The following is a 57,671-nucleotide window of genomic DNA, read 5'->3' on the forward strand; positions in this document are numbered from 1 at the left end:
GCTGACACCCTCGCGCTGCCCGACATGAACGGTCTTGACGAGGCGCTTGCTCGCGGCACGCCGGGGCTGGTCGTGACCGATCTCGACCTGCGTTGGGCGAGCGGGCTCGACATCCTCGACAAGGTGAAGGCGGCAACGCCCGACTGTCCCATCGTGATGTTCACCGGGTCAGGCAACGAGGAGGTGGCTGTCGAGGCGATGAAGCGTGGCCTCGACGACTACGTCGCTGACACCCTCGCGCTGCCCGACATGAACGGTCTTGACGAGGCGCTTGCTCGCGGCACGCCGGGGCTGGTCGTGACCGATCTCGACCTGCGTTGGGCGAGCGGGCTCGACATCCTCGACAAGGTGAAGGCGGCAACGCCCGACTGTCCCATCGTGATGTTCACCGGGTCAGGCAACGAGGAGGTGGCTGTCGAGGCGATGAAGCGTGGCCTCGACGACTACGTCGTGAAGTCACCCCGACAGATGCCGAGACTTCGCACCTCGATGCGACAGGCGGTGGAAAGAAGCGCCGCGCGTGTCGAGCTGCGGCGCCAGCAGGAGCTCGTGGCACGGCATGAACGCCAGCTCGAGGAGGAACTCGCACGCAAGACCATCATCCTTCGGGAACTGCATCACCGGGTGAAGAACAATCTCCAGAACGTGATGGCGATCCTGCGCATGCGGTCCAAGCGGGCGACCGTACCGGAAACGAAGGCGGAGCTTCAGGAGATGTCGCTGCGCTTGTCCGCGTTGGCACAGGTCCAGTCCCGGATCCTCGACGAGGACCAACTCGACCGGGTCGATTTCGCCGCTGTCCTCGAGGAGACGGCGTTGGCGTTGGAGCGCGTTTTCGGTGATGGCCGCGTTGCGCTGAGGCGGAACATCTCGCGCCCGTTCGTGCTGCCGGTCGCCCGGGCGATGCCCCTCGGCCTCATCTGCTACGAGGTTCTACTGAACGCCTTCAAGCACGCTTTTCCGGAAGGACGGTCCGGAAGCGTGGACGTCACCGTGAGCGGTGACGAGACGGGGCACACGATCCTTGTGTGGGATGACGGCGTCGGCTTCGAGGACGTGCCGGAGCGCCGTGGCATGGGAATGACCCTGATTCACACGCTTTCCGCCGAGGCACGCGTGCGCGTCGAGCACCACAGGGCAAACGGCGGAGGCAGCCTGACACTAATCGTCGTGGCCGACTTGGCCTGAACCCTAAGCTGAAGCGGAGAGCGCGTTTCAGCGACGGTGAGATTAGGGGTGGTCCTACGCCGTGGCAGGTTCTCCTGCGGGCTCAGGGTCGGGCTGGAACTTGGGCGACCACACCGGGTAGCCGATGAGGCGCTCATACTCGCGCTCGGGAAGCCCATAGCAACCGCCGGCGACCTCCTCAAGCAAGGTGCGGTCCCGCACCGTGATGCTCGCGCGGGAGGCGCGGACGGCTCCCATGCCCTCGAGGACATGGATCTGGTCGGTGACACCCGAGCGTCGCACACCCAGCATCAAGCTGAGGAACTCGTGCGTCAGCGGGAATTCGTCGCCGTCGACGCGGTCATGGTACATCAGCAGCCAGCGGGCGAGGCGGGCGTTGATCGTGTACTGCCCGTTGGCAAGGGCAGTCTGGGCGAGCTGGATCTCGTAGGCGTGGGCGAACCTCAGGAAGGACGCCAGCATCGACCAGTCGTCCTCCATCGCCTTCAGGAATAGGGGCGTGGGGATGCGCAAGGCCGATCCGGCCACCTGAACGAAGGTCCGGTTCGGCGTGCGGTCGGAGCCGTGCAGGACGTGCAGGCCGACCATGCCTTCCCAACCGATGTGGCCGACCTCGATCTGCCTTGTTCCGTCATGCGAGACCGCCACCATCGAAGCGAGACCGCTTTCCAGGAAATGGACGTAGCCGGTCGGGACGTCGGGTTCCACGAGGGTGTCCTTCACCTTCAGTTCCACGGGCTCCAGGTGCGGAGAGAGCCGTTCGAGCCTTGTCTGTGAAAGCGTGGAAAGAAGGACGTTGCGAACCGTGGATCCTGCTTGAAGCGACATGACCTTTTCTCGACCGGACCAAACCCTGCCCGTTTCGCTCACTGCGCGGGCGCGACTGCCTCGGCTATGTATCGAGGCTGCGGTGTTTTCCAGAGTCGCGCGCGGAGCGTACGGTTTCGACAATTCGGCAACCGCGGAAGCCCCTCGTTCCGTCCTGTCGCGAACGCCTCCTCCATCGATCTGATCGAACGTCCGCAAACTTGCCGGATCCGGGCAACTGCTCCCTAACCAACCGCCGAACATCCAAGCTCGAAGCTCCGGTCTCAGGGCAACTTTCCGCTCCTTGCAGCGTCTTGCTGGCGACCAACTTGTCGAGCCCGCCAATGACCCGCACTTCCTTCCCGATCCCGCACGACGAGACTGCTCGCCTCGAGGCACTCGCCGCGAGCGCGATCATGAACGCCGCTCCGGAGGCGGCCCTCGACATCATCGTCGACCTTGCTGCTCACCTGTTCGAGGTTCCGATCGCCTTGGTCTCCTTGGTCGGCAAGGACAAGCAGGTCTTCAAGGCGCGTGTCGGACTCGACGTCTGCGAGACTGGCCGCGACGTCTCCTTCTGCGCGCATGCGATCGTGCGCCGGGACGAGGTCCTCGTGGTTCCGGATGCTCGCCGGGATCGACGCTTCGCCGACAACCCTCTCGTCACCGGTGACCCATACGTCCGATTCTACGCGGGAGCGCCTCTGATCGGGTTTGCCGGGCAGCCGATCGGGACCCTCTGCGTCATCGACCGCAAGCCGCGGGCGGACCTCTCCAGCCACGAGCGCCTCACCCTGACGAAGCTCGCTCGCATGGCGGTCCTTCGCCTGAAGACACGCGAGGTCATTGACGCGAACAAGCTGCGGCTGGCACGGACGGGCGCGAGCATCTGACACCACGCGCTCAGGCCCGCTAGGGAAATTCGCTGGACCTCCAGCTTCTGCCCCTTGAATGCATTCTCGCCTACATATCTCCGTCTTCCTGACAAACTGTCCGGAAGGGAAGCGGGAGAATGGAAGCCTCGTTGTGCCAGGCGGCACGGGCAGCGCATGTTCCCTGCCACACGTGCCTCGACAACGGCGGGACCGGATCGGGACGATGAGCCTTCTCACCCGGATGCGTCCGATCCGTTGGCACCTGCTCGTCTTCGCGGTGCTGATCCTTCTGCCCCAGATCGTCCTCGGCGCGGCGCTCGGTAGCTGGTACTCCACCGCCGAGCGTCACCGTCTGGAGGATGCCGCCGGCACCGTGGCCGCGGCGGTGAGGAGCCAACTGGATCGCGAACTCGAGGCGATGAAGGCCACCCTACAGGCGCTTGCGACTTCGCCGAACGTAGAGGCCGGCGACTTCGAGGCGTTGCGTGCCCAATCCCTAGAGCTTTTGAAGTTCCGCGGTACGGCCATTGCCGCGCGGGACCGGTCCCACCAGCAGGTTATGAACACGTTCGCCGCCCCGGGCGCGAAGCTTCCCATCTCGACGGATCCCGCGCTGATCGCCGCAGACGAGCAGGTCTTTGCATCGGGCCTGCCGGCTGTGTCGGATCTTTATGTCGGCGCGGTCTCGCGCAAGCCGTTCGTGCTCGTGGACGTTCCCCTTCGCCGGGGCGGAGAGGTAAGGTACGCGCTCAATATGGCGATCAGCCCGGTGGCGATCCGCGACATGCTCCTGACTTCGGGCGTTCCCGATGGATGGACCGTGTCGGTGGTTGACCGGGCAGACAAGGTGATCGCCCGGTCCAAGGATCACGACACCTATGTGGGGCAGCGTGCTCCCGCCGCCTTCGTCGAGGCGCGGAAGGAGCGTTTCGGACGGATCGAGGGCGTCGTCGCCCTCGACGGGACGCGCGTCGTCACGGCCTATGACACGCTCGACACGAGCGGCTGGCGTGTCGCCGTCGGCGTGCCTGAGGCGGCTCTCGCCGCTCCGCTGCGCGCGATCCTCCTCACCCTCGCGGCCGTGTCTGCCGTTGCGCTCGCAAGCTCGGCGATCCTCGCGCACCTGTACTCCAGGCGTCTGGAAGGCGAGGTTCGCTCCCTCCAGACGGTTGCCACCAAGACCGGGCTGAACGGGCCCGTCGAGCGCAAGCGTGGCTCCGTCACGGAACTGGAAGCCATTGCCGACGCGTTGAGCGAGGCCGATGCGACGCTCAAGGAAAGGGATCGACAGAAGGACCTTCTTCATGCCGAGCTGAACCACCGCGTCCGCAACACGCTGTCGGTCCTGCGCTCGGTCGTGAACCAGACGATCCGGGGCGGCGGAAGCGGCGAGGCGCTTGCCGTGAAGACGGTCGGGCGGATCATGGCGCTGTCGCGCGCCCACGACCTCCTGTCCTCGGCGGAGTGGGCGCCGGTCGCACTGTCCGAACTGATCGCGAGGACCGCCGAACAGGAAGGGCTTGCGATCGGGCATGAGGGGGACGATGTCATGCTGCGGCCCGAAGCGGTTCCCCCGCTCGCGCAGGCGCTGCACGAGCTTGCGGTGAACGAGCGGCTGCACGGCGGCCGAGGCGCCCGAGGCGCCCGACACCTCACTATGCGGACCTGCTCCGAAGCGGGACGGCTCCGCTTCGAATGGGGCTCGTCGCCAACGGAGAACGTATCTCTATCGCCCCCCGGCTTCGGGCTGCGTCTCGTGCGCCTGTGTCTCGAGCGGCAGCTCTTCGGCACGATCGAGAGGCTGGACGGGAGCGGCATGACGGCCGTTCTGCCGCTGGAGTTCCTGGTGGCACAGGCCTCCGGCGAGGAGCCCTTCGCCGCTCGCTTCGACAAGAGCTGACGAGACCATCGGCAGCTACGTTCGCAACCTGTCGCTCATTCAATGAAGGCAAGGGCGACGGCTTTAGCCAGTCGCCCGGCTGCAAGGCGGCCGTCGGTCTTGGCTCGGATATTCTTTGCTACCCTACGGCTGTCGCCTGCGCGCGAGGTCGCCTGCCCTTGTGTCTCGGTCCTTCGGCAAGGGCGGAAGCTCCAGCATCCGGGGGCACCGCCCTTCCTTGTCGTTTAACTGAGCGGCACACGCGGTGCAGCGCATCGAGAATTGTCAAAATCGTACAAACTGTGGCCGCCGGTGGGGCGGTCCTTAAGCGATCAGTGACGCAACTAAGAGAGCCATAGGATCTGCCGGAAGTCCGTTCGGCGCGATCGGTGGGACATGGCGAACTTCAATGGATGCGTCGGACTGAACAGGCACGGTGCAGACCATGCGGTCTCCGAAGAAGACCGAATGCGGGCGCTCCGAGACCTGCGGATCCTCGGCACGGCGGCCACACCGGAGTTCGACCGCCTTTGCCGGATGGCACAGACGGTCTTCGGGACACCGATCTCGCTGGTCACGTTGATCAACGAGGAAGCGCAATGGTTCAAAGCCAAGTGCGGCTTGGACATCGACGGCACGGGCCGTGACGTCGCCTTCTGCGACCACGCGATCCGCAGTGACGATGTCCTCGTGATCCCGGACACCCTTCAGGACGAGCGCTTCGCCGACAACCCCTTCGTGACCGGCGAGCCGTTCATCCGCTTCTACGCGGGTGCGCCGCTCATCCTCGCCCCGGGGGTCCGTCTCGGCACCGTCTGCGTCGTCGACAGCAAGCCCCGAAGCGTGTCCGAAAAGGAAGTCGCGGTCCTGCGCCAGCTCGCCGACGCGGCCGTGTGCGAGCTTCGGCGTCACCGTGCGGAGATCGCCGCCCGCGAGGAGCGGCAGGCAGGCGAACGGGAGCTTTCCTCCCACCGTTTCCTTCTATCAAGGGCCGAAGCCGAGACCGCTTCCGGCAGTTGGCAGTTCGACCGCGAGACCGGGGTCCCGGTGTGGTCCGACGGCCTCTATCGCCTCCTCGGCCATGAACCCGACAGGACGACCCCGCCGATCGACCTGTTCCGAAGGCACGTCCATTCCGAGGACATGTCGATGCTTGACCATGCCCTGGAAGCATTGGCCGGAGACAAGCCGTTCGGCATCGAGCTGCGGATCGTCGACGCGAAGGGAGAGACACGCTGGCTGTCGAGTCGTGGCGAGCCCTTCCCGGACGCGGTCGACGGATCAATGAGGATGATCGGTGTCGTAAGGGACATCACTGACGCCAAGAAGGCCGAGGCGGCCCTTCGCGACAGCGAGGAGCACTACCGCAACGTGGTGGAGCTGAACCCGCGGATCCCATGGTCCGCCGATCCGGACGGCGCCATCCTTTCGGTGAGCGACCGCTGGTGCGAGCTGACGGGGTTCTCGAAAGAGCAAGCCCTCGGCCACGGCTGGCTCGAGGCGCTCCATCCCGACGACCTCCTCCCGACGGCCGAGATCTGGTCGCGTTGCCTCGAGACGAGGGAGCCCGTGGTTTGCGAGTACCGCTTTGTGCAGAGGGACGGCGGTTATCGTTGGTTCCGGGCCGAGGGCGCGCCGAAGCTATCACCCGACGGGCAGATCCTGCGCTGGTACGGGACGTGCGAGGACATCCACGAGCGCAAGCACGCCGAGGAAGCCCTCAAGGAAAGCGAGGCCTTCTCGGGGAGTGTCCTTGAGAGTAGCGCCGACTGCATCGCCGTGCTCGATCTCGAAGGCAACATCGTCTTCATGAACGAGCGTGGGCTTCGTGCCATGGGGATGCGCACCTCGGCCGACTCGTTGGGCCGTCACTGGACCTCACTCTGGCCGCGGGAGTATGCGCCGTTCCTCGCTGACGCGGTTCTTGTCGCCAAGGGCGGCTCGGGTTGCCGCTTCTCGACGCCGTACGCGCTGGAAGGGGAACGCGCGAAGTGGTGGGACGTCCACCTCGGCCCCATCCGGAAGGCGGACGGCAAGCCCGGCCGGCTCCTTGCCGTCGCCCGGGACGTGACGGAACAACGGCGCTCGCAGGCGCGCGTCGAGCACGCCGCACGACACGATCCCCTCACGGGCCTTTCGAACCGTCTCAAATTCAACGAGACGCTCGCGGAGACATTGTCGCGTGCGGACGGGACGGAGGTTGCGATCCACATCCTGGATCTCGACGACTTCAAGGAGGTCAACGACACGCTAGGCCATTCCGTCGGAGACGCGCTTCTCTGCGAGGTCGCCCATCGACTTTCGGACAAAACCGATGGTGCGGGGGTGCTTGCCCGTCTCGGGGGAGACGAGTTCGCGGTGATCCAGGCCGTCTCCGTCAGCGGCATACCGCCGATGAATCTTGCGGAGCTGCTCGTGGACTGCATGGCGGAGCCGTTCGACATCGCAGGCGACCAGATCCGCATCGGAGTCACCGTCGGCGTCGCAGTGGCTCGGCGGCAGGGGCGGAAGCCGGAGGACCTGCTCAAGGAGGCCGACATCGCGTTGCACCGGGCCAAGGCCGAAGGTGGCGCGACGGCACTGCTTTACGAACCTGAGATGCAGGCGGGGATCCATGCGCGCCAAGCCTTGAAGCGCGATCTCGCTTTGGCGCTCGATCGCGACGAGCTCAGCGTCGTGTACCAGCCGCTGCTGAGCCTGGGGAGCCAGCGCGTCTGCGGCTTCGAGGCGTTGCTTCGGTGGATGCATCCGGTTCGCGGTGCAGTTTCGCCCGCGGAGTTCATCCCCCTCGCAGAGGAGACGGGGCTAATCCTTCCGATCGGCGAATGGGTACTGGAACGAGCGTGCCAGGAAGCTTTTTCATGGCCGGCCGACGTCCGGGTGGCGGTCAACGTCTCTCCGGTCCAGTTCAGAAGCAGGGGACTTCCCCTGCGCGTTGCGGCGGTCCTTGCCGCAACGGGCTTGCCGGCGTCTCGGCTTGAACTGGAGATCACCGAGTCTGTCCTCCTACACGACAGCGAGGCGAACCTTGAGCTGCTCCACGCCTTGAAAGCTCTCGGCGTGCGCATCGCGCTCGACGACTTCGGAACCGGATACTCCTCGCTCGGCTACCTGCGCACGTTCCCGTTCGACAAGATCAAGATCGACCGCTCCTTTGTCGGCGACATCGGCGTATCGCACCATTCCGAGGCGATCATCGAGGCGGTGGGAAACCTTGGCCAGTCCCTGTCAATGGTCACGACGGCAGAGGGCGTGGAAACGCAAGAGCAGCTCGATTGGCTCGCGTCCCGCGGTTGGATGCAGGCCCAGGGCTATCTCGTCGGACGACCGACGACGCCTGACATGCTTGGTGCCTGGTTTGAAGGCAAGGCTTGGGACAAGACTCGGCCTTCCGCTTGGCAGCCGACGGCCCCTGCTCATGAACGGTCTTCGGTCATTTCGATACTGGCAAGCGGACGCGCGACCTAAAAATAGAGGACGGATGGCCTCGTGTTCGCTGCGAAGTCCCAGCTTTCGGAGGAAATGAGGTATCGGGAGTTATCGCTCAGTAAGCTTGACCAAGCTTACCATTTACCTTGTTTCCCGTCCTCTCCAAGGTGCGTCATGTTGAGCAAGTTCCGCATTGCGACAAAGGTCGCCTGTATCGCCATTGCCATCAGCCTGATCGGCATCGCCGCCTCGCTCTACGCCGCGAACGTCATCCGCAGTACCGATGCCGGCTACTCCGAGATGATGGAGAACCTCGACAAGTCGACGCTCGCCTTGGCACGCCTCAATCGCGTGACGAACACAATCGGTTACGGCGTCTATCGGACGATCACCTATAATGATGCGGCGGAGTCCGGCGCGGCAGCGAAGATGGCGGCTGATGCCATCGAGAAGGGCAAGCTTTACATCGACGAAGCCACAGAGCGTCTGCCGGATCGGAGGCAGAAGGTCGACGAGATCCATGCCGCTTTCGATGCGATCGCTGACGAGGCCACCAAGGCTGCTACCTTGGGCGCCGCGAACCAGAACGACGCCGCAACTGCCCTGATGCGGACCGTCGATCCGAAGATCGTCGAGCTTTCGAACAAGGTCACAGCCCTCAATGACGAAACCATCTCACGCGTCGCAGCGAGGTCATCCGAGCTGCGCGCGTCGGCGTCCCTAGCAACCTACACCCTGATCGGTGCAACTCTCCTGGGCGCCATCCTCGGTCTTGCCGCCGCCCTGTGGGTTTCCGCCAAGGGCATCACCGGCCCGCTCAGCGTTCTCCGAGACAAGATGGTGGAACTCGCTGGCGGCAAGCTCAACACTGACATCACGGGTCAGGACCGCGGCGACGAGGTCGGCGCGATGGCCAAAGCCGTGCAGATTTTCAAGGACGCAGCCGTCCAGAACAAGCGGCTCGAAGAAGCGGCGGCGGCGGCCGAGCGCTCACAGGCTCAGCAGCGTGACCGTCAGTCCGCCATCGACAGCGCCAAGGCGGAGGACCTGAAAGCCTTCGTGCACCTCGTCGAAGCGGGCTTCGACGCCCTGTCCGCGGGCGACCTCACCACCCGCATGGACAAGGCCGTGGCGCCGGAGTTTGAGCCGATCCGCGCCAAGTTCAACGCTTCCGTCTCGCAGCTCGAGACCACCATCGGATCGGTCATCGCCGCTGTCGGCACGATGCGCGTCGGGCTGAGCGAGATCACGGTCGCGGCTGGCGATCTCTCCCAGCGCACCGAGCAGCAGGCCGCAAGCCTGGAACAGACCGTCGCCGCCCTGTCGGAGGTGACCCGCGGCGTCAGCCAAACCGCCCAAAGTGCCGACGATGCCCGCGCCGCCGCCTTCCTGGCACAGAAGGAAGCTCAGAAGGGCGGCGAGGTCGTGACGCGCGCGGTCGCCGCCATGTCGGAGATCGAGGCCTCCTCGGCAAAGATCGGCCAGATCATCGGCGTCATTGATGAGATCGCCTTCCAGACCAACCTCCTCGCGTTGAACGCGGGCGTCGAGGCGGCGCGGGCCGGCGAGGCCGGGCGCGGCTTTGCCGTCGTCGCCCAAGAGGTGCGTGGGCTCGCCCAGCGCTCGGCGGAGGCTGCCAAGGAGATCAAGGGCCTGATCGCGACCTCGTCGGCCCAGGTCGAGCAGGGCGTGGAGCTCGTCTCCGCGTCCGGTCACAGCCTCGAGCAGATCGTCTCCCAGGTTGGCGGGGTGACACAGATCATCACCGACATGGCCCAGGCCGCCCGCGAACAGTCGCTGAGCCTGAAGGAGGTCTCGATGGCCGCCGACAACATGGACAAGGTTACGCAGCAGAACGCGGCCATGGTCGAGGAAACGACGGCGGCCGCACAATCCCTCTCGAGCGAGACCGAGCAGCTTGCGGGGCTCGTCGACAGCTTCCGTACGAGCGGTGCCGACAACAGTGCGACGAGGTCGAACCAGGTGCCGCGCAAAGCCATGGCAGCGGCCCACCGGCCCGTGACGCAGATGCGCTCGGTCGGACAAGGCGGCGCGGCCCGCAAACCTGCCGGGGCGGCCTCGGAGGACTGGGCCGACTTCTGATCGCCGGGAAGGCAGGCCGCTCAGATCCACGATCCGGCCCCGACCCATACCTTTCATCGTCCCGCATCGACGGTTCTCCCGGCAAAGCTGCCGGGAGAGCCGTTTTTGTATGTCAGGCTGACATGGCCAGGGCCTCGGTGAAGATCGGCGAGAACGGACGCGCCGATGCGGATGCCGTGGGCGGCGGGTCGTCGTCACGGTCATCCCGTCGCCGGACAAGCCTCAGCGCCAAGCCGGCGGCTGGTCCGAGCCCGTACCTCAGTCGCGGGGGCCTCTCGGGTTCAGCCCCTTCATCGGCAGCGTCGAGAGTCGCCATCGCACCGAGAATCTCGTCGATCGTCACGAAGGCGCCGCTGTTGATCCGGCGAAGCGCCGGCGCGTTCTCGACGGCATGTCGGTCCGAGGCCCAAGAGGCGAGAAGGACCCGCTTTTCGCTCTTTGTCATGGACCCGTCGGCCAGCACTTGGTCGGGATGGTTGAAGGTGACGGCCTGATCGCAAGGTCCGCCATGACCGCCGTCCTCTCGTGGCGGGACGTCAGCTCGGTTGGCCGTCGAATGTTTGGAATGGTCGATGCCGTTGTCTCGCATTGCCACATCCTCCAATGAGCAACATGGATACAAGGCGCCCGCTGGTGTTCGGTGCGCACGCCGGACCAATCCAGGTCCGGCAGGGTCGATTTGGAAAGCACATCCGCCGGCTTCAAGATGGGCGTCGAGCGAACTGCACGGTCGCTATTCGGCGGCCATCCGGAACGGGATCGTCTTGGCTTCGGCATCGTCCGGCTGCGCACGCCAGCCCGGACGCACCGGGGCGAGGGCGACCTGGTTTCGGCCGGCGTGCTTGGCCTTATAAAGCGCGGTGTCGGCTGCCTTGACGAGATCGACGCTGTTGGCGGACGTGCTCGGCACCGATGCAACGCCGAGCGAGGCCGAGACCTTGGCACCGTGCGCTCCCGACAAATCCTCGATCCGCTGGCGGATCTGCTCGGCCTTGATGCCGGCGTCGTCGAGGTCGCAATCGGGAAGGAAGACGATCAGCTCCTCGCCGCCATAGCGGCAGGCGACGTCCGTTTCGCGGAGCGTTCCGACCACCGCGGCCGCCGCCTCGCGCAGGACCGCGTCGCCCGTCGCATGACCGTGCTCGTCGTTGAGCCGCTTGAAGTGATCGAGGTCGATCATGATCACCGAGACCTTGCGTCCCTCGCGCTCGGCGAGGCGGACATATCGGTCGAGGCTGTCTTCCATGTAGCGACGGTTGTAGAGGCCCGTCAGCGGATCGCGGAGCGCCTGGCTGCGCAGCTTCTCGCGTAGCGCGATGTTGGACAGGGCCAGCGACATGGCATCCCCCATGGCGGAGCCCACTGGAAGAATGCTGGACAGTCGTTCTTCGGCGTGGGGTCCGTCTGCAAAGATCTGAAGCAGGCCGAGGTTCTCGCCGCGGGCCGCCATCGGGATCTCCAGCGCGGCGAAACCCGAGGCATGGTGCTCGCAGCACAGAGCCTTAGATCCGAGACGGTTGACGTGGTTCCTGCCTCGCTTCATGGCCCAGCACTGGCTCGACGTGATCGTCTCTGGAAGCGGCGGGACGTCGTCGCAGCCCCATGAGGTCGACAGGATCAGTCGATCCCTGGAGTTGTTGAACACGTAGAGAGCACCGCTGAATCCCTCGATCAGTTCGCCCGCGGTGGCTTTCAGGACCGCATTGGCATCATGGTAGTCGCTGGCGCTCTGGAGCATGTCTGTCATCGCGAAGAGGTGCCCGACCTGCGTCCGCGACGTCTCCATCTGCCGCGTGGCGTCCGCGCGTGCTTTGGCATCGCGAGATCCGGAACGGAAGGCGAAGATCATCAAGCCGCCGATCAGGAGCTGCGAGACCAGCACCAGCATCTTGCCGATCTCGATGCGCGTTTCGTGATGGGCAAAGTTGGAGTTCCAGTCGGCGAGGAAGGCATCAAACGCGTGGCGAAGTTCGCTGACGACGTTGGCGCTGTTCGTCGACTTCAGAATGGCCCGCGCCTCAGGCAAGCGTCCGGCCCGTGCGGCTTCCAATGTCGCCGTCCAGTTGGTCTCGAGCGACCTGATGAGGACAATGGCGGACGGGCTGGCCGTGTCCTTCTGCTTGAGGAATTGGTCCAGTTGTTTGAGGTGCGTCTCCTGCCGGCTGTGCAGGGCCTCAAAGGCTCGGCTGTAATCGCCGACGTCGCCCGGTGCCTCACCGATGGCTTTGTTGAGGACGTAGCCCTCCGCGTCCATCAGGGCTTCCTGCGCGATCCGCATCTGACGGCCGCCTTCGCGTAGGTCGAGCAGCGCCTGCTGATGGTGATTGGTGAAGAAGAAGCCGGACAGCACGATGGTGATCGAGGCGACCACGAGACCGATCTGTCCGAGGAGCCGATATCGCTCCATGAACCGGAACGGGTTCGATCCGACGAAGGGGGCTTCAGGTGCCTGTGGCGTCAGGGTCATGGCGCATCTCGGACGGAGGCAGATCCGTAGGCTCTGACCAAAGCACCGACGGTCCTCAAGTCGAGTGAAGGAATATGGTTTGCAAAGCGTAGCGGGGAAGTTGACTGCCTGCGCAGCCATGTTCAAGGCCAGCTTCTTCCACTTGAGGATCCGAGCCGATCTACTCCTCGACCCCTTGTTTTAAGGCTTCGGCAACCTCACCGTGTGACACTGCGGCGCCGCCCTGACCCGGGACCGAACGATGACTACCCCGTGCGAAAGCTGCCAGGGCGGCGTCAAACTCGACTTCGACTTCTCCATGGCGTTCCAGCCGATCTACGATGTCGCAAGCAAGCGTGTCTGCGATTATGAGGCGCTGATCCGCGGCATGGCAGGCGATGCTGTCCCAAGTGTCGGCCGAGCAGCGCTACCGCTTCGACCAGGCCTGCCGCGTGAAGGCCATCGAGCTCGCCTCGCGCCTGTTTCCGTCTGATGGCGACCTGAAGCTTTCTATCAACTTCATGCCCAACGCCGTGTACGAGCCGGCGGCATGCCTTCGCGCGACGCTGACCGCCGCCAACCGCTTCGGCTTTCCGAAGTCGGCGATCATGTTCGAGTTCACCGAGGACGAAGAGGTGTCCGACCCGATGCACCTCACGCGCATCATCACCGAGTACCGCAAGCACGGCTTCGTCACGGCGATCGACGACTTCGGGGCCGGACACGCGGGTCTCGGGCTCCTCGTCGAGTTCCAGCCCGACCTCATCAAGATCGACATGAAGATCGTGCGGGGCATCGACACGAGCCGCGCACGACAGGCAGTGGTGGCGGGCATCGTCGGGATCGCCAGGAGCCTCGACATCACCGTTCTCGCCGAGGGCATCGAGACGGAGGAGGAGTTCCTCATCCTGAAGGCCGCAGGCATCCGCCTCTTCCAGGGCTACTGGTTCGCCCGTCCGGCTTTCGAGGCGCTACCGTCGATCGGAACGGCTTCGGTTCTGGCGCTCCGCCTGACGGCTTGAAATAGCCGCTGGATACGTCCCGTCGCTCGAACGCTCCGCCAGACTACCTGTCGTCCCCGATGTCGAACACCAAGCCGATGTAGCCGAGGAACTCGCCGCTCGGTCCGAACCGCGGCTCAGCCCTATCGACCGCCCGGCGGTAGACGCCGTCGGCACGCCGAAGGCGATAGTCGATGCTGAAAGGCGCCTGGGCGGAGTTTGCGGTGAGGAACTCGGCGGTGGCCCGATCCTGATCGTCCGGATGGGTCGCCTTTGACCAGCCCAGACCCAGCGCCTCCTCCTCGACCTGACCGGTGAACTCGTACCAGCGGCGGTTCAGGTAGGTGCAATAGCCGTTCGGGTCGGTGACCCAGATCATCGCGGGGGCGTCGTTGGCCATCGACCGGAAGTCCTCGACGCCGGCCTTGAGGGATCTCTCGGCGAGGACCTGCCGTGTGGTCTCCGTGCAGGCGCAGAACATGCCGACGACTCGTTCCTCGTCGTCGAAGGCAGGCGAGTAGGAGAACGTGAAGTAGGTTTCCTCGTCCTGGCCATGACGGTTGATCGTCAGCGGCAGGTTCTCCACCCACGTCGCTTCGCCCCTGAGCGCGGCCTCGATGAACGGCAATATGTCCGGCCAGATCTCTGCCCATATGTCCTGGAAACGCTGCCCGAGCGCACTTGGGTGTTTCTCTCCGAGAAGCTCGGCGTAGGCGTTGTTGTAGAGGAAGCCGAGTTCGGAACCCCACGCGACGAACATCGGGAACTTGGAAGCAAGCATGAGCCTGACGGTGGACCTCAACGGCTGCGGCCAGTTCCGGGGAGATCCGAGCGACGACGACGTCCAGTCGTGGCGCCGCATGCGCTCGCTCATGGCACCGCCGCTACGTAGAAATGCCACGTCTTCCGTCATGCTGTTTGCCCTTGTCCATCCGCGGCGACACGAACGACACCGCCCGCCTTCCGCGCAGGACGATTAGCAGCAGGAGATCACTGACGCCACCGGCTCCCGGCAGCAGGCTGGAAGGGGCCTAGAACCCGGCTCGGCAGGCGGAGGCCGACATCCTTAGTGCAGTCATACCCGCAATCATCAGACCTAAAAAGCACACCTAGTGGGTGCTCGACCTTTTCTGACCGAGAAGGCTTCGACGACGAAGATTTCCATCGATCCACTGACGAGCGTCTTGTGGAAGCTAAAGGCCGCATTGGGTTGAAAGCGGCGAATTCGTTTGCTTTTTCCTCTCAAGATCGAGCAGGTCAAGAACGACAACTCGCCTGTCGTGCTGTTGCTGGACGAGCCGGGATTGATGCTCCACGGAAAGGCAAGCCGACCCCCTGAGCTTCTTCCGCGAGAGGCTCCAGCCGCACCACCAGATCGTCTACTCGACACACTCGCGCTTCATGGTTCCCGAGGACGACCGGGTTTCCGTCCACGTTGTGCAGGACCGGGTGGGCACGCCGGGCCGCGGCTTGGACCCCTGACAGCACGAAGGCACCTGCCGACGTCTTGAGCAACGACCGGACACCCTCGTCCCGCTTCGAGGCGCACTGGGACACGAGCAGGCAAGGATCACTTCCTACCAGACCGAACGAAGTGAGCTCAACTTTTGTGGTGATGGAGGCTAGGTCGAGGAGCTCATGCTGCGGCTCGGACCGACGCGGCAAGCGCTGTCGTCTGCCGTCTCGGGAAGAAATCCATCTAAACGTTCGAGGTCGGATTACGAATTCTATGCGTCGAACCGGTCGGCACTTTCCCGCAATTAAAGGTTTAGCGTTCCGCGCTCATGTGGCGACGCGTTCAACCTCAATGGCGAAACGTCAGTCTTGTCTGGCGAGATAGAGGAAGTGGTGCGCCCGAAGAGATTCGAACTCCTGACCCCCAGATTCGTAGTCTGGTGCTCTATCCAGCTGAGCTACGGGCGCACGGTGCCGGGCGACTGAGGTGTCTCAATCGGCGACGAGCGCTTGGTAGACCGGCGCGCGGGAGAATGCAAGGGCCGGCTGCCGGAAAATGCACGCGCCGGTCCGGCAGGTGAACGACGTCCGTTCGTGCGGGCGCGCGCCTGAGCCCTGATCATCCTGATTTCGCAGCAGGCGGTTGCGAGTCTTTCCCGAGCCTCAGGCGTCCGCGGAAAGGGTGCGGCGCATCGCGTCGGATCGGACCGGTTCATGTCGCGGCGAAGATGTGCGATGCGTGCCGGAGCGGACGGAAACGCGGCGAGGCTCCGGCGCGGCGGCGCATGGCGCCGTCTCGGTGAAGACCCTCAAGCAGCGCGGCCACCGGCGAGCGGCGGGGCTGGGGTCGGACGGCCGGTCGGTGAGGCCGGGCGCGGGGGCGGCAGCTGGATCTCGAAGCAGGCACCGGGGCGGCCCGTGTCCTTCAGCTCGATGCGGCCGCCATGGGCGTCGACGATCTCCGCGGCGATGGCGAGGCCGAGGCCCGTGCCGCCGGCGCGCGTCGAGCCGCGGAACGCCTTGAAAAGATGCTCGCGCGCCCGTTCGCCGAGGCCCGGCCCCGTATCCTCGATCGCGACGCTGACGCCGCCGTCCTCGCGCCGTTCGGCCGAAACGATCACGCGGCGCACGACCGCCTCGCTCGTCTCGCTTTCCAGCGCCTGGATCGCATTGCGCACGAGATTGGTGAGGGCGCGGTAGAACTGGTCGGGATCGACATCGACGTCGATCGAGGGGGGCACCTCGTTGCGAACCTCGATCGCGGGATCGCGTCCGAGCGACAGGACGTCCTCGACGTCGTCGACGAGCCGATGCAGCCGCACCTTTCGGCGAATCGGCTTGCTTTCCACCGCCCGGCCATAGGCGAGCACCGACTGGGTGTAGACGAGGGCCCGGTCGAGGCTCTTGATCAGCATCGGCGCGAAGCGCTGAACATGGGGATCGGGAAGGGTCGAAAGACGATCGGAGACGATCTGGGCGGAGGCGAGGATGTTGCGCAGGTCGTGATTGATCTTGGAGACGGCGAGGCCGAGATCGGCGAGATGGCGCTGTTCACGGAGCGTCTCGGCGAGCACGGTCTGCATGTCCGCGAGTTCCGATTCGGCAAGGCCGATCTCGTTGCGGCGACCGCTCGGCACGATGACGCGGTCGCCATCGGTCGGCTTCTGGCGAAACAGCATCATCGAATGCGTCATGCGGCGGATCGGGCGGATGAGGAGCCTGCTGATCGCGACGAACACGAGAATGGCTGCGAAGCTCGCGATGAGGACCGAAAGGACGAGGATGTTCCACGAATAGGCGATCATCGCGCGGCGGAGCTTCTTCTCCGCCATGACGACCTCCGCGCGCATGTCGCCGTCGCCGACATGGCCGACGATTCGCACGATCCGGTCCTCGCCGAAGGCCAGCGTGTCGAAGGCGCCGAGGATGAGCGGCCAGGGCGCGGTGTCGGCGAGCGAGACCTCGTGGTCGATCGTCGAGAGCTCCGGCGACTTGGCGAGAAGCTGCGACGTGCCGTTCATCGTGATGGCGACGAGCTTGGCGTCGAGGGCGTGCAGCAGCTTGGCCTGCGCGGCTTCGTCGAGAAGCGAGCCGCGTCCCGAACCTTCGGCCGACACGCCCGCGACCGCCGCCGATTCCAGGCGCCGGCTGAGCCAGTCCTCGCGGAAATTGGCGATCGAGGGTACGAAGATCAGCACTTCCGCGACCATCACCGCGAGCATGGTCAGCCAGAGGAGGCTCGTCGACAGGCTGCGCGTCACCGCGAAAGGGGCAGGGCGCGCCGCCTCGGTCGTCGTCTGCTGCTCCATGGCGCTTTGCTGCACGTCGCTTGTTCCCGTCCGCCGCCTGCCATTCGCGCCCGCTTCAGCTGTCGCGGCCCGCGACCGGACCGTCTTCGATCCCGTCGATGGGCCGGGACCTGCGGTTCGCTCCCGGGGCAGCCGCGGCGCGCCTCGCGTGGAAACGCAACTAGGTGACGCACCGGTGCTTTCCAATTCGGTCGAACCGCAGAATCATCGCTCGCGGGGACGATCGATCCCAAAAAGGCGCACCGCCGGGCCGCTTCCAAGGGAGCCAGCCCTTCGTCGAACCGGTGCGCGGGCGCCCGGCAACGGCCGGTTCCCTGCGGTGCCGGCGAGGCCGCCGGGCCGCCGACGGCGGCATCGCGCCCGAATCCCGCGGGATCGGACCGCCGGCTTGCCTCCCGCCCGAGATTGACTTTCCGGAGGGAGTGTATCAAGAGAGCCGCAAACCGGCGGACGGACGTTTCGCGTGGGGACCTGTCCCCGTGCAACCCGATCGCATCTGCATTCGACAACCGATCAAAGAGGCCTGTGCCGTGCGGTGCAGGGGAGACCGATGAAGCGCACCTATCAGCCGAGCAAGCTCGTCCGCAAACGCCGCCACGGCTTTCGCGCCCGCATGGAGACGACGGGCGGCCGCAAGGTGATCGCGTCGCGTCGCGCCAAGGGCCGCAAGCGCCTGTCGGCCTGATCGGCTTCGAGCGCCCGCTTGCACGCGGAGCGCCTCAAGACGCGCGCCGAATTTTTGGCGGCGCGACGGGGCCGTCGGCTGAACGGCCCTTTTTTCATGATCGAGGCGCTCGATCGCGGCGATGCGCGTGCCGCGCGCTTCGGCCTGACGATCACGAAGAAGGTCGGCAATGCCGTGGAGCGCAACCGCATCCGCCGGCGTCTGCGCGAAGCCATCCGGACGACGTGTCGGGATGACATGATTCCGGGCTTCGACTATGTGATCGTCGCGCGAAGGGATCTGCTCGAAGCCCCGTTCGACGTGGTCACGAGCGAGTTGTCGCGGCGTTTCTCGCGCGTGCGGGCGGCCATGCCGGTCCGATCTCAGCCATCGGCCCGTTCTGCGCAGCCGGTCGGCAGTCGGGTCGAGATTCAGTGACAGTGTGGGAGCGTCCTTCGAGCGTCCGAACGGACGCGTGGCGCTCCGGGCCAAGGCGCGCCGCCGCCCCGGTCCCATCGAGGACGACGTGATGCAGAACAACCGCAACTTCTTGATTGCGATGGCCCTGTCGATCCTGGTGCTGGTGGGATGGCAGTTCCTCGTCGTCTCGCCGCGCATGGAGGCGCAGCGCCAGGCCGAGGCCGCGCGCCAGGCGACGATCGGCCAGACGCCGCAGAATCCGGGCTCGCTCCAGACGCCGCAGACGCCCGCCGGCACGCCGCAGGACAACATCGTCGCGCCGGCCGGACGCGAGAGCGTGGTGCCGGGGGGCGTGGTCGCGAACCGCGACGAAGCGCTCGCCGCCAGCACGCAGCGTGTTCCGATCGACACGCCGACCCTGTCGGGCTCGATCAACCTTCGCGGCGCCCGCCTCGACGACCTGCGCCTGAAGCGCTACCACGACACGGTCGACGACGCCTCGCCGACGATCGTGCTCCTGTCGCCGGAAGCCGCGCCCGACGCCTATTACGCCGAATTCGGCTATCGCGGCCAGAATGTCGGCACGCTGCCGGGTTCCTCGACGGTCTGGCAGGCCGAGGGATCGCAGACGCTGACGCCGGCGACGCCGGTGACGCTCACCTTCACGAACGAGTCGAACGTCACCTTCCGCCGGCAGATCGCGATCGACCCCGACTATATGTTCACCGTGACCGATACGGTCGAGAACACCGGGACGGCGCCGATTTCCGTCAGCCCCTATGGCCAGGTCGTGCGCTTCACCAAGCCGCAGGTCGCGTCGGCCTGGGTGGTCTTCGAGGGTCTTCTCGGCGTGTTCGGCGATGCCGGCGTCAGTGAGGCGACCTACGCGCATATCGAGGACGAGGGCAACATCCGCCCGGCGCCCGCGACCAGCGGCTGGCTCGGCATCACCGACAAGTACTGGGCGACCGCGCTCGTCCCCGAGAACGGCCGCTCGTTCCAGTCGGAGTTCCAGTTCAACACGGCGGGACGTCCGAGCTATCACGCCGCCTATCTCGGCGATCCCGTGACCGTCGCGCCCGGCGCGACCGGCACCGTCGTCTCGCGCACCTTCGCGGGTCCCAAGGTCGTGGATCTCGTCGACCACTACGAGACCGACGGACAGGTGCTGAAGTTCGGACAGTTGATCGACTGGGGCTGGTTCTTCTTCATCACCCGGCCGATGTTCCACTTCATCGACTTCATCTACAATTTCACGGGCAATTTCGGCGTCGCCATCCTCGTCGTCACGGTCGCCCTGAAGCTCCTCTTCTTCCCGCTCGCCTCGAAGTCCTACAAGTCGATGGCGAAGATGAAGGACATGCAGCCGAAGATTCTCGAAGTCCGCGAGCGCTATGCGGACGACAAGATGAAGCAGCAGCAGGCGATGATGGAGATCTACAAGACCGAGAAGATCAATCCGGCGGCTGGTTGCTGGCCCGTGTTGGTGCAGATCCCGGTCTTCTTCGCGCTCTACAAGGTTCTGTACGTCACGATCGAGATGCGGCACGCGCCCTTCTTCGGCTGGATCCAGGACCTTGCGGCGCCCGACCCGACGAGCATCTTCAACCTGTTCGGCCTGCTTCCCTACAGCGTTCCGCATGCGCTGATGATCGGCGTGTTCCCGCTCCTGATGGGCATCACGATGTTCATCCAGATGAAGCTCAATCCGACGCCGCCGGATCCGACGCAGAAGATGATCTTCACCTGGATGCCGGTGATCTTCACCTTCATGCTGTCCTCGTTTCCCGCCGGCCTCGTCATCTACTGGACGTGGAACAACACGCTCTCGATCATCCAGCAGTCGGTGATCATGAAGCGCAACGGGACGAAGATCGAACTGTTCGACAACATCCGCGACACGTTCCGTCGCGAGAAGAAGGAAACCGGCGCCTGAGGGCGCCGGCCTCGCCGTCCCGACAAGTGACCGGCGCCATCAGGCGCCGGTCGCAGACGCGATCTTCGGGGCCATCCGGGGCGCGGACCTCGTAGATTTGGAGGCCGCCCGATGAGCGACCCGACGAACCCGACCGCATCGACCGCCGGCGCTCCGGTGCCCGACGACACGCGCCTCTTCTTCGCTCGTCCCTGGGTGTTCATCCGGGGCGTGCCGGAGATGAAGTTCCTGCCGCCGGAGGGGCCGCCGGAAATCGCCTTCGCGGGGCGCTCCAATGTTGGCAAATCCTCGCTGATCAACGCGCTGCTCGGACAGAAGGGCCTCGCGCGCACCTCCAACACGCCGGGGCGGACCCAGGAGCTCAACTATTTCGTGCCCGGCGGCTTCTCGGGCGAGGGCGCGGACCTGCCGCCGATCGCCCTCGTCGACATGCCGGGCTACGGCTATGCGCAGGCCCCCAAGGAGCAGGTCGACGCCTGGACGCGGCTCGTCTTCGACTACCTGCGCGGCCGTTCCACGCTGAAGCGCGTTTTCGTCCTGGTCGATTCCCGGCACGGTCTCAAGACGAACGACCTCGACGTCCTCGCCCTGCTCGACAAGGCGGCGGTCTCCTACCAGATCGTCCTCACCAAGACCGACAAGATCAAGGATCTCGCGGTGCCGAAATTGATCGAGGCGACCCGCGCGGCCATCGCCAAGCGTCCCGCCGCCTTTCCCGAACTGATCGCGACCTCGTCGGAGAAGTTCCTCGGGCTCGCCGACCTCCAGTCCGTCATCGCAAGCTTCGCGGAACGCTGACGCCCCGCCGATCGCGCGTCAGGCCTTTGCGCCCTTCGTGCCGTAGCCGGCCATGAACAGGCGAACGGCCGCGTCGACGACGCTCTCCATCTCGGCCTCCGTCACGGGTGGCGCCTCGTCGTCGAAGAAGCGTCGGCGCAGGATGCCGGCGGTGCAGAGTTCGACGAACTGGTTTGCCGCGAGGGGAATGTCGTCGATGGCGAGCGTGCGCGATGCGCAGGCGCGTTCCAGATAATCGTTGATCATGGCGAGGCCACGGGCCGGGCCGTGATTGTAGAAGTCGCGGCCCAGATGCGGCATGCGCGTCGCCACCGCGATCACGGTCCGCTTGGCGTGCATGGCTTCCGGCGACATGACCATGATGGCGAGACGCAGGCCGAAGCGCTTCAGCGTGTCGGCCGGGTGGTCCGCGTCGCCGAGAAGCGCCTCGACCTCCGCGAAATAGCGCGCGCGCACCTCCTCGATCAGAGCGCCGAACAGTTCCTCCTTGGACCGGAAGTACACGTAGAGCGTGGATTTGGAGACGCCGGCCTCGCGCGTGATGTCGTTCATCGAGGCCGCATCGAACCCGACGGAGACGAAGATGCGCCGTGCACCCTCGAGAATCTGCCGACGCTTGGCAGGGTCCTCGCCCGCCGCCAGACGTCCTTCGTTCGCCGGCTCGACGGGTCTGGACGCGGTGTTGGCAAGGGCGGACGGCATGTTGTGAAGACCTTCTTTAAGGACGCCGTGCTTTTCGACGCGCGACGCCGCTGCTCCATCTTGAAATGGCAAGCCGATGCCGCTAAGTCAACATCGAACCGAACGGTTCGGTTCGACAAAGGGCGGTCTGATGCTGGACAAGGTAGCACGTGACGACGACCAGCTTCGCACGAGCGATGCGGATGAAGCCATGACGGGCGAAGCGGGAACGTCCCCACCGCGTGGCGAGGCGGCTCCGGTGCGGCAGCCGGCCCCATCGGCAGCCCCGGCGCCCGCGTCCGGCACACCTGCCGTCGCAGCGACGCAGGCGCCGAAGAAAAGCCGCGTGAAGAAAATTGTCTTCCTTATGATTTTGCTCGCGGCGCTCGGTGCCGGCGGGTCCTTCGGTCATGGGTACTGGACGGAAGGGCGTTTCCTCGTGTCGACGGACGATGCCTATATCGCGGCCGACATGTCGATCCTGTCGCCGAAGATCACGGGCTACGTCGCGGACGTCCCGGTCGAGGAGAATCAGCTCGTGAAGGCCGGTGATGCGATCGCCCGGATCGATCGCGGCGATTTCGAGCTGGCGCTGGAAGCGGCCGAGGCGAAGATCGCGACCCAGCATGCCGCCGTCGACCGGCTCGGCGCGCAGAAGACCGCGGCTGAGGCCGCCGTCGGGGAGGCCGAGGCCAGCCGCGCCGCCTTCGCCACGACGCTCGCCCAGTCCGAGCTCGATTTGAAGAGGGCCGCCGATCTCGTGAAGAGCGGCGTCGGCGCGAAGGCGCAGCGGGATGCAGCGCAGAGCGCCCGCGACGAGGCCGTCGCCAAGCTGCGCGGCGCAGAAGCCTCGATCACGGCCGCGAAGGCGCAGGTCGCCGTTCTCGATGCGCAGGTGAAGGAGGCCGAGCGGCTGATCCGAGAGCTCGAGATTTCGCGGGACACGGCCCGGCGCAACCTCTCCTTCACGGAACTGACGGCGCCCTATGACGGCGTCGTCGGCAATCTCTCGGTGCAACCGGGCGACTACGTCTCGCCCGGCCGAAGCCTTGCCGCGGTGGTTCCGATGTCGAAGGTCTTCATCGAGGCGAACTTCAAGGAAACGCAGCTCGCCGAGATCCTCCCCGGCCAGCATGTCGAGATCGAGGTCGACGCCTTGCCCGGCCGGATCCTCGGCGGGACGGTGACCTCGCTCTCGCCGGCATCGGGTTCGGTCTTCTCCCTCCTGCCGTCCGACAATGCGACGGGCAACTTCACGAAGGTCGTCCAGCGCGTGCCGGTGCGCATCGCCATCGACGATGTCGAAGCGCTCGGCGGGCGGCTGCGTCCGGGTCTGTCGGCGGTCGTCTCGATCGACAGCCGCACGGGCGCGGCGCCCGCGGACGAAGCGAGGACCGCCGCGCGCTGACGCCGGCGATCTCGACTCCCACCCGCTGCAACGTTCGATCGGAGCTCTGCCATGTCGACGGTGATGACGTCCGCCTCGCCGGCGGCCCCCGCGCGGCCGGCGACGCCGCCAAGCGACGCGGTTCCGATGCGCAAGGTCATCGCCTTCGTGGCGATGGTCTTCGGCATGTTCATGGCGATCCTCGACATCCAGATCGTTTCGGCGTCGCTGGCGGAGATCCAGGCGGGCCTTTCCGCGTCGACGGACGAGATCGCCTGGGTGCAGACGGCCTATCTCATCGCCGAGGTCATCATGATCCCCTTGTCGGGGTTCCTCGCGCGGATGCTCTCCACGCGGGTGCTGTTCACGCTCGCCGCCGCCGGCTTCACGGCGTCCTCCGCCCTGTGCGCGACGGCGACGAACATCGACCAGATGATCGTCTACCGCGCGATCCAGGGCTTCATCGGCGGCGGCATGATCCCGTCCGTCTTCGCCGCCGCCTTCACCGTCTTTCCGCCGTCGAAGCGCGCCATCGTCTCGCCGCTGATCGGCCTCGTCGCGACGCTCGCGCCCACGATCGGCCCGACGATCGGCGGCTATCTCAGCCACGCCTTTTCCTGGCACTGGCTCTTTCTCGTCAACGTGCCGCCCGGCATCATCGTTGCGATCACGGTCTGGAACCTCGTCGACTTCGACAAGCCGGATCTCTCGCTGTTCGCGAGGTTCGACTGGTTCGGGCTTCTCGGCCTCGCCTCCTTCCTCGGCTCGCTGGAATACGTGCTGGAGGAGGGGCCGCTGAACGACTGGTTCGAGGACAGCTCGATCCTCGTCTTCGCCATCGTCGCGGCGATCGGCTGCGTCCTCTTCTTCTGGCGGGCCTTCACCGCAGAGGAGCCGATCGTCGACCTCACCGCCTTCGCCAACCGCAACTTCGCCTTCGGCTCGCTGTTCTCCTTCGTGATGGGCGTCGGCCTTTACGGCCTGACCTACCTCTATCCCGTCTACCTCGCGCGGATCCGGGGCTACGATTCGCTGATGATCGGCCAGACGATGTTCGTCTCCGGCCTCACCATGTTCATCATGGCGCCGATCTCGGGCATCCTTTCGGGCAAGCTCAGGATGGACCCGCGCCTGATGATGTCGCTGGGCTTCATCTCCTTCGGCTCCGGCACCTGGCTCATGTCGGGCCTGACGCATGACTGGGACTTCTGGGAGCTGTTCGTGCCGCAGATCCTGCGCGGCGTCGGGCTGATGATGGCGATGATCCCGATCAACAACATCGCGCTCGGCACGCTGCCCCCGCAGAAGATCAAGGGCGGTTCAGGCCTCTACAACCTGACGCGCAATCTCGGCGGTGCGGTGGGGCTCGCGATCATCAACACGCTGTTGAACGAGCGTTCCACGCTGCACTACGAGCGCCTGGCGGAATCGATTCGCTGGGGCCGGAGGGTGGTCGAGGACCGGATGGCGGCTATGGCCGCGCGCATGACCGCGCAGGGGCTCGACGGCTCCGCGACGTCGATCGCGCAGATGTCGAACATCGTGCGCCGCGAGGCCTCGATCCTCTCGTTCTCCGACGTCTTCATCTTCCTGACGGTGCTCTTCGGCGCGCTCGTCGTCCTCTCGGTCTTCATCCAGAAGCCGGACGCGGCGGTGAAGGTCGACGCGCACTGACGGCGCCGCCGTGGTCAGGGCGGGGAAGCGCCCGGCAGGAAGCGCTTTCGGATCCGCTCCTCGATCCGCTTCACGACGTCGCGATAGGCCTCGAGGATGGCCTCGCGGCTGCCGGTGGCCACGGAGGGATCGGGCATCGGCCAGAATTCCACCTCCACCGCGTCGGCGCCGGAGGCGTCGAGGGCCGTGTGATGCGCTTCGGGCGCCATGGTGACGATGAGGTCGAAATAGCTGTCGGCGAGGTCCTCGAAGCGCTGGGGACTGCGATTGCCGAGCGACAGGCCGCGTTCGGCGAGGACGACGTCGACGAAGGGATCGCGCTCGCCGCTGCGCACGCCCGCCGAGGCGACATAGGTCCGCGGCAGGAGCTGGCGCGTCAGGGCTTCGGCGATCGGCGAGCGGATCGCATTCATGCCGCAGACGAAGAGCACCGAGGACACGCGCGCCTGGCGGTCTTCGGCTTCTGGCTCCTTCGCGCCGGGCTCCATGTCAGTTGCGCCAGTGCAGGACGCAGATGAGGGTGAAGAGCCTGCGCGCGGTGTCGAGGTCGACCTCGATCTTGCCGGCGAGCCGCTCCCGCAGCGTTTCGGACCCATCGTTGTGGATGCCGCGCCGACCCATGTCGATCGCCTCGATCTGCGAGGGCGTCGAGGAGCGGATCGCTTCGTAATAGCTGTCGCAGATCAGGAAGTAGTCGCGGATCACCCGCTTCAGCGGCGTCAGCGACAGGATGTGCGTCACCACCGCCTCGCCCGCCGTGTCGCGAATGTCGAAGACGAGGCGCTTTTCCAGAAGCGACAGGCGCAGGCGGTAGGGGCCGCGGTCGAGCCCGGTCGGCCGGAAGGCGTTCTCCTCGATGAGATCGAAGATCGCGACCGCCCGCTCGTGCTCGACGTCGGGCGTCGCGCGGCCGATCGTGTCGTCGAGCTCGATGTCGATGAGCCGGTCGTTGCTCGCGGGTTCCCTCGCCATGCCCGGCCGCTCCTAGAGATTGAGCCGGATGGCGACGGACCGGCCGTGGGCGTCGAGCCCCTCGACGCGGGCGATCTCGATCGCCGCGGGCCCGAGCGCGCGCAGCTGCTCGGCTCCCAGCTTCAGGATCGAGGTCCGCTTCACGAAGTCGAGCACCGAAAGGCCCGAGGAGAAGCGCGCCGAGCGCGCCGTCGGCAGGACGTGGTTGGAGCCGCCGACATAGTCGCCGATGACCTCGGGCGTGTGCCGGCCGAGAAACACCGCGCCGGCGTTCCGGATGCGGGCGAAGAGCGGTTCGGGGTCTTCGACGGCGAGCTCCAGGTGCTCGGCCGCGATGCGGTCGGCGAGGGGCGGCGCCTCGTCCAGCGAGGGCACGAGGATGATGGCGCCGAAGTCGCGCCAGCTCGCCTCGGCCGTTTCCCGTCGCGACAGCTGCGTCAGCTGGCGTTCCACGGCCGCTTCGACGGCATCGGCGAGGTCCGGATCGTCGGTGAGGAGGATCGACTGCGCGGCCGTGTCGTGCTCGGCCTGCGCAAGGAGGTCGGCGGCGAGCCAATCCGGATCGTTGTGGCCGTCCGCGATGACGAGAACCTCGGACGGGCCGGCGATCATGTCGATGCCGACCGTGCCGAAGACCTGGCGCTTGGCGCACGCGACGAAGGCGTTGCCCGGCCCGACGATCTTGGCGACCGGCGGGATGGTCCGGGTGCCGTAGGCGAGGGCGGCGACGGCCTGGGCCCCGCCGATCCGGTAGATCTCGTCGACGCCCGCGATGCGCGCGGCGGCGAGGACCAGCGGATTGAGCGCGCCCGCGCGGGCGGGCACGGCCATCGCGATGCGCTCGACGCCGGCGACCCTGGCGGGAACCGCGTTCATGAGGACGGAGGAGGGATAGCTCGCCGCGCCGCCGGGCACGTAGAGGCCGACCGATTCCACCGCCGTCCAGCGCGAGCCGAGCTCCACGCCGAGCGAATCGGTGTAGCGGTCGTCCCGCGGCATCTGGCGGGCATGGTGGCTCCGGATGCGCTCGTGGGCGAGCGTCAGGGCCGCGAGCGTCTGCGTCGCGGTCGCCTCGAAGGCGGCGTCGATCTCGCTCTCGGACACGCGAAGGGTTTCGGGCGTCAGGGCGAGGCCGTCGAAGCGGTGCGTCAGTTCGATCAGCGCCGCGTCGCCTTCCTCGCGCACGCGCGCGATGATCTGGCGCACGGTCTGGTCGACATCCTCGGACACTTCGCGCTTGGCGCCGAGAAGCGCGCGGAAACGCTCCTCGAAATCGGCGTCGGCGGCATTCAGCCTGACGGGCAAGTCGATCGTCTCCCAGAGCGGCGGCTGTCCGCCTCGCCGCTCGGCTCAGTCGGCATCCGCCTCATGATCAGGTCGCACGGAGGTCGACCAGGCCGCGTCGAGATCGGTCAGCCGAGCTTCGATGCATTCCACGTCGAGCCTTATCGCGGAGCCCCCGGCGAAGACAAGCTCGATCCATCCCGACGGCGCCTCGCCCGGCGAAAAGCGGATCGTGAGCAGTGACAGGACCTGATCGGTCGCGCGGGGGTCGACGCCGTTCCGCTTGACCCCGAGCACGCGATCGAAATGGAGAACCGCGCGACGGCGCTCGTATTCGGGACGCCGGAAGACGGTGAGACGGAAGCGCTCCTGGGCCTTTTCCCAGACGAAGCGGTTCATCGCCATCACGAAGAGGCCTTCGGACTCCCGGAATTGGATATCCTCGGCACGCACGATCGCGTCCTGGCAATGAGAGGAGATGATCGCGAGGTCGTTTTCGTCGACCCCGTCGAGGCGCAGGCTGTCCATTCGGTATCCATCGTCGGCGAGCGGTCCCTAAGACCCGACACGTAGGCACGCGCTTCCAAACGCCAAGAAGCGCGACGGCCGATGCTGCGAATTCAGTTCCGGATGGGAAAGCGGGACACGAGGCGGATGCCGACGATCGAGGTCCACAGGAACATCCAGATCGGATCGTTGCGGCGGAAGAAGTAGCTTTCGAGGAAGGAGTTCAGCAGCACGAAGGCGATGATCATCAGGAAGAGATCGCAGAGGCGCTGGTTCTCCGGAAGGGGCGGGCATTTCAAGTAGTCGCGGGCCGGCAGGAAGAGGAGGACGAAGCTCGCGACCAGGAGCGATGGCCAGCCCATGGCGATGGCGATGTCGAGATAGCCGCTATGGGCGTTGACGATGCCGCGGGGGTCCCAGGAGAGTTCGAAGGGCATCTCCGCGCCGAACACGTTGCGCGTCAGCCAGAAGGATTCCAGCCCGTAGCCCGTCCATTGCTGCGGCGCCATCGTGTCCAGCGCGAAACGCCACAGATCCGCGCGACCCGTGAACGTCGTGCCGGGCAGGATCGACTGGAGGATGTCGTTCAGCGCGGGGGACAGGACGGCCCCGATCGTCATCAGCGCCATGATCGTCATGGCGAGGATGAGGACCGCGACGGGAAGCAGGCGTCCGCCGATCGCCCGCCCGCCGATCACCAGGAAGGCGACCACGGGCAGGAGCGAGGTCGAGGTCTTCGAGCCGGTCTTCAGGACGAAGAGGCAGGCGAGGAGCGCGATGATCCAGCCGGTCCGCCGACGTCCGCAGCGCACGAGATAGAGACCGGAAAAGAACAGGCCCGCCATGACCGGAGCGGCGATGTTCTTGTGCGAGTAGATGCCGCGCCAGAGCCCTGCATGCTGCGCCTCGTCGCCGCTCGCCTGATGGATGGCGATGCCGGGCAGGAGGACGAGGCCGACATAGGACAGGCCGAGCACGGTGAGGGCGGTGATCGACAGGCTGAGGCGGAAGGCGTCGGCATCGGGCGGCAGCGTCACGACGGCCGTGCAGGCGATCATCGCCATCAGCGTGAAGAGGGCGGTTCGCAGCGTCAGGCTCGGATCGAGCGCATGGGCCACGGATGCGAAGATGCAGACGACCATCAGGATCCAGGTCGGGCGCAGGAGCGTCCGCGCCACCAGCCGGTCGGTGAAGAGGACATGGCTGAGGAGGGCCAGCCCCGCGAGCAGGCCATAGCCCAGCTGGTTGACGATATTGCCGGACGAGCCCGACGCGCTCTCCGCCTCGAAGGGGGTCAGCGTCGTGATCAGGGCGAGGAACAGGACGACGCCGAGCGCGGTCCTGATTTGGCCGAGGAGGGCCGGCGAGACCTCAGTTCTGTTCGGGGCGGCGATACTGCTCATTGACCATTCCGAACTCGGCCATCAGCCGGCCGACCGCGACATGGACGGGATAGAGCCCGATCACCGCCGAGCGCGTCCGGGCGCCGAGGACGATGGACCGGAAGGGGGCGGCGGCGAGGAGCGCGGCACTCTTCAGAAGCGTTCTCGCCCGTCCGGACAGTCCCGGCTGGGCCCGCCATTCGATGATCGAGGAGATCGCGCCGTTGCGCAGGCTGCGAGCCTGTATCCACGAATATTCCGTGCGCCGCATCGGCGTCGTCTCGAAGACGGGCGCCTCCTCGCACCAGGCGAAGGCAAAGCCGCGACGGCGGGCACGCGCATAGAAATCGCTGTCCCCGCCGCCGATGAAGTTGAAGGCCGGATCGAGGAAGGGGCGTTCCATCCGGTCGAGCACGCGCCGGCGGACGAGGACGTTGCCGGACGAATAGAGGATCGGGACCGGGCCGGTCCGGTCGTAATGGGGCGTGAAGACGGGATGGCGCCCGTAGGCATTGGTTCCGCCGCCTTCGAAGACCGGATGCTGCGGACCCCCGACGAAATCGGCGCCGGTCATCTCGGCCGTTCGCACGAGATGGCCGATCCAGCCGGGTTCGGCACATTCGTCGTCGTCGATGACGAGGAGGAAGTCCATCGAGGGAAAGGTCTCCAACGCCGTCTCGAAGCCGGCATTGTAGGCAAAGCAGTTGCCGCGGTCGTGCGCGACGAGAACGAGCCCTTCGAGCGCGCCGGAGGCAAAGAGGGGACCTGCGACGGCGAGGCCTTCGCGCCGCTCCGCATCGTTGTCCATCACGATCACGGCGAAGGGCTCCGCGAAGCTCTGCGCGCGAAGCGATTCCAGCGTCTTCAGGAGGTGCTCGGGCCGCCGGAACGTCGGCAGCGTCACGACCACGCGCGGCGCGACGGCGCCGAGGCCGGGTGAACGCGTTTCGATGGTGACGGACTTCGCCATGTCGCAATCCGCAGGAGGAGAAAGACGCTCGCAGCGCGGAGGATAGGGCGAACCCGTCAACAAGGCCTTTAGACCGTCGAGCCGGCCGCGGGCGCGCTTCGGCGGTCAAAGCGACGGTCGTTCAAATTGGAACGATTGGCTTAGCGGGATCGTGATGGCGCGGAACCTAGAGATGGGATCCCAGGCCAGACGAGGCGATCCCATGCACCTTCTGTTCGTCAGTTCCCTTCTGCCGGAAATCGAGCCCTCTTCCGGGTTCGAACTCGCCAATCGCGCCATCGCGGCGGAACTTCGGCGGCAGGGCGTGCGGGTGTCCTTCGCCGGTTTCCGGGTGCCGGGATCAAGGCTGCCTCGCGCCGGGGAAACGCCGCTCGGCGAGCGGATCATCGAGAACGCCTCGGCGGGCCGTGTCCAGAAGGCGGCCTGGGTCGCCGAGGCCCTGCGTGCCGGACTGCCCGTCTCGGCCGCCAAGCTGTCCGGCCTGTCTTCCGCCGTGCTTCGCCAGCGCATCGCGGCGGCGGGTCCGGTCGACGGCTATGTCCTCAACTCCATCCAGATGCCGACGGCCTATCCGTTTCTCGTGAGGGACAAGCCGTCGATCTTCGTCTCGCACAATGTCGAGCATCGCACGGCCGCCGAGAATGCGGAGCATGCCGCCTCGGCGATGTCGCGGATGCTCTACCGCCGCGAGGCTAGGCTTCTCGCCGCGGCGGAGGCGCGCGTCTGCCGCGAGGCCGTCGCGATCCACACGCTCGCCGAAGAGGATGGTCGCGCGCTCGGCCTCGGCTCCGACCCGCGGCACGCGCCGCTGGCGCTGGCGCTCGGCCGTCCCCGCGCGGAGCCGACGACGCGGCGCAGCCACGATATCGGCCTCATCGGCACCTGGAGCTGGGCGCCGAACCGCGTCGGGCTGGACTGGTTCCTCGCCGAGGTCGTCCCGCTCTTGTCCCCGGATCTTTCCATCGCCATTGCCGGTCGTTTCGACGGGCGGCCTCCGCAGGCCCCTCGCAACGTCGCCTTTCTCGGCCGCGTGCCCGATGCACAGGACTTCGTGCGGTCCTCGCGCGTCATCGCGCTGGCGACGAAGGGCGGCACCGGCGTTCAGTTGAAGACGATCGAGACCTTCGAGGAGGGGATGCCCGCGGTGGCGACGTCGCAGGCGCTTCGCGGCGTCGATGCGCCGCCGGCCAACGTCGTCGTCGCCGACGATCCCGAGGATTTCGCGATCGGCCTCGGCGCGATGGTCGAGCGCGATCGCGCCGGACGATCGCTCCGTCTGGATGGCGTGGCGTTCGCCGAGCATCAGCACCTCGCGCTGTCGCGTGGCATCGGCAAGGGCCTCGCGGTTCTCGAGGCCGAGCTGACGCGACCCCGGCGGTCGGGCGCGACGCCCGATCGCAGGCCCCAAGCCTTCTCGGCATCGGAATTGAACACGCAGTGGGTGGGTTGACGATGAAACTCGACATCCCCTTCTCGATCGGGCGCTCCGCCAAGTCCGCATCCTTTCCACGGACATCGATTTCGATGTTCGGCATTGATGTCGTGTCCGCCAGTATGGAGGATGCGCGTCGCATTCTCGTCGCGCGGGTGCAGGCGCGGATCTTCACCAAGATCGCCTTCATCAATGCGCATTGCGTCAATGTCGCCCTGGATGTTCCGGATTACCGCCGCGCTCTCGACGATTTCGTCGTCATGCCGGACGGCGTCGGCGTCGATCTCGCCGCGCGGCTGCTGCAGCGGCGATCCTTCCTCGCCAATCTGAACGGGACGGATTTCCTACCCTACCTTTTCGCCAGGACGGCGAAGCCGATGCGTGTCGGTCTGCTGGGCGCCGCGCCGGGCGTTGCCGACACGGCGGCGGCAGCGCTCGCGGCAGCCTATCCGCAGCATGCCTTCCACGTCATCTCGCATGGCTTTTTCGCCAAGGGCGCCGAGACCGAGGCGGTGAAGGCCAAGCTGCGCCACGCCTGTCCCGACGTGCTCCTCGTGGCGCTCGGCGTGCCGAACCAGGAGTTGTTCATCGCCGAGCACGTCTCCGGCGCCGACTGCACGCTCGCCTTCGGCGTCGGGGCGTTCCTCGACTTCATGGCCGGACGGGTTCCCCGCGCGCCCGCCGTGGCGCGGGCGCTGCGCCTCGAATGGCTCTTTCGGCTGGCCCACGAGCCGCGGCGTCTGTGGCGCCGCTATCTCGTCGGCAACCCGGTCTTCATGGCGCGGGTCTTCGCGGAAGGCCTGCGACAGACCCGCCGCCGGCCCGAGCCCTGGCATCGCGGCGAGACGCCGCCGACCCATGTGCGCCGCCGCTGAGAGGCAGCGGTTGCAGCGGCGATCCATCTGCGGCAGAGGTTCTGACCGAGCCCTCGCTTCGTGCCGCGGGCCGGACCTTGGGAGACGCTGAGACCTTGTCCGCCGCCCTCGTGACCGCCAGCTACCGCGGTGACCTCGAACGCTGCCGCCTGCTCTGCGAGAGCATCGATGCCCGGGTTTCCGGATACACCCGCCACCTGATCCTCGTGGAAGCGGCGGACCTGGCGCTGTTCCGGCCGTTGGCGGGACCGCGTCGCGAGATCGTCAGCGAGCGCGAGCTGCTGCCGTCGTGGCTGCGCGCGTTTCCCGATCCGTCGGCCTGGGGGCGTCGCCGCCTGTGGTTGTCTCCTTTCGGCCCGCCCTTGCGCGGCTGGCACGTCCAGCAGTTGCGCCGCATCGCCATCGCCGCGTTGCTCGACGAGCGGGTGATGGTGTCGCTGGATTCCGACGTCGTCTTCGTACGCCCCTTCGATGTCGGCGTCCTGGAACCGGCCGGCGCGACGGAATTCTACCGCCAGCCCCATTCCATTCCCCTCGACGACCCCGCCTATCAGCATCACCGCGCCTGGTCGCGCCGCGCCGCGGAGTTGCTCGGCCTGTCCGCGCCCTTGGAGACGCAGACGGATTACATCGCCACGGTGATCGCGTGGCGGACGGCCAGCGTCCGCGCGATGACCGCCCATATCGAAGCGGTCACGGGGAAGTCCTGGATGCGCGCGCTCGTCGGGAGCCGTTCGTTGTCGGAATGCATGCTCTACGGCCGTTTCGTGGAGGAGGTCGAGCGGCGGCCCGATCTCCACCAGCCGTCGACGCTGAAGCGCTGCCGGATCTACTGGAACGGGGCCGCGCTCGGGGAGGGAGCCCTGTCCGACTTCACGGCGGCGCTCGAGCCCGAGCAGGTGGCCGTCGGCATCCAGTCCTTCACCGGCACCGATCCGGTCCTCATTCGCCGGGCAGCGGGTCTGGGCTGAGCCCTCCCGGCAGGTCGCGGCGCTTCGCCCCGCGATCCCAGTCGAAGGCCGTGTAGGTGGCCGCCGCCGAGACCAGCCAGAGCACGAGGAACAGGGCGTTCAGCCCGACGATCCACCCCGTTCCCTCGTCGTCGAAGCTCGTGAGAAGCACGACGAGCAGGCCGGCCTTGATGAGCCCGACCAGCGCCAGCACCAGCGCCCGCATCGTCGTTCGGCCGCGCGCATAGAGAAGTTCGCTCTGATATTCCACGAGATTGCGAAAGGCCGGCACGAGCAGCGCGACGAGGACGAGGGGGCCGGCCCCCGCCACGTTGCGGCCGAGCGCATCGGGGAAGAGGTAGAGGAATCCGCCGAGGGCCGCGAGGCCGCCGATCGAAACGGCCGCGATGCCGCCTTCGATCATCCAGCGGATGCGCCAGGATTCCAGCCATTGCGGCGTCTTCATCAGCTTCTGGACGAGCATCATCGTGAACGAGCGGATCGGCAGGGCGGTGAGGTCCACGAGGCGCATGAGGATAGCGTAGAGGCCGGCGACGTGCGGCCCGCCGAGCGAGAGGACGAGGAGCTTGTCGAGCTCGGACTGAAGATAGAAGATGACCTCCGCGCTGGCGACGGAGACGCTGTCGCGCCACCGCGCGAGATAGAGCTTCGGCGCGAAGCGCAGGCGCTGGCGCGGATAGAAGGCGATGAACGCGAAGGCGGCGAGGCCGAGATTGGACGCGAGATAGCAGAGCGCCCAGGACAGGAGCGTGTGGTCGGACACGCCGGCGAAGATCAGGGCGGCGACGGCGCGAACGCCCGAGCCGATCACGACGAGCGACGCCCCGCGCGCGAAGCGGCCGAGCCCATTGTTGACGATCACGACGACTTCGAGGAGACGCCAGCCGAGCACTTCGGCCGCGACGATCGCGGCGAAGGCGGGAAGGGCCATGTCGCCGGCGAAGACCGCGGCGTAGAAGCCGGCGCCGACGGCGGCGACGATCGGCAGCGAGAGCGCGAAGGCGAGGATCAGCCCGAGCGTGTAGGCGCCGATCAGGCGCGGCTTCACGGTCGCGACCCGGTAGAGCGGCGACACGAAGCCGAAGCCCGCGATCCGCGACAGCACGATGCCGGTGGCCGAGGCGGTGGCGAACAGACCGAAGTCCGAGACGGTCAGCCCGTTGGCCACCGAGACGAAATAGGCGAGCGACAGAACCAGCCGCCCCACCGAACCCCCGACAAGATAAGCATAATTTCGCAACCCATTTAGGTCGCTCTTAAACCTTTCGGCCCAAGCTCCGACGTTCGACATTCCTCATCCTCGAGCGAGACGACCGATGGGCACCCTGGAACGATCCTTCGACATGGCCGGAACGCGAAGCGCTCGACGCGTTGCCGTTTCGGGATCAGCGGTCCAGCCTAGCGCCCCAAGCTTAACGCGGCGTTCGCTTCTTTGCGCCGGCGCCGCCTCGCTGCTCGGCTTGCCCCGGCCGGCTCTCGCGGCGAACGCCCGCGTGCCCTACGGCGCGGCCATGCAGGCGGACTATCTCGACAGCGATCCCGCCTATGTGAAGGCCTTCCTCGATCATTGCGATCTCATCCTTCCGATGAACGAACTGAAGGTCGTGATGCTCCGGCCCGATCGGGACACGTTCCATTTCGAGCCGGCGGACCGAATCGTCGATCTCGCGGTCTCGAACGGCCTGACCACGCGTGGCCACACCCACATCTGGCACGGCGGGACGCCGGCCTGGATGGAGGCGATCACCGATCCCGCCGATCTCGAGCGCGAACTCGTTCGCCATATCGAAACGGTGATGGATCATTATCGCGGCCGCGTGCCGAGCTGGGACGTCGTGAACGAGGTGATCGCGCACGAGCCGACGCCCTCGCAGCCCCTGCGCGATTCGACCTGGCTGCGCACGATGGGGCCGCGGCACATCCCGGTCGCCTTCAAGGCCGCGCAGAACGCCGACCCGAAGGCGAGGCTCGTTCTCAACGACTACGATCTCGAATTCAAGGGACCGCGCTACGACCAGCGCCGGGCGATCGCCCTGTCGCTCGTCCGGCAGCTTCAGGACGCCGGGATCCGCATCGACGGGGTCGGTATCCAGGGGCATCTCTATGCCGAGATCCCCATCGACATCGAGGCCGTCGCGGCTTTCGGCGAGGACCTGAAGCGCCTGGGCGTCCGGCTGATCGTGACCGAGCTCGACGTCATCGACTGGAACATTCCCGGCGGTCCGGCCGAACAGGACGCGGCCGCCTATGCCGTCGTGCGCGACTTCCTCGACGGCGTCTTCGCGTCCGGGCCGCCGGAAGCGGTCGTGACATGGGGCATCACCGACCGCTACAGCTGGATCCCCGACGTCATGCCCCGGCGCGACGGCCAGCCGACCAGGCCCTTGCCGCTCGATGCGAATTTCCGGCCGAAATCCTGGCATGAACTGATCATGCAGCGGGTGCGGTTGCCGGCCTGACGGCGGCGACGGGGGTCGATTTACCTCTCGTTAACCATTTGTTTGCCAATTTCGCCGAGGGTTCGACCGTACCGTCCGAGGCCGCGCGTGATGCGGCGCGGCCACTGCCTTTCGTGTCGTCACTCGATTCTTGTGGGCCGCCACCGCATGTTCATGTTGGACTCCTCCGCCTCGACGATGCGCTCCATGGGCGCCGAGCCGCGGGACCGGCTTGTCGCCCCCGGCCCCTCGTCGCTGCTCGATCCCGTCTTCATCGCCCGATCGGTGTGGAGCTGGCGCTACGTCATTCTTCTCTTCGCGCTGGTGGGGCTCGCCGTCGCCGTCGCCTTCGCCGCGACCACGCCGAAGATCTACATGGCGACCACCCAGATCCTGATCGATCCGCGCGACATCAAGGTCGTCGCCAACGAGGTCACGCCGAACGGCCTGCCGTCGGAGGCGACGCTGGCGCTGATCGAAAGCCAGACGTCGGTCATCCTGTCCTCGAACGTCCTGTCGCGCGTCGTGGCCAAGGCGTCGCTGGAGAACGATCCCGAGTTCAACGGGCAGATGAAGTCCGGTCTGCTCACGCTCCTCCCGGCGGCGTTCACGAGCCTTGCGGCGCATCCGGACGAGGAATTGCGGAGCCGCGAGCTTCGGGTGATCGAACGTCTGCGTCACGCCCTGACGGTCGCGCGCGAGACCAAGAGCTTCGTCATCAATCTAACCGTGGCGAGCGTCGACCCGCAGAAGGCGGCGACGATCGCCAATCTCATCGCCGAGGTCTTCATCGCCGAACAGGGGCGCGTCCAGTCGGATACCGCGCGCCGCGCGACGGATGCCTTGTCCTCGCGTCTGTCGGAGTTGCGCCAGAGCGTCGTCGAGGCCGAAGGGCGCGTCGAGGAGTACAAGAGCCAGAACGCGCTGATCGGCGTCGGCGGCCGGCTCGTCGACGACGACTACATCGTGCGCATCAACGACCAGCTCGCCAAGGCGCGCGGCGATATCACGGCGCTCCGCGTCCGCGCCGATTCCATGCGCACGGCCAGCGTCGAGGACGTGGTTCGCGGCACGCTGCCCGAGGAACTGTCCTCGACCGCGCTCGTGCGGTTGCGCCAGAGCTATTCCGATCTCGCCCAACAGGCCGCGATCCTCGCGACCAAGCTCGGGCCGCGCCATCCCCAGCGCCTTGCGAGCGAAGGGGCGCTGAACGCCGCCCGCCAGGCGATCGCAGGCGAACTCGGCCGCATCGTCGCCGCCGCGCAGACCGAACTCGCCAGAGCCGCGCAGACCGAACGCGATCTCACCGCGCAGATCGACGATCTGAAGGCCAAGCAGGTCGAGACCAGCGGCTCCTTCGTGAAGCTGCGCGAACTCGAGCGGGAGGTCGATGCCTCGCGCGCGGTCTACGAGGCCTTCCTCCTGCGGGCGCGCGAGACGAGCGAGCAGGAAAGCCTCAACACCGCCAATGTCCGCGTCATTTCGGATGCGACGCCGCCGCTGGAGGCGGGCGGTCTTTCGCGCAAGATCATCGTGCTCGCCGGTTTCGTCCTCGGCTTCGCCGTCGGCGTCGGTCTCGCCGCCTTCGTCGCGGTGATCCGGATGATCGTGCAGGCCTCCAAGACGGCGAAGCGCCGCGAGGACCTGGAGGACAGATCTCTCTCCGAGTCTCGCGAGCCCGCCGCCGTGCCACCGGTGTCCGCGTCGCCGCAGGCCGAGGCCGCAGAGACGGCAACCGGCGACGGGCACCCGCCTTTGTCCGCGCGCCCGACCTCGGCTCTGTCCGAGCCGCTGCGATCGAGCGTCCACGAAGGCGGAGACGCGCTGCGCCGGCGCGACGGCGGCGAGGCGGGGATGTCCGGCCGGTATGCCTGGCAGGCGTCGAATCCGGCTCCGGTCCGGGTCGCGCAGCCCGATGTTTCGATGGCGCCGTCCTCCCGACCCGATGCGATGACCGCCGAGCGGCGCGCGCTGCGCGAGCGGGTGCGCACACTGTCCGGAGGATCGGATCACAAGACCATGCCGGCGGTCCCGGGGACGGAGGCGGCCGACATCGCGCAGGACATCGCCTCGATCCGCGCCACGATCGCCGACATCCGCCGTCGCAAGGCGACCGCCGGCCACGGTCGCTGACGCCGCGAGGAGGCCGGCTCGACGTCTGGACCGACGCAAGGGGGGCGTAAAAGCGTCCCCTTGCCGATCTCGGGAAGCGGCCGTCTCAGTTGAACAAGACGCTGGCGCCCATGTCGGCCGGGCCGACGGCGGCGCGGAAGGTTGCGAAGAGCTCGCGGCCGAGGCCGAACTCGTTGGCGGAAAGATCGGCTTCGACCTGCGCGCGGCCGGCGAGTTCGCCGGCATCGACGAGGATCTCCAGCGTTCCTGCATTGGCGTCGAGCCGGATCATGTCGCCCTCCTGGATGCGGCCGATGATGCCGCCGGCCTTGGCCTCCGGCGTCACGTGGATCGCGGCGGGGACCTTGCCGGACGCGCCGGACATGCGCCCGTCCGTGACGAGCGCCACCTTCTGCCCGCGGTCGAGAAGGACGCCGAGCAGCGGCGTCAGCTTGTGCAGTTCCGGCATCCCGTTGGACTGCGGTCCCTGGAACCGCACCACCGCCACGAAGTCCCCGGTGAGCTGGCCGGCATCGAAGGCGCGCTTGAGTTCGTCCTGATCGTGGAAGATCTTGGCCGGCGCCTCGACGACGCGGCGCTCGGGCTTGACGGCCGAGACCTTGATGACGGCCTTGCCCATGTTGCCGGTCAGCATCTTCAGCCCGCCATTCTCGGAGAACGGCTTGTCTCCGGTCGTCAGCACCTTCGGATCGCCGCTCTGCGCGGGCGCAGGCGTTCTGACGACGGTGCCGTCGGCGCCCAGTCTGGCCTCCACGGCGTAGGCGCGAAGACCCTGTCCCCAGGCGGTCCGCACGTCCTCGTGCAGGAGGCCGCGATCGAGCAGCTCGCGGATCAGGAAGCCCATGCCGCCCGCCGCCTGGAAGTGGTTCACGTCGGCGAGGCCGTTCGGGTAGACGCGGGCCAATAGCGGCGTCACGTCGGAGAGGTCCGAGATGTCGCCCCAGGTCAGCTGGATGCCGGCCGCCCGCGCCATGGCGACGAGGTGGAGCGTGTGATTGGTCGAGCCGCCCGTCGCGTGCAGGCCGACGACGCCGTTGACGACGGCGCGCTCGTCGACGATCTGACCGGCCGGCGTGTATTCGTTGCCGAGCGAGGTGATCGCGAGCGCGCGATGCGTCGCCTCCTTCGTCAGAGCGTCGCGCAGCGGGGTGTTCGGATTGACGAAGGACGAGCCGGGCGTGTGGAGACCCATGATCTCCATCAGCATCTGGTTGGAATTGGCCGTGCCGTAGAAGGTGCAGGTGCCGGGCCCGTGATAGGATTTCGACTCCGCTTCGAGCAGCGCCTCGCGGCCGACCTTCCCTTCGGCATAGAGCTGGCGCACACGGCTCTTCTCGTCGTTGGGCAGGCCGGACGTCATCGGACCGGCCGGCACGAAGATCGCGGGAAGATGGCCGAAGGTGAGCGCGGCGATCGCAAGGCCCGGGACGATCTTGTCGCAGACGCCGAGATAGACGACCGCGTCGAACATGTCGTGGCTGAGCCCGACGCCGGCGGACATGGCGATGATGTCGCGGGAGAAGAGCGACAGCTCCATGCCGGTCTGTCCCTGCGTGACGCCGTCGCACATGGCGGGAACGCCGCCGGCGACCTGCGCCGTCGCGCCGGCGGCGCGCGCGGTCTGCCGGATGATCTCGGGATAGGACTCGAAGGGCTGATGGGCCGAGAGCATGTCGTTGTAGGAGGTGATGATTCCGAGATTGGGAGCGCGGCTGTCCGACAGGCGCTCCTTGTCGGTCGGTCCGCACGCGGCGAAGCCGTGGGCGAGGTTGCCGCAGGTCAGATGCGAGCGCACCGGCTTTTCGGCATTCTTGGCGCGGATGCGCGAGAGGTAGGTCGCGCGCGTCTGCGCGGAACGCTCGCGAATGCGGTCGGTGATCTCTTCGATACGGCGGTCGGCGGTCATGTCAGCCTCTCGAATGCGGGGGTGGCCATGTCGGCCGGACAGCGGGTTCTCATGCCAAACGTGCGTCCTCGTCCGATCGCGGCCGAACTGGGACGTTTCATCCATCGAAGGCCGAAGCGATCCGGCATCAGCCGGGTCGATCCAGCACCGAGCTCAGGCGGCGCCGCCGCTCGGTGCCCAGAAGACCTCCAGCGGCTTTTCCCGAGCCGCGCGAAGGACGGCCCGGACGGGAAGCTCTTCGACGGGACCGGGGGCCTTGGCCGTTTCGAGAACGCCGAGCTTCTCGTCGCCCTCGATGTGCAACGCCAGGAAATGCGCCTCCAGGAGGCGGGCGAGCGTCAGGCTGATCCGCGGTTCGCCGGCGCCCTTCGCCCGAAGAACGGACAGGGGCCGGGGATTGGCGGGATCGAGGGCCTCGGCCAGCGTGTCGGCCCCGGGAAAGAAGGACGCGGTGTGTCCATCGGCACCCATGCCGAGCACCACGGCATCGAACGGGTGGTGCAGGCCGCCGATGCGTGCGTTCAAAGCGTCCAGCGCATCTTCGGGCTCCGGCGTCTCGGCATAGAGCGGCTCGAAACGCGCGGCGCCGGCCGGACCCTTGAGGAAATGGCGGCGAAGGAAACCGGCATTGGAGCGTTCGTGCCCTTCCGGCACCCAGCGTTCGTCGACGAGCGTCACCGTCACGGCGCTCCAGTCGATCTCGGCCCTGGACAGCATGTCGAGGAAGAGCTGCGGCGTGGTGCCGCCCGAAACGGCCAGCGTCGCCGCGCCCGTCGTGGCGATGCCGCCGGCCAGCACCGCCGCGACGCCGGCGGCCAGCGCTTCGGCGAGAGCTTCCCGCGAAGGGTATCGATGGAACACGGCGTTCATGCGCTCGTCCTTCTGCCGGCCGGCCTCCCCGTCGCGATCGACCCGGCCTTGCCTTCCACTCCGTCTCGTCGTCAATCCGGCTCGTGCCAGGTCCGCCCGTCGCGCTCGATGAGGGCGATCGAGGAGGAGGGGCCCCAGGTGCCGGCCGTGTAGCCTTGCGCGGGCATTCCCTTGTCGTCCCAGGCCTTCAGGATGGGATCCACCCATTCCCAGGCGGCCTCGACCTCGTCTCGGCGCATGAAGAGGGTCTGGTTCCCGCGGATCACGTCCATCAGCAACCGCTCGTAGGCGTCCGGGTTGCGTACGCCGAAGGATTCGGCGAAGCTCATGTCGAGGGGCACATGGCGCAGACGCATGCCGCCTGGCCCTGGATCCTTGATCATCAGCCACTGGCGCACGCCCTCGTCGGGCTGGAGGCGCATGACCAGCTGGTTCTGAACGACATGACCTGCCGTGCGGTCGAAGATCGAATGGGGGATCGAGCGGAAGGTGACGACGATCTCCGACATGCGCTGCGACAGGCGCTTGCCCGTGCGCAGGTAGAAGGGAACACCGGCCCATCGCCAATTGCCGATCTCGGCCTTGATCGCGACGAAGGTCTCCGTCTGGCTGTCGGCGTCGCCGAGGTCGTCGAGATAGCCCTTCACGGCCGAGCCGCCGGAGGCGCCGGCCTTGTACTGGCCGCGCACCGTGTGGCTGGCGACGTTGCTGCCGTCGATCGGCCGGAGCGCCCGGAGGACCTTCAGCTTCTCGTCGCGCAGCGCGTCGGCGTTCATCGCGGAGGGGGGCTCCAGGGCGACGAGGCAGAGCAGCTGCACGATGTGGTTCTGCACCATGTCGCGCAGGGCGCCGGCCTTGTCGTAATAGCTGGTGCGGCCTTCCAGGCCGACGCTTTCCGCCACGGTGATCTGCACGTGGTCGATATGGCTCGAATTCCAGAGCGGCTCGTAGAGCATGTTGGCGAACCGAAGCGCCATCAGGTTCTGCACCGTCTCCTTGCCGAGGTAATGGTCGATGCGGAAGACCTGGTCCTCGCTGAAATGGCGTCCGATCGTGACGTTGAGTTCGCGCGCGGAAGCGAGGTCGCGCCCGACCGGCTTCTCGACGACGAGGCGCGTCTTCTCGGTGATCAGGCCGTGCTCGGCGATCTTGGAGGCGAACTCGCCGAACAGGGCGGGGCCGACGGCCAGATAGAAGGCGCGCACGCGGTCCTGCCCGCCGCCTTCGAGAAGTTCCTTCAGCGAGCCCCAGCCATTGCCGGAGCGCGCGTCGACCTCGCGATAATGGAGGCGCTTCAGGAAGCGCTCGATCGACGCCTCGTGACGGTCGGAGGCGGTGACGTGCTCCTCGACCGCGGCGCGCGCGAAGGCGCGATACTCGTCGTCGGAGATCGCCGTGCGGGAGGCGCCGATGATGCGGGCCTCTTCGGGAAGCTGACCGTCATGGTCGCGATGATAGAGCGCGGGGAGGAGCTTGCGCTCGGCCAAATCTCCGTTTCCGCCGAAGACGACATAATCGAACGGTTCGACGGGAATGATCTGGCTCGACATCGGGTCCTTTCCGGGCGGGAGCGGTCCACACCCTGTCGGCGGCCGGCGTCTTCGCGGATCGATCCCGCACGTTCGTCGGCTCGCTTCCCGGAGTAACGGAAGCCCCGACGCTTTTCCAGTCTTTTTGCACTGCGATTTAAACGATTAGATCCCGGCGCTGCGGGGATCTTAGACCGCGGCGGCGGCCGCGGTTCCCAAGGCTTCGATCAATTGGTCGCTGGCAAAGGGTTTCTTGATGGCGCGTGCCTGCGCCGCTTCGGCGGGAAGGTCGACATTCTCGCCGTAGCCGGTCGCGAAGACGAAGGGGATGTCCTTGGCCTTGAGATCGTCGACCAGGGGAAAACTGGTTTCGGAGCCGAGATTGACGTCGAGCAGCGCCACGTCGAGCCGCTCGCGCTCGATGATCTTGCGTGCCTCGGCGACGCTGGCGGCGATGAAGACCTGCGACATCCCGTTGTCGAGCATCAGCTGCTCGGCATCCATCGAGATGATCATGTTGTCCTCCACGATCAGGCCGGTCATGCCGCTGAGGGAGGGGGGATTGGCGGCGATGGCCATGCGGGCGGCTTCCTTCGTCGTCGCGGCAAGGCGCGCCTGTTCTGGTTCCACACGATGAAACACGGTGGAGGGCAGCGTGAAATCCGCTTCGAGTCCACCCAGCCGGTATCGCAATTCCGCCTCGCCTTGAAGGTCGTGCGGAATGGCGCGTTCGATGATGGTGGAGCCGAAACCGCGGCGCGACGGCGCGGTGACCGGCGGGCCGCCGGTCTCACGCCACGCGATGCGGCACTGGTCGTCTTCGTCGATGCGCCATTGCACCGAGATCGAACCATGCGAATCGGTCAGAGCCCCATACTTGGCCGAATTCGTGACCATTTCATGGAAGACGAGCGCGAGCGTGGAGAAGGCGCGCGCCTTCACGTGGATGTCCGGTCCCGTCAGATGCACGCGGCTCGCCTTCGAGCCGATATAGGCGGAGACCTCCGTCTGGATGATTTCTTCCAGCGAGGTCGAGGAGAAGTTGTCGCTCGTGATCTGATCGTGAGCGCGCGCCAGCGCCTGGATCCGGCCGCCGATGATGGCGGCGAATTCATCGATCGTGTTCGCGCCGGGTCGGCTTTGCGAGACGAGGGCGCGCATCAGGCCGAGAATGTTGCGCACGCGGTGGTTCAGCTCGGCGATCAGGAGCTCCTGGCGCTGGCTGGCGAGAAGCTTGAACCGCTCGCTCTCCTCGTTGTAGCGAACCAGGATCTCCAGGATCGAGACGCGAAGCGCCTCGGCGGCCTTCAGTTCGGACGTCGTCCAGGGCAGGCTCTTGCCCTTCACCGTCTCCTGCCAGGCCTCGAAGCTCTTGCGCGGCGTCAGTCGCGGTCCGTTCGGCCCGCTGGTCATCACCTTGGCGTTGGGATCTCCGCCCCATTTCACCGTGCGCACGACCTCGCCGCGGCAGAAGATGATGTAGTCGCGCGGCGAGCGCGAGATCGGGATGGCGAGAATGCCGGCCGCGCGATCGACGAAGGCTTCCGCCGGGGGGTAGAGGATCGACAGTTCCTGATTGGCGTAGACGCGGCTCGATGCCGCCCGGTTGAGGAACCGCGCCAGCCCGGGCATCTCCTCCGCCGTCGGGGCTCGTCCGAAGCCGCGCGCCTCGCCCTTCGCCCAGACCATCAGGCCGTCGCAGGCGATGATTTCGCGCAACTCGTCGGCATAGTCGCCCAGCGCCTCGACGCTGGCCGTCGCCGCCACGATCTTGCCGAGGAAGCGGTCGTGGACCCGGCGCGTGGCCTCCTCCGCCTGCCGCCGTTCGGAATAGATCCGCGCCTCGATCATGAAGGAGATCATCTGCCCGAAGAGCTCGAGCCCGGAGCGCATCTCCATGGCGATGTGGCGCGGGGCGTAGTGATGGAAGGCGAAGAGGCCCCAGAGCTTGCCCTCGATGACGATCGAGATCGAGAAGGACGCCGCGACGCCCATGTTGCGCAGATACTCGATGTGGATCGAGGAGACCGATCGCAACAGCGACAAGGAGAGATCGAGCGGCCGGCCCAGCGGATCGAGCGGCGGCTCGATCGCCACGTTGACGGCGTCGATGTCGGAGATGATGCGCGTCTGGTTGCGCACGTAGAGTTCGCGCGCCTGCGCCGGAATGTCGGTCGCGGGATAGTTGAGGCCGAGGAACGTCTCCAGGCCGCTCTTAACCGACTCTGCGACGACCTCGCCCGATCCGCTGTCGGCGAAGCGATAGAGCATCACGCGGTCGAACCCGGTCACGCCGCGAAGCTGGCGGACCGCCTCGCGATAAAGCGCGGCCTGACTCTGGGTCTTCTGGATGCGCGCGATCATGCTCTTGACGAGCGCGCCGGGATTGATCGCTGTCGACTTGGCGGCCGGTTCGGCCTCGATGAGGATGGTCGAGCCCGAAATGTGGACGGCGACGTCGAAGGCGCGGTTGTCCCCGAGGAGATCGCATCCGAACAGGCGCTCGGTGCCTTCGCCCGCCGCCAGCATCTGCAGGCGGCCCCGAATGGAGTGGATCGCGTGTTCCGGGAGAACCCGCAGGAGATTCTCGCCCGGCAGGCTTGCGGGATCGCAATCGAGGAACGTGCCGATGTTGGCCGAGACGTGCTGGATCAGCCAATCCATGGAGACGGCGATGAGGAAGCCGAACGGCTGGAGAAGGCCGAGCAGATGAATTGGCTCGCGGTCGCAATTGGAGAGGTCGACCGGCACCGTCAGGCCCGGCACGCCCCCGCTCAATTCAGGGCTCCAGACCGTGTCAGAGCCTCGACCCGAAGGAAGTAGCGGAAGGTTTCGTCCGCCGCCGCGATGGCGGCGTCGACATCGGCCTCATCGAGGAGCACGGCACTCGCCGCCGCCAGGAAGTTTCGCAGGGCGTGTGGCTCGTCGGGACCTTCGAGATAGGCGAAGGAGGCCGCTTCCCAGGCCTTGGTCGTTCCATGCCGGCGGATCTCGGCCCGGATGTAGCCGGCCCCGAGGCGAGAGCCCTCCAGGACGTAGACCACGCCCACCGCCTGCGCGACCGTCAGGCGGGACCGGGAAAATCCCGGGGCGTCGAGAGCCTCGAGGCCCATGAGGGCAAGATCGGCGGAAAGGCTCGGCGCGCGCCGATGGAGCTTCAGATCGGGAAAGGCTTCCATCAGCGGGCTCGCCGCCAGGACGGGTTCCAACATGCGATGGCAGGCCTCGTTCGCCTGCAGGAACCGGGCATAGGCGACGGGCGAGGCTTCGCGCGTCATACCGGCGAATCTGCCGTCGAGCTCCTCGTGACTGGGGCGGCTCTCACTGCGCAGCCGGCGGCGCAGCGATCGCGCATCCGATGCCGGGTCCGGTCGCGTCGCCGCGGATGAATCGTTCGTCAGCAAGGAGATTTACCGGTTCCTGTGGTCACGTCGCCAAAAGACATAGGTGGAACCTCCCAGTTCGCACGCAAGCTTTTCACCTGTCGAACGTGGAGGTCGATCGAGCCCCTAGCGACGATCTGTGTTCAAAAGCTGACGATCAGAATCGATCGCGGAGCGCGTACCACGTCATGGCGAGGACCAAAAGCGGTGTCCGGAGAGATTTGCCGCCAGGGAAGGCGGAGATTTCTAAGTCTTCCAGAAGGTTTAGCCGGTCTCGATTGCCGGACAGGCGTTCCGCATAAAGTCGCCCCGCGAAATTTGCCATGATCACGCCGTGACCGGAGAATCCGCCGATCGCGGTGATCCCCGGTTCCACCTCGCGAACATAGGGCAGGCGCTCCATCGTGATGCCGACCGAGCCGCCCCAGGCGTGGGTGATCGGAACGGCGGCGAGATGGGGATAGACCTCCGCGATCTGTCGACGGATGTGCGCCGAGATGTCGCCGCTCTCGGACGTGTAGGCCTCTCGACCGCCGAACAGCAGGCGTCCGTCGACGCTCTTGCGGAAATAGCGGACCGAGAAGCGCGAATCGTCCACGGACGGCTCGCCGGGCAGAACGCGTTGCGGCTCCGCGAGGGGCTCGGTCGCGCCGATGAAGGAGCGGATCGGCATGATGTGCCGTGCTGCCGTGTCGTTGAGCCCGCCGCCATGCGCATTGGTCGCCAAAAGGGCCCGCCGGGCGCGGATGCGGCCCGTCGCGGTCGTCGCGAGCACGGCTCCCGTCCCGGTGAGCGACAGGATGGGCGTTTCCTCGAAGAGCCGCGCGCCGGCGGCATGGGCGACCTTCGCCGTGCCGATCAGAAGCTTCAGCGGATGGAGATGCCCCGTGCCCTCGTCGTTCATGCCGCCGAAATAGCGCTGCGAGCCGAGACGCTCGGCGGTCTCGGCCGGACCCATGAAGCTGGCGCGGCGATAGTCGTAGTTCACCGCGAGGTCTTCGACCTGAGCCTCGTAGTCGGCCACGTAGCGCTTCTTGTGGGCGACCGAGAGTTGCCCGGGACGGAAGTCGACGTCGATGCCGTGGGCCGCCGTGAACTCCAGAAGATGGGCCTTGGCATCCTCGGCCAGGGCGAAGAGCGCCTTGGCCCGCTCCAGCCCATAGGCCTCCGCGATCTCGGAGGACCAAAGACGCTGGCCGGTCCCCATCTGGCCGCCGTTGCGGCCCGACGCGCCGTCGCCGAAACGCGCCGCCTCGACCACGGCGACGTCGATCCCGGCCGCAGCGAGATGGGTGGCGGCGGAAAGCCCGGTGAAACCGCCGCCGACGACGAGGACGTCGGTCTTGAGGTCGCCCTCCAGACGGGGATAGCGCGGGCGGTCGGGAACGGAATCCTCATACCAGGACCGGCCGGGCGAGATCGGCGACTGGTACGCGCTCTCGGGCGCGCGGGCGTCTGCGGGACGGCCGGCCATCAGACGTTCAACAGGAGGAACTCGCGCTCCCAGGGACTGATCACCTGCATGAAGGTCTCGAACTCGCCGCGCTTGATGCCGGCATAGGTGCCGACGAAGTCCCGGCTGAAGACCTCGTGGAACGCCTTCTCCGCCTCGAAGGCGGCCACCGCTTCGAGAAGGCCGCGCGGCAGCGAGATGACGCCGTCCTCGTTGACCGTGCGGTCGGTCGGCTCGTCCGGCTGAAGGCCGTTGACCATGCCGAGATAGCCGCAGGCGAGGGAGGCGGCGAGCGCGAGGTAGGGATTGGCGTCCGACGAGGGCAGGCGGTTCTCCACGCGCCGCCCCGCCGCGTCCGAGGTCGGCACGCGGAAGGCGGTGGTGCGGTTGTCGTAGCCCCAGGCGTTGTTGGTCGGGGCGGACATGCCGTAGGTGAGGCGGCGGTAGGAGTTGACGTAGGGCGCCATCATCACGAGGGCGGCCGGCACGTAACGCTGCATGCCGCCGATGAAGTGAAAGAAGAGCTCGGAGGGCGTGCCGTCCTCCTTCGAGAAGACGTTGGCGCCGGTCCGCTTGTCGATCACCGACTGGTGGATGTGCATCGCGGAGCCCGGCTGGCCTTGGATCGGCTTGGCCATGAAGGTCGCGTAGATGTCGTGCTTCATGGCGGCTTCGCGGATGGTCCGCTTGAACATGAAGACCTGGTCGGCGAGCTCGATCGGACTGCCGTGCCGCAGGTTGATCTCCAGCTGCGCCGCGCCGTCCTCGTGGATCAGCGTGTCGATCTCGAGCCCTTGCGCATCGGAGAAATGGTAGATGTCGTCGATCAGCTCGTCAAATTCGTTGACGCCGCCGATCGAATAGGCCTGACCGCTCTGGATCATGCGGCCCGACCGGCCGATCGGGGGCGTCAGCGGATAATCCGGATCGACGTTCTTGGACACGAGGTAGAACTCGATCTCCGGCGCGACGACGGGCTCCCAGCCCTGGTTCTCATAGAGAGCGAGCACGCGCTTCAGGACGTTGCGCGGCGTATAGCCGACCGCGCCGCCGCCGGTGTCGACGAGATCGCAGATGATCTGCGCCGTCGGATCGCTCTCCCAGGGAACGGTCGAGAGCGTCGAGAGATCGGGCACGAGCTTCAGGTCGCCGTCGTTCGGCGAATAGCGGAACTCGCCGGTCTCCTCGGGATATTCTCCGGAGATCGTGTGCATGAAGAGGGCGGAGGGCAGGGCGAGCGAGGTGTTGCCCGTGAACTTCTTGGCGGGCATCATCTTGCCGCGCGCGACGCCCGCGAGATCGGGCGTGATGCATTCGATATCCTCGATGCCGCGCGCGCGAAGCCATTCCACCGCCTCGGCCATGGAGCTCACGCCGCGCTTGGATTCCAGGAACTCGCGCGTTTCGTCGGGCGGCAGGATCACGGGCGTCGCCTCGCGCGGGCTCGCCGCGCCCTTCACCGCCGTCGCCTCGGGCGCGGAGCCAGCCGACGACAGCCTCTTGCGGTCGATCCTCTCCGGTGTGGTGGGCCGAGAGGATTTCGATTTGGTCGTGTCCGACATGCGCTCTTTCGGGGCTGGATCGTGCAGGAACCATAGCCGGGGCGTGGATCGGGGGAAAGGTGGTCGGCGGTTTCAGGTCGAGCCGACCGCGCGAGGCGCGGCGGTCGAACGTCTTCCTACACCAGCGGCCGAAGCCGCTGGCCAGTCCAGGCCTGCTGCCATCATTCCCTCTCCTGCTGCACCATGCGTCGGACTGCCTCGTTCACGCGGCTCTGCCAGCCGGGGCCCGAAGCGCGAAGCTTGGCGAGGACATCGTCGTCGAGACGGATCGAAACGGCCGTCTTCCGTCGCTCGGGGCCGCGTTTGCGCGCTTGCGTCAGCGCGGCATGCAGATCCGGCATCGCTTGGCGCATCGGGCGAAGACGCGCGAGTTCTTCGGAGGTCAGTTCCGGACTCTCGACCGATTGCCAGTCCTCGCGCGTATAGCCGTGTGCCGCTGCGTGGGCGGGATCAAACTCTTTCTCCACGGTCTCTCCTTTCACGAATCGAGATGAGCATCCCCATTGATCCTTGCGGTCGATCTTCATCGACGATCACCCCTCGCGTGATCCGGTCGGTCTCGCAAAAAAGAGCGGGCGCTTTCCGCGCCCGCTCTCCCGAAGATCCATCAGACGACGGGTTGCCGTCCTCAGTTTTCCGTCTTGACCACGACCGGGATCAGGAGATCGCCCCAGTTGCCGGCGCCCGAATGATGGCGGGCGGAGCGGACGAGTTCGACGGAGACACCGGATTCCACGGCCTTCATGACCGACTGGTTCAGGCGGTGAAGGTCGTTGGCGAGCATGCGGATGGCGGCCTGCTGGGCGTCGTCCATGGCGGAGGACTGCTCCTCGGCGCGCTCGCGGACGCGGGTCTTCGGGCGGATGTCGGCTGTTGCGATGGCGCTCATGGTCTCTCTCCCGGATGGAATGGGCCTTGTAGGGGCTGGCCCCGATGGAATTCGGCTCGGTCGGGCTGGGCGCGGCATGCCGTCGCCCGGCGGACGGCTCTACTCGGCCGCTTCGTGGAACTGGTGGCTCTCGGTCGATTCGCTCATCGCGGTCGTCGAGGACGTGCCGCCGGAGATGACGACCGACACGGCGTCGAAATAGCCGGTGCCGACCTCGCGCTGGTGGCGCGTCGCGGTGTAGCCGTTCACCTCGGCGGCGAACTCGGCCTCCTGCAACTCCGAATAGGCCGCCATCTGGCGATCCTTGTAGCCGCGGGCCAGTTCGAACATGCCGAAGTTCAGCTGGTGGAAGCCGGCCAGCGTGATGAACTGGAACTTGTAGCCCATGGCGCCGAGTTCGCGCTGGAACTTGGCGATCGTGGCGTCGTCGAGGTTCTTCTTCCAGTTGAACGAGGGCGAGCAATTGTAGGCCAGCATCTGGTGCGGATGCTCGCGTTTGACGGCTTCGGCGAAGCGGCGCGCCTGATCGAGATCGGGCTTGGAGGTCTCGCACCAGATGAGATCGGCGTGAGGAGCATAGGCGATGGCGCGGGCGATGCAGGGCTCGAGGCCGTTCTTCACGTGGTAGAAGCCTTCCGTCGTGCGCTCCTTGTCGTAGTCGACGAAGGGCTTGTCGCGGTCGTCGATGTCGGAGGTCAGAAGCTTGGCGGCTTCGGCATCGGTGCGGGCGATGACGAGGGACGGCACGCCCATCACGTCGGCGGCCAGACGCGCCGCGGTGAGGTTGCGGATGTGGGCCTGCGTCGGGATCAGCACCTTGCCGCCGAGATGGCCGCACTTCTTCTCGGACGCGAGCTGGTCCTCGTAATGGACGCCGGCGGCGCCCGCCTCGATGAAGGCCTTCATGATCTCGAAGGCGTTGAGCGGCCCGCCGAAGCCGGCCTCGGCATCGGCGACGATCGGAGCGAACCAGTTGTCGACGGAGGTCTCGCCTTCGGAATGCTCGATCTGGTCGGCGCGCTGGAGCGTGCGGTTGATGCGGCGGCACAGCTCGGGCGCGGCATTGGCGGGGTAGAGCGACTGGTCGGGATACATGGAGGAGGCGGTGTTGGAGTCCGCGGCGACCTGCCAGCCCGAGAGGTAGATCGCCTTCAGGCCGGCGCGGACCTGCTGCATGGCCTGGTTGCCCGTCATGGCGCCGAGCGCGTTGACGAAGTCCTCCTCGTGAACGAGCTTCCAGAGCGCGTTCGCGCCCCGTTCGGCCAGCGTGTAGCGGATCTCGACCGAACCGCGCAGGCGCCGCACGTCGGCGGCGGTGTAGTTGCGCGTCACATGATCGAAGCGGCCCTCGGGTGCGGAGGGAACAAGGTTGTAAAAATCGGTCATGTCGGCGTGTCCTACGGCTGGTCTCGTTGCCGCCGGCGTCGGTGCCCCCGTCGCTCGGCTTGTGTGAGATGTGACACCGCGCTCCGGTTCGGTCCAGCTTAGGGGCGGCATAAGCTGCGCTGAAAGGGGTCGGGCTGTCTTGCTTGTGACCGACCGCGCCGGTAAATCTGTAAAGATTGTCACGGACCCGTTCTGTCGGATCTGTCACAAATCGTAACGGAGAGCCTGCATTGGCCGAGAGCAAGATCTTCGCGGGGCCCCGGATCCGCCGTGTGCGCGGCACGCTCGGCCTGACCCAGACCGCGATGGCCGGCCGGCTCGGCATCTCGCCGTCCTATCTCAATCTCATCGAGCGCAACCAGCGCCCGCTCACCGTCCAGCTGATCCTCAAGATGGCGGAGGTCTTCGACCTCGATCTCGGCGAGCTCAGCGGCGGCGGGGCCGGCACGGCGGCGGAGCTGCGCGTCGTCTTCGCCGACCCGCTGCTCGCGGCCGAGCTGCCCGGCGACGGGGAGCTCGTCGAGATCGCGGAAGGATCGCCCAATGTCGCCGCCGGGATCGCCAAGCTCTACCGCGCCTATCGCGAGGGCCAGGACCGGCTGTCCGATCTGTCCGCGCTCCTCGCCCGGGAGGGGCACCAGACGCGGGCGACCGGCGCGCGCCTGCCGAGCGACGAGGTGCAGGAGGTCTTCGAGAACCGCCCCAACCACTTCCCCGCCATCGAGACGGCGGCGGAGACGTTTCGCGCCTCGCTCGGAGCGGGCGAGGATCTGTCGGGGCTCCTGCGTGCCTGGCTGCGGCGCGAGCATGAGGTCGCCGTGCGCGTGCTGCCGGCGGAAACCATGCCGCTCTGGCGCCGTCGCTTCGATCGCCATTCGCGTCGTCTCTTCGTGTCCGAACGCCTCGTCCCGGCCGACCGGCTGCGCGAGGTCGCCACGGAGGTGGCGCTTCTCGGCTTCGGCCCGGTGATCGCGGCCGAGGTCGAGACCTTCGGCTTCTCGAGCGCGGAGGCGCAGCGCCTCGCCCGGTTCGAACTGCTGCGCTACGCCGCGCACGCGCTGATGATGCCCTATGGGCCGTTCCAGGCGGCGGCCGAGCGGACGGGGGGCGACATCGATGTGCTGGCGGGCCGGTTCGATGCCTCCTTCGAGCAGGCGGCGACGCGGCTCACCACGTTGCAGCGGCAGTCGGCGCCGGGCCTGCCGTTCTTCCTCGTGGAGATCGACGGTGCGGGAAACCGGCTGCGGCGCGCGGGCGCGCGGGGCTTTCCGGTGCAGCGCTTCGGCGGCGATTGTCCCAAGCTCCTGCATCACGCGGCCTTTTCCGAAGGCGGGCGAACCTTGTGCGAGCGCGTCGAGATGCCGGACGGCGCGTCCTTCCTGACCATCGCCCGGACGCTGGAGGGGCCGGCGGCCGGCTTCGGCGAGCGCCCACGGCGCACGGCGATCCTCATCGGCCTCGATGCCGCCTTCGCGGAGCGAACCGTCTACGGAAGGGCGCTCGGCGAGGGCGCGCGTTCGACGCCGATCGGTCCGGCCTGCCGTCTCTGCGAGCGGCAGGGGTGCCTTGCGCGCGCGGCCCCGCCGCTGACGCGTCCGCTCGGCCTCGACGAGGCCGTCACGGGATTGGGCGGCTTCGACTTTCAATAGGCTTGTGACATCCGTCCCGTCGCCGCTATGTCACCGTCTCAATCGACCGATCGGCGAGGCCGGCGTCGAAACGCGAAGCGGCGACGGGGATCATGGACCAGCGCATCCAGCAGAAGACGAAGACCGAAGGGCTCGAGGATACGATGTCGCGCGGCGGCTTCGTCGCCAAGGCCGTGCAGACCCTCGTCGACGGGGCGGAAAAGCTGAACCTCCGGCATTCCGCCGTCGGCAATCCCGCGGTCTATCCGACCGACGACTTTCCCTGGGCGCGCGAGGTCGAGGCGGAATGGTGGCTGATCCGGGCCGAGCTCGACAGGATCCTCGTGCGCAAGGGCGATTTGCCCGCCTTCCACGAGATCTCATCGGAGGTCCGTTCGATCTCGTCCGACCAGAACTGGAAGACCTTCTTTCTCTGCGGCTACGGCATCAAGTCGCAGGAGGCGATCAACCAGTGTCCCGAGACCTGGCGCATCCTCCAGACGATTCCGGGGCTGAAGAGCGCGATGTTCTCGATCTTCGAGCCGGGGAAGCATCTGCCGCCCCACCGTGGACCCTATAACGGCGTCCTGCGCTTCCATCTCGGCCTGATCGTGCCGGACCAGCCGGACAAGGTCGGAATCCGCATCGACACCGAGACCCGTCACTGGAGGGAAGGCGAGGCGCTGATCTTCGACGACGCCTACGAGCATGAGGCTTGGAACCACTCCGACGAGGTTCGCGTGGTGCTTTTCGTCGATTTCGAGAAGCCGCTGCGCTTTCCCGCCAATCTGACCAACAAGGCGGTGCTGAACCTCGCCGTCTTCACGCCCTTCATCCGCGAGGGCTACAAGGCACACAAGGCCTGGGAGAAGATGTTCTACGGCGAAGGTCGCAAGCACCGATGAGCGAGGGGGTCGAGGCGCCGCGTTGGCGTCCCCTTCGCGCGGAGGATCTGCCCGGCCTCGACGCGCTGGCCGATCTCGTCCATCCCACCTTCTTCGAGCGGCCGGAGGTTCTGGCGGAGCGGCTGGCGCTGTTTCCCGAAGGCTGCTTGGCGCTTCCCGGCCTGGCGGGCGTCAGCCGACTGTCGGGCTATATCCTCTCCCATCCCGCCAGGCTCGGCTCGCCGCCGCCGCTCGACACGCTGCTCGGCCGGCTCGATCCCCAGGCCGATGCGCTCTACCTTCACGACATCGCGCTCGGGCCGGAATGTCGGGGGCGGGGCCTCGCCGCCGAGGCCATCGGCCGCGTCCTTTCGATCGGCGCGCGCTATCCCGCGACGATGCTGATCTCGGTCTACGGCACCGCGCCGTTCTGGCGCCGCTTCGGATTTCGCGACGAAACCGACACGGCCAATCCGGACAAGCTCGCGCCCTACGGGTCGGGCGCGCGCTACATGGTGCGGCGCAGCGACGGGTCCGAAGTCGGCGTCGATGACGCTTTGGCGAAGCTGGTGCAAGAGGGCTAGGCAGACGGCGGCGAATGCTCAATAGTGAGGCGAGTTCCCGACGCGCCGACGCGCTCAGGCGATCAGTTTCCCATACGGCCGTGGCCGAAACTGTTGATAAAGAAGGTCAAAACCCTCCATGAAGCAAAGACTTGCCGCTCTCGTCGCCTCGACGGTGCTGTCCCTCGTCGCCACGGCGGCCTTCGCCCAGGAAAAGGTTGTCCGGGTCTACAACTGGTCCGACTATATCGACGATTCGATCCTCAAGGACTTCACGAAGGAGACGGGGATCGAGGTCGTCTACGACGTGTTCGATTCCAACGAGATCCTCGAGACCAAGCTGCTCGCCGGCGGCACCGGTTACGACGTCGTGGTTCCCTCCGCCGAATATCTCGGACGGCAGATCGAGGCCGGCGTGTTCCAGAAGCTCGACAAGTCGAAGCTGCCGAACATGTCCAACATGTGGGACGTGATCTCCAGGCAGGTGGCGACCTACGATCCGGACAACGCCTATTCCGTGAACTACATGTGGGGCACGACCGGCATCGGCTACAACGTCAAGAAGGTGGCCGAACTCCTGCCGAACGCGCCGACCGACAGCTGGGCGCTCGTCTTCGATCCGCAATATGCCGAGAAGCTGTCCGGCTGCGGCATCGACATGCTGGATTCCGGCGCCGAGATGATCACGGCGGCGTTGAACTATCTCGGCCTCGATCCGAACGCCAAGAGCGCCGAGGACGTGCAGAAGGCCGAGGATCTTCTCCTGAAGGTCCGGCCCTTCATCCGCAAGTTCCACTCCTCGGAATATGTGAACGGGCTCGCCAACGGCGACATCTGCGTCGCGGTCGGCTTTTCCGGCGACGTGTTCCAGGCGCGCGACCGCGCGGCGGAAGCCGGGCAGGGCGTCGAGGTGGCCTATTCCATTCCGAAGGAGGGCGCGCTTCTCTTCTTCGACCAGCTCGCGGTTCCGGCCGACGCGCCGCATGTCGACAACGCCCATGCCTTCATCAACTACATGATGAAGCCCGAGGTGATCGCCAAGGCGACGAACTACGTCTCCTATGCCAACGGCAACAAGGCGTCGCAGCCCTTCGTCAATCCCGACACGTTGGCCGACAAGGCCGTCTATCCCGACGAGGCGACGCTCGCCAAGCTCTACACCAAGATGCCCTACGACGCGAAGACGCAACGCCTCGTCACGCGCGCCTTCACGACGGTCAAGACGGGTCAGTGAGACCGTCGACGCGCGCGTGAAGCCCGCAACGCGCGATCGATCGAACGCCACCCGGCCGCGGACGCGGCCGGGTTTTTTCCTGACGAACCAGTGAAAGTCCCCGCATGGCGGTCGCGCCCAAATCTCTCGGCAACATCCGGCGCGCCTTCGAGCCGTGGAACGATCCGGCCGCCCAGCCGCTGATCCGCTTCACCGACATCACCAAGCGTTTCGGCACCTTCACCGCCGTGGACGGCCTCAATCTCGGAATCTACAGCCGCGAGTTCTTCGCGCTGCTCGGGCCATCGGGCTGCGGGAAGTCGACGCTCCTTCGCATGCTCGCGGGCTTCGAGGATCCCACGACCGGCGACGTCACGCTGGAGGGGAAGAGCCTCGTCGGCGTGCCGCCCTACAAGCGGCCGGTGAACATGATGTTCCAGTCCTACGCGCTGTTCCCGCATATGAGCGTCGAGAAGAACATCGCCTTCGGCCTCAAACAGGACGGCATGGCGAAGTCCGAGCGCGACGACCGCGTCGCCGAGATGCTGAAGCTCGTGAAGCTGACGCCCTTCGCCAAGCGCAAGCCCCAGCAGCTCTCCGGCGGCCAGCAGCAGCGCGTGGCGCTCGCCCGTTCGCTCGCCAAACGGCCGAAGGTGCTGCTCCTCGACGAGCCGCTCGGCGCTCTCGACAAGAAGCTTCGCGAGGAAACGCAGTTCGAGCTGATGGACCTCCAGCAGAAGCTGGCGCTCACCTTCGTCGTCGTCACGCACGACCAGGAGGAGGCGATGGTCATGGCCGATCGCGTGGCGCTGATGCGCGAGGGGCGGATCGCGCAGGTCGCGACGCCCGCCGTGATCTACGAGGCGCCGGACAACCGCTACGTCGCCGATTTCATCGGCAACGTGAACATTCTGGAGGGCAAGGTCGAGGAGCGCCGGGGCGCGCGCCTTCGCCTGTCCGCGGCGGGCACGATCATCGAGGTGGAGACGCCGAGGGATCTGGGCTCCGGCGCGACGGGCTTCTTCGCGATCCGGCCGGAGAAGATGCGCATTTCCCGCCGTCCGCCGGAGGACGTTTCGGTCAATGCGCTGAAGGGCGAGGTCTGGGACATCGCCTATCTCGGCGACGTCACGCTCTACAACGTGAAGCTCCCCACCGGCGAGATCCTACGCGCCACCACCATCAACGCCTCGCGCAGCGTCGCCGAGCCGCTGTCCTGGGACGACGAGGTCTGGCTGACCTTCTCGCCCGATGCCGGCATCGTGCTCGCGGACTGAAGGAGCGGACATGGCCACTTCCGGTCCGATCACGCCGAAGACGCAAGGCGGCAGCCTCTATCGGCGCACCGTCATCGGCCTGCCCTATCTCTGGCTGGCGCTGTTCTTCCTCGCGCCCTTCCTGATCGTCCTCAAGATCTCGCTGTCCGAGACCGCGATCGCCCAGCCGCCCTATGTCCCGGTCTTCCCGCTGGACACGCTGTCGGGCTTCCTTGATGCGGCGCGCCAGCTGAACCTCGCCAATTACGCGTGGATCGCGGACGATCCGCTTTATCTCAACGCCTATCTGTCCAGCCTTCGCATCGCGGGAATCGCCACGATGCTCTCGCTGCTCGTCGCCTATCCCTTCGCCTACGGCATGGCGCGGGCGCCGGCGGGCCTGCGGCCGATCCTCCTGATGATGACGATCCTGCCGTTCTGGACGAGCTTCCTCATCCGCGTCTATGCCTGGATCGGCATCCTGAAGCCGGAGGGGCTGCTCAACCAGTTCCTGCTCTTTGCCGGCGTCATCTCGCAGCCGCTGCAGATCCTCAACACGGAGATCGCGATCCACATCGGCATCGTCTATTCGTATCTCCCGTTCATGGTCCTGCCGATCTATGCGAGCCTGGAGCGCATGGACAACCGGCTGATCGAGGCCGCCGCCGATCTCGGCTGCCCGCCGATCAAGGCGTTCTGGACGGTGACGTTTCCGCTGTCGCTGCCCGGCGTGATCGCCGGGGTGTTCCTGGTCTTCATTCCCGCCGTCGGCGAGTTCGTGATCCCCGATCTCCTCGGCGGCTCCGGCACGCTGATGATCGGCAAGACGCTCTGGGACGAGTTCTTCTCCAACCGCGACTGGCCGGTCTCCTCCGCCGTCGCGGTGATCCTGCTTCTCGTCCTGGTCATCCCGATCGTGATCTTCCAGCGCGTCCAGGCGAAGGTGGCGACATGAACAAAGGCTGGCGCCCCTTCAACATCGTCTCGGTCACGCTCGGCTTTGCCTTCCTCTACCTGCCGATCGTGCTGCTCGTGGTCTATTCCTTCAACGCCTCGCGCCTCGTCACGGTCTGGGGCGGCTTCTCCACGCATTGGTACGGACAACTGTTCCAGAACCAGCAGATGCTCGACGC

The 57,671-nt window shown here is 66.6% G+C and carries 45 protein-coding genes, 1 tRNA gene and 1 pseudogene (1 of these 47 running past the window's edge); 24 read left to right on the plus strand and 23 right to left on the minus strand.

What is annotated here, in order from left to right:
• The coding region (locus ASG43_RS07285) for a response regulator (protein WP_056502473.1) at positions 1-1,188 on the plus strand (1,188 nt) is incomplete at its 5' end.
• Positions 1,189-1,242: 54 nt separating this feature from the next.
• Here ASG43_RS07285 and ASG43_RS07290 read toward each other — a convergent pair.
• Entirely contained in the window at positions 1,243-2,016 is a 774-nt protein-coding gene (locus ASG43_RS07290; protein WP_056502475.1) for a Crp/Fnr family transcriptional regulator, read from the minus strand.
• A gap of 323 nt (positions 2,017-2,339) precedes the next feature.
• Here ASG43_RS07290 and ASG43_RS07295 point away from each other — a divergent pair, with 323 nt between their 5' ends.
• The 4 genes from ASG43_RS07295 to ASG43_RS07310 all read left to right on the plus strand — a co-directional run bounded on the left by ASG43_RS07295 (position 2,340) and on the right by ASG43_RS07310 (position 10,281).
• Positions 2,340-2,888, plus strand: a complete 549-nt coding sequence (locus tag ASG43_RS07295) for a GAF domain-containing protein (RefSeq protein WP_056502478.1) — start codon at positions 2,340-2,342, stop codon at positions 2,886-2,888.
• A 205-nt stretch (positions 2,889-3,093) separates the two neighbouring features.
• On the plus strand, positions 3,094-4,770 hold the full coding sequence (locus ASG43_RS07300) for a sensor histidine kinase (RefSeq protein ID WP_162244689.1): 1,677 nt from the start codon (positions 3,094-3,096) through the stop codon (positions 4,768-4,770).
• Positions 4,771-5,145: 375 nt separating this feature from the next.
• Positions 5,146-8,217, plus strand: a complete 3,072-nt coding sequence (locus ASG43_RS07305; RefSeq protein ID WP_082490723.1) for an EAL domain-containing protein — start codon at positions 5,146-5,148, stop codon at positions 8,215-8,217.
• 138 nt (positions 8,218-8,355) lie between these two features.
• A complete protein-coding gene (locus ASG43_RS07310; RefSeq protein ID WP_244488011.1) occupies positions 8,356-10,281 on the plus strand; it encodes a methyl-accepting chemotaxis protein in 1,926 nt (641 codons plus the stop codon).
• Between the two features lie 733 nt (positions 10,282-11,014).
• Here the strand turns inward: ASG43_RS07310 and ASG43_RS07320 are convergent.
• The gene (locus ASG43_RS07320) at positions 11,015-12,748 is read right to left on the minus strand and encodes a GGDEF domain-containing protein (RefSeq protein WP_082490724.1); all 1,734 of its coding nucleotides are present in this window, start codon (positions 12,746-12,748) and stop codon (positions 11,015-11,017) included.
• Between the two features lie 241 nt (positions 12,749-12,989).
• Here ASG43_RS07320 and ASG43_RS07325 point away from each other — a divergent pair.
• Positions 12,990-13,749 (plus strand): annotated as a pseudogene (locus tag ASG43_RS07325) (EAL domain-containing protein).
• A 43-nt stretch (positions 13,750-13,792) separates the two neighbouring features.
• On the opposite strand, the gene ASG43_RS07330 reads toward ASG43_RS07325, so the two are convergent.
• From ASG43_RS07330 to ASG43_RS07340, 3 genes are all read right to left on the minus strand, one after another.
• Entirely contained in the window at positions 13,793-14,641 is an 849-nt protein-coding gene (locus tag ASG43_RS07330; RefSeq protein ID WP_082490725.1) for a PAS domain-containing protein, read from the minus strand.
• A 933-nt stretch (positions 14,642-15,574) separates the two neighbouring features.
• A tRNA-Arg gene (locus ASG43_RS07335) sits at positions 15,575-15,651 on the minus strand.
• Positions 15,652-15,992: 341 nt separating this feature from the next.
• On the minus strand, positions 15,993-17,507 hold the full coding sequence (locus ASG43_RS07340) for a HAMP domain-containing sensor histidine kinase (protein ID WP_244488012.1): 1,515 nt from the start codon (positions 17,505-17,507) through the stop codon (positions 15,993-15,995).
• 535 nt (positions 17,508-18,042) lie between these two features.
• On the opposite strand from ASG43_RS07340, the gene rpmH reads away from it, so the two are divergent.
• The 4 genes from rpmH (at position 18,043) to yihA (ending at position 21,310) form a co-directional block, all read left to right on the plus strand.
• Entirely contained in the window at positions 18,043-18,177 is a 135-nt protein-coding gene (rpmH, locus tag ASG43_RS07345; protein WP_056502505.1) for a 50S ribosomal protein L34, read from the plus strand.
• A gap of 18 nt (positions 18,178-18,195) precedes the next feature.
• Positions 18,196-18,594 carry a ribonuclease P protein component gene (rnpA, locus tag ASG43_RS07350; protein ID WP_056502507.1) on the plus strand — a complete coding sequence of 133 codons (399 nt, stop codon included), beginning with the start codon at positions 18,196-18,198 and terminating at the stop codon, positions 18,592-18,594.
• Between the two features lie 91 nt (positions 18,595-18,685).
• Complete coding sequence (yidC, locus tag ASG43_RS07355; protein WP_056502599.1) at positions 18,686-20,512, plus strand: membrane protein insertase YidC; 1,827 nt, start codon at positions 18,686-18,688, stop codon at positions 20,510-20,512.
• A gap of 111 nt (positions 20,513-20,623) precedes the next feature.
• Positions 20,624-21,310, plus strand: a complete 687-nt coding sequence (gene yihA / locus ASG43_RS07360; protein ID WP_082490726.1) for a ribosome biogenesis GTP-binding protein YihA/YsxC — start codon at positions 20,624-20,626, stop codon at positions 21,308-21,310.
• Between the two features lie 18 nt (positions 21,311-21,328).
• On the opposite strand, the gene ASG43_RS07365 is transcribed toward yihA, so the two are convergent.
• Positions 21,329-22,012, minus strand: a complete 684-nt coding sequence (locus ASG43_RS07365; RefSeq protein ID WP_056502510.1) for a TetR/AcrR family transcriptional regulator — start codon at positions 22,010-22,012, stop codon at positions 21,329-21,331.
• Between the two features lie 325 nt (positions 22,013-22,337).
• Between ASG43_RS07365 and ASG43_RS07370 the strand changes: the two genes are divergently transcribed.
• Complete coding sequence (locus ASG43_RS07370; protein WP_244488013.1) at positions 22,338-23,399, plus strand: HlyD family secretion protein; 1,062 nt, start codon at positions 22,338-22,340, stop codon at positions 23,397-23,399.
• Between the two features lie 51 nt (positions 23,400-23,450).
• Entirely contained in the window at positions 23,451-25,052 is a 1,602-nt protein-coding gene (locus ASG43_RS07375) for a DHA2 family efflux MFS transporter permease subunit (protein WP_156386561.1), read from the plus strand.
• A gap of 14 nt (positions 25,053-25,066) precedes the next feature.
• Here ASG43_RS07375 and ASG43_RS07380 read toward each other — a convergent pair whose 3' ends face one another.
• From ASG43_RS07380 to ASG43_RS07405, 6 genes are all read right to left on the minus strand, one after another.
• Entirely contained in the window at positions 25,067-25,540 is a 474-nt protein-coding gene (locus ASG43_RS07380; protein ID WP_056502513.1) for a low molecular weight phosphatase family protein, read from the minus strand.
• 1 nt (position 25,541) lies between these two features.
• Complete coding sequence (locus ASG43_RS07385) at positions 25,542-26,024, minus strand: UPF0262 family protein (protein WP_056502516.1); 483 nt, start codon at positions 26,022-26,024, stop codon at positions 25,542-25,544.
• A gap of 12 nt (positions 26,025-26,036) precedes the next feature.
• A complete protein-coding gene (hisD, locus tag ASG43_RS07390) occupies positions 26,037-27,329 on the minus strand; it encodes a histidinol dehydrogenase (protein ID WP_056502520.1) in 1,293 nt (430 codons plus the stop codon).
• A 45-nt stretch (positions 27,330-27,374) separates the two neighbouring features.
• Entirely contained in the window at positions 27,375-27,836 is a 462-nt protein-coding gene (locus tag ASG43_RS07395; protein WP_056502522.1) for a DUF2948 family protein, read from the minus strand.
• A 92-nt stretch (positions 27,837-27,928) separates the two neighbouring features.
• Entirely contained in the window at positions 27,929-29,218 is a 1,290-nt protein-coding gene (locus ASG43_RS07400) for an O-antigen ligase (RefSeq protein WP_056502526.1), read from the minus strand.
• Entirely contained in the window at positions 29,187-30,167 is a 981-nt protein-coding gene (locus ASG43_RS07405; RefSeq protein ID WP_056502528.1) for a glycosyltransferase, read from the minus strand. Before ASG43_RS07405 ends, ASG43_RS07400 begins: the two co-directional genes overlap by 32 nt.
• Positions 30,168-30,369: 202 nt before the next feature.
• Here ASG43_RS07405 and ASG43_RS07410 point away from each other — a divergent pair, with 202 nt between their 5' ends.
• The 3 genes from ASG43_RS07410 (at position 30,370) to ASG43_RS07420 (ending at position 33,445) form a co-directional block, all read left to right on the plus strand.
• Positions 30,370-31,617: a glycosyltransferase family 4 protein gene (locus ASG43_RS07410; RefSeq protein ID WP_056502530.1), complete on the plus strand. Its 1,248-nt coding sequence runs from the start codon at positions 30,370-30,372 to the stop codon at positions 31,615-31,617.
• A gap of 2 nt (positions 31,618-31,619) precedes the next feature.
• Positions 31,620-32,474, plus strand: coding sequence for a WecB/TagA/CpsF family glycosyltransferase (locus tag ASG43_RS07415; RefSeq protein WP_056502533.1), 855 nt, complete (start codon positions 31,620-31,622; stop codon positions 32,472-32,474).
• A gap of 95 nt (positions 32,475-32,569) precedes the next feature.
• Entirely contained in the window at positions 32,570-33,445 is an 876-nt protein-coding gene (locus ASG43_RS07420; RefSeq protein ID WP_056502536.1) for a DUF6492 family protein, read from the plus strand.
• Here the strand turns inward: ASG43_RS07420 and ASG43_RS07425 are convergent.
• Positions 33,417-34,685 (minus strand): lipopolysaccharide biosynthesis protein, encoded by a 1,269-nt coding sequence (locus ASG43_RS07425; protein WP_348271069.1) that lies wholly within the window; start codon positions 34,683-34,685, stop codon positions 33,417-33,419. The genes ASG43_RS07420 and ASG43_RS07425 overlap by 29 nt on opposite strands.
• A 253-nt stretch (positions 34,686-34,938) precedes the next feature.
• Between ASG43_RS07425 and ASG43_RS07430 the strand changes: the two genes are divergently transcribed.
• Both ASG43_RS07430 and ASG43_RS07435 read left to right on the plus strand, forming a co-directional pair.
• Positions 34,939-35,904, plus strand: coding sequence for an endo-1,4-beta-xylanase (locus tag ASG43_RS07430; protein ID WP_244488014.1), 966 nt, complete (start codon positions 34,939-34,941; stop codon positions 35,902-35,904).
• A gap of 147 nt (positions 35,905-36,051) precedes the next feature.
• Positions 36,052-38,016, plus strand: a complete 1,965-nt coding sequence (locus tag ASG43_RS07435; RefSeq protein ID WP_056502542.1) for a GumC family protein — start codon at positions 36,052-36,054, stop codon at positions 38,014-38,016.
• An 85-nt stretch (positions 38,017-38,101) separates the two neighbouring features.
• Here the strand turns inward: ASG43_RS07435 and edd are convergent, their stop codons facing one another.
• The 10 genes from edd to aceA form a co-directional block, all read right to left on the minus strand.
• On the minus strand, positions 38,102-39,922 hold the full coding sequence (edd, locus tag ASG43_RS07440; RefSeq protein ID WP_056502543.1) for a phosphogluconate dehydratase: 1,821 nt from the start codon (positions 39,920-39,922) through the stop codon (positions 38,102-38,104).
• A gap of 153 nt (positions 39,923-40,075) precedes the next feature.
• Positions 40,076-40,792, minus strand: coding sequence for a 6-phosphogluconolactonase (pgl, locus tag ASG43_RS07445; RefSeq protein ID WP_056502547.1), 717 nt, complete (start codon positions 40,790-40,792; stop codon positions 40,076-40,078).
• A 71-nt stretch (positions 40,793-40,863) separates the two neighbouring features.
• Positions 40,864-42,342 (minus strand): glucose-6-phosphate dehydrogenase, encoded by a 1,479-nt coding sequence (gene zwf / locus ASG43_RS07450; RefSeq protein ID WP_056502550.1) that lies wholly within the window; start codon positions 42,340-42,342, stop codon positions 40,864-40,866.
• A gap of 168 nt (positions 42,343-42,510) precedes the next feature.
• Positions 42,511-45,087, minus strand: a complete 2,577-nt coding sequence (locus tag ASG43_RS07455) for an HWE histidine kinase domain-containing protein (protein ID WP_244488015.1) — start codon at positions 45,085-45,087, stop codon at positions 42,511-42,513.
• Between the two features lie 8 nt (positions 45,088-45,095).
• Positions 45,096-45,725, minus strand: a complete 630-nt coding sequence (locus ASG43_RS07460; RefSeq protein ID WP_348271070.1) for a biliverdin-producing heme oxygenase — start codon at positions 45,723-45,725, stop codon at positions 45,096-45,098.
• Between the two features lie 136 nt (positions 45,726-45,861).
• Complete coding sequence (locus tag ASG43_RS07465) at positions 45,862-47,178, minus strand: FAD-binding oxidoreductase (RefSeq protein WP_056502557.1); 1,317 nt, start codon at positions 47,176-47,178, stop codon at positions 45,862-45,864.
• A complete protein-coding gene (locus ASG43_RS07470; protein WP_082490728.1) occupies positions 47,178-48,719 on the minus strand; it encodes a glutamine synthetase family protein in 1,542 nt (513 codons plus the stop codon). The genes ASG43_RS07465 and ASG43_RS07470 overlap by 1 nt, the downstream gene beginning before the upstream one ends.
• 161 nt (positions 48,720-48,880) lie before the next feature.
• Entirely contained in the window at positions 48,881-49,246 is a 366-nt protein-coding gene (locus tag ASG43_RS07475; RefSeq protein ID WP_056502559.1) for a BrnA antitoxin family protein, read from the minus strand.
• Between the two features lie 101 nt (positions 49,247-49,347).
• Positions 49,348-49,608, minus strand: a complete 261-nt coding sequence (locus tag ASG43_RS07480) for a hypothetical protein (protein WP_200939487.1) — start codon at positions 49,606-49,608, stop codon at positions 49,348-49,350.
• 99 nt (positions 49,609-49,707) lie between these two features.
• Positions 49,708-50,994 (minus strand): isocitrate lyase, encoded by a 1,287-nt coding sequence (aceA, locus tag ASG43_RS07485; protein ID WP_056502562.1) that lies wholly within the window; start codon positions 50,992-50,994, stop codon positions 49,708-49,710.
• Between the two features lie 230 nt (positions 50,995-51,224).
• Here aceA and ASG43_RS07490 point away from each other — a divergent pair, with 230 nt between their 5' ends.
• From ASG43_RS07490 to ASG43_RS07520, 7 genes are all read left to right on the plus strand, one after another.
• Positions 51,225-52,643: an XRE family transcriptional regulator gene (locus tag ASG43_RS07490; protein ID WP_056502565.1), complete on the plus strand. Its 1,419-nt coding sequence runs from the start codon at positions 51,225-51,227 to the stop codon at positions 52,641-52,643.
• A 92-nt stretch (positions 52,644-52,735) separates the two neighbouring features.
• Positions 52,736-53,527: an aspartyl/asparaginyl beta-hydroxylase domain-containing protein gene (locus tag ASG43_RS07495; protein WP_056502567.1), complete on the plus strand. Its 792-nt coding sequence runs from the start codon at positions 52,736-52,738 to the stop codon at positions 53,525-53,527.
• Positions 53,524-54,090: a GNAT family N-acetyltransferase gene (locus ASG43_RS07500; RefSeq protein WP_056502571.1), complete on the plus strand. Its 567-nt coding sequence runs from the start codon at positions 53,524-53,526 to the stop codon at positions 54,088-54,090. Before ASG43_RS07495 ends, ASG43_RS07500 begins: the two co-directional genes overlap by 4 nt.
• A gap of 118 nt (positions 54,091-54,208) precedes the next feature.
• Entirely contained in the window at positions 54,209-55,303 is a 1,095-nt protein-coding gene (locus tag ASG43_RS07505; protein ID WP_056502574.1) for a polyamine ABC transporter substrate-binding protein, read from the plus strand.
• A gap of 104 nt (positions 55,304-55,407) precedes the next feature.
• The gene (locus tag ASG43_RS07510; protein WP_056502577.1) at positions 55,408-56,559 is read left to right on the plus strand and encodes an ABC transporter ATP-binding protein; all 1,152 of its coding nucleotides are present in this window, start codon (positions 55,408-55,410) and stop codon (positions 56,557-56,559) included.
• A 10-nt stretch (positions 56,560-56,569) separates the two neighbouring features.
• Entirely contained in the window at positions 56,570-57,493 is a 924-nt protein-coding gene (locus ASG43_RS07515; RefSeq protein ID WP_056502579.1) for an ABC transporter permease subunit, read from the plus strand.
• A protein-coding gene (locus ASG43_RS07520; protein ID WP_056502582.1) for an ABC transporter permease subunit crosses the window boundary here: on the plus strand, positions 57,490-57,671 show its 5' portion. Its footprint extends 637 nt past the window's final position; only the first 182 of its 819 coding nucleotides appear in the window; its start codon is at positions 57,490-57,492; the stop codon falls past the right edge of the window. Before ASG43_RS07515 ends, ASG43_RS07520 begins: the two co-directional genes overlap by 4 nt.

The sequence above is a fragment of the Aureimonas sp. Leaf454 genome (genome assembly GCF_001424685.1).
GTDB lineage: Bacteria > Pseudomonadota > Alphaproteobacteria > Rhizobiales > Rhizobiaceae > Plantimonas.

Excerpts from the sequence above, each read along its gene's own strand:
- ASG43_RS07290 (WP_056502475.1), bottom strand. The coding sequence starts at position 2,016 with ATGTCGCTTCAAGCAGGATCCACGGTTCGCAACGTCCTTCTTTCCACG.
- ASG43_RS07295 (WP_056502478.1), top strand. The coding sequence starts at position 2,340 with ATGACCCGCACTTCCTTCCCGATCCCGCACGACGAGACTGCTCGCCTC.
- ASG43_RS07300 (WP_162244689.1), top strand. The coding sequence starts at position 3,094 with ATGAGCCTTCTCACCCGGATGCGTCCGATCCGTTGGCACCTGCTCGTC.
- ASG43_RS07305 (WP_082490723.1), top strand. The coding sequence starts at position 5,146 with ATGGCGAACTTCAATGGATGCGTCGGACTGAACAGGCACGGTGCAGAC.
- ASG43_RS07320 (WP_082490724.1), bottom strand. The coding sequence starts at position 12,748 with ATGACCCTGACGCCACAGGCACCTGAAGCCCCCTTCGTCGGATCGAAC.
- ASG43_RS07330 (WP_082490725.1), bottom strand. The coding sequence starts at position 14,641 with ATGACGGAAGACGTGGCATTTCTACGTAGCGGCGGTGCCATGAGCGAG.
- rpmH (WP_056502505.1), top strand. The coding sequence starts at position 18,043 with ATGAAGCGCACCTATCAGCCGAGCAAGCTCGTCCGCAAACGCCGCCAC.
- yidC (WP_056502599.1), top strand. The coding sequence starts at position 18,686 with ATGCAGAACAACCGCAACTTCTTGATTGCGATGGCCCTGTCGATCCTG.
- yihA (WP_082490726.1), top strand. The coding sequence starts at position 20,624 with ATGAGCGACCCGACGAACCCGACCGCATCGACCGCCGGCGCTCCGGTG.
- ASG43_RS07365 (WP_056502510.1), bottom strand. The coding sequence starts at position 22,012 with ATGCCGTCCGCCCTTGCCAACACCGCGTCCAGACCCGTCGAGCCGGCG.
- ASG43_RS07375 (WP_156386561.1), top strand. The coding sequence starts at position 23,451 with ATGTCGACGGTGATGACGTCCGCCTCGCCGGCGGCCCCCGCGCGGCCG.
- ASG43_RS07380 (WP_056502513.1), bottom strand. The coding sequence starts at position 25,540 with ATGGAGCCCGGCGCGAAGGAGCCAGAAGCCGAAGACCGCCAGGCGCGC.
- ASG43_RS07385 (WP_056502516.1), bottom strand. The coding sequence starts at position 26,024 with ATGGCGAGGGAACCCGCGAGCAACGACCGGCTCATCGACATCGAGCTC.
- ASG43_RS07395 (WP_056502522.1), bottom strand. The coding sequence starts at position 27,836 with ATGGACAGCCTGCGCCTCGACGGGGTCGACGAAAACGACCTCGCGATC.
- ASG43_RS07400 (WP_056502526.1), bottom strand. The coding sequence starts at position 29,218 with ATGAGCAGTATCGCCGCCCCGAACAGAACTGAGGTCTCGCCGGCCCTC.
- ASG43_RS07405 (WP_056502528.1), bottom strand. The coding sequence starts at position 30,167 with ATGGCGAAGTCCGTCACCATCGAAACGCGTTCACCCGGCCTCGGCGCC.
- ASG43_RS07410 (WP_056502530.1), top strand. The coding sequence starts at position 30,370 with ATGCACCTTCTGTTCGTCAGTTCCCTTCTGCCGGAAATCGAGCCCTCT.
- ASG43_RS07415 (WP_056502533.1), top strand. The coding sequence starts at position 31,620 with ATGAAACTCGACATCCCCTTCTCGATCGGGCGCTCCGCCAAGTCCGCA.
- ASG43_RS07435 (WP_056502542.1), top strand. The coding sequence starts at position 36,052 with ATGTTCATGTTGGACTCCTCCGCCTCGACGATGCGCTCCATGGGCGCC.
- edd (WP_056502543.1), bottom strand. The coding sequence starts at position 39,922 with ATGACCGCCGACCGCCGTATCGAAGAGATCACCGACCGCATTCGCGAG.
- pgl (WP_056502547.1), bottom strand. The coding sequence starts at position 40,792 with ATGAACGCCGTGTTCCATCGATACCCTTCGCGGGAAGCTCTCGCCGAA.
- zwf (WP_056502550.1), bottom strand. The coding sequence starts at position 42,342 with ATGTCGAGCCAGATCATTCCCGTCGAACCGTTCGATTATGTCGTCTTC.
- ASG43_RS07465 (WP_056502557.1), bottom strand. The coding sequence starts at position 47,178 with ATGGCCGGCCGTCCCGCAGACGCCCGCGCGCCCGAGAGCGCGTACCAG.
- ASG43_RS07470 (WP_082490728.1), bottom strand. The coding sequence starts at position 48,719 with ATGTCGGACACGACCAAATCGAAATCCTCTCGGCCCACCACACCGGAG.
- ASG43_RS07475 (WP_056502559.1), bottom strand. The coding sequence starts at position 49,246 with ATGAAGATCGACCGCAAGGATCAATGGGGATGCTCATCTCGATTCGTG.
- ASG43_RS07480 (WP_200939487.1), bottom strand. The coding sequence starts at position 49,608 with ATGAGCGCCATCGCAACAGCCGACATCCGCCCGAAGACCCGCGTCCGC.
- aceA (WP_056502562.1), bottom strand. The coding sequence starts at position 50,994 with ATGACCGATTTTTACAACCTTGTTCCCTCCGCACCCGAGGGCCGCTTC.
- ASG43_RS07495 (WP_056502567.1), top strand. The coding sequence starts at position 52,736 with ATGGACCAGCGCATCCAGCAGAAGACGAAGACCGAAGGGCTCGAGGAT.
- ASG43_RS07500 (WP_056502571.1), top strand. The coding sequence starts at position 53,524 with ATGAGCGAGGGGGTCGAGGCGCCGCGTTGGCGTCCCCTTCGCGCGGAG.
- ASG43_RS07505 (WP_056502574.1), top strand. The coding sequence starts at position 54,209 with ATGAAGCAAAGACTTGCCGCTCTCGTCGCCTCGACGGTGCTGTCCCTC.
- ASG43_RS07510 (WP_056502577.1), top strand. The coding sequence starts at position 55,408 with ATGGCGGTCGCGCCCAAATCTCTCGGCAACATCCGGCGCGCCTTCGAG.
- ASG43_RS07515 (WP_056502579.1), top strand. The coding sequence starts at position 56,570 with ATGGCCACTTCCGGTCCGATCACGCCGAAGACGCAAGGCGGCAGCCTC.